At 44.5% G+C, this 57,671-nt stretch carries 53 protein-coding genes, 5 tRNA genes and 1 pseudogene (1 of these 59 running past the window's edge); 33 read left to right on the top strand and 26 right to left on the bottom strand.

What is annotated here, in order from left to right:
• Window positions 1-58 precede the first annotated feature (58 nt).
• The 4 genes from MOO44_RS04020 to MOO44_RS04035 form a co-directional block, all read right to left on the bottom strand.
• Entirely contained in the window at window positions 59-1,180 is a 1,122-nt protein-coding gene (locus MOO44_RS04020; RefSeq protein ID WP_260117135.1) for a CAP domain-containing protein, read from the bottom strand.
• Between the two features lie 123 nt (window positions 1,181-1,303).
• Window positions 1,304-3,181, bottom strand: a complete 1,878-nt coding sequence (locus MOO44_RS04025) for a CAP domain-containing protein (protein WP_260117136.1) — start codon at window positions 3,179-3,181, stop codon at window positions 1,304-1,306.
• A 200-nt stretch (window positions 3,182-3,381) separates the two neighbouring features.
• Window positions 3,382-5,634: a heavy metal translocating P-type ATPase gene (locus MOO44_RS04030; protein WP_423802922.1), complete on the bottom strand. Its 2,253-nt coding sequence runs from the start codon at window positions 5,632-5,634 to the stop codon at window positions 3,382-3,384.
• On the bottom strand, window positions 5,631-6,074 hold the full coding sequence (locus MOO44_RS04035; protein ID WP_260117137.1) for a CopY/TcrY family copper transport repressor: 444 nt from the start codon (window positions 6,072-6,074) through the stop codon (window positions 5,631-5,633). Before MOO44_RS04035 ends, MOO44_RS04030 begins: the two co-directional genes overlap by 4 nt.
• 132 nt (window positions 6,075-6,206) lie before the next feature.
• On the opposite strand from MOO44_RS04035, the gene MOO44_RS04040 reads away from it, so the two are divergent.
• Complete coding sequence (locus tag MOO44_RS04040; protein ID WP_260117138.1) at window positions 6,207-7,607, top strand: flavocytochrome c; 1,401 nt, start codon at window positions 6,207-6,209, stop codon at window positions 7,605-7,607.
• 59 nt (window positions 7,608-7,666) lie between these two features.
• On the opposite strand, the gene MOO44_RS04045 is transcribed toward MOO44_RS04040, so the two are convergent.
• Both MOO44_RS04045 and MOO44_RS04050 read right to left on the bottom strand, forming a co-directional pair.
• Window positions 7,667-8,530, bottom strand: a complete 864-nt coding sequence (locus tag MOO44_RS04045) for an aldo/keto reductase (RefSeq protein WP_260117139.1) — start codon at window positions 8,528-8,530, stop codon at window positions 7,667-7,669.
• Between the two features lie 21 nt (window positions 8,531-8,551).
• On the bottom strand, window positions 8,552-8,914 hold the full coding sequence (locus MOO44_RS04050; protein WP_260117140.1) for a hypothetical protein: 363 nt from the start codon (window positions 8,912-8,914) through the stop codon (window positions 8,552-8,554).
• Between the two features lie 243 nt (window positions 8,915-9,157).
• Between MOO44_RS04050 and MOO44_RS04055 the strand changes: the two genes are divergently transcribed.
• From MOO44_RS04055 to MOO44_RS04065, 3 genes are all read left to right on the top strand, one after another.
• Window positions 9,158-9,541 carry a YbgA family protein gene (locus MOO44_RS04055; RefSeq protein WP_260117141.1) on the top strand — a complete coding sequence of 128 codons (384 nt, stop codon included), beginning with the start codon at window positions 9,158-9,160 and terminating at the stop codon, window positions 9,539-9,541.
• The gene (locus MOO44_RS04060; protein ID WP_260117142.1) at window positions 9,542-9,913 is read left to right on the top strand and encodes a TIGR02328 family protein; all 372 of its coding nucleotides are present in this window, start codon (window positions 9,542-9,544) and stop codon (window positions 9,911-9,913) included. It abuts the gene before it with no gap.
• Between the two features lie 78 nt (window positions 9,914-9,991).
• Window positions 9,992-10,243, top strand: coding sequence for a hypothetical protein (locus tag MOO44_RS04065; RefSeq protein WP_260117143.1), 252 nt, complete (start codon window positions 9,992-9,994; stop codon window positions 10,241-10,243).
• A 47-nt stretch (window positions 10,244-10,290) separates the two neighbouring features.
• On the opposite strand, the gene MOO44_RS04070 is transcribed toward MOO44_RS04065, so the two are convergent.
• The 5 genes from MOO44_RS04070 to MOO44_RS04090 all read right to left on the bottom strand — a co-directional run bounded on the left by MOO44_RS04070 (window position 10,291) and on the right by MOO44_RS04090 (window position 10,798).
• A tRNA-Asn gene (locus MOO44_RS04070) sits at window positions 10,291-10,362 on the bottom strand.
• A gap of 38 nt (window positions 10,363-10,400) precedes the next feature.
• Window positions 10,401-10,472 (bottom strand) — tRNA-Asn (locus tag MOO44_RS04075).
• A 36-nt stretch (window positions 10,473-10,508) separates the two neighbouring features.
• Window positions 10,509-10,580: transfer RNA gene (locus MOO44_RS04080), tRNA-Asn, on the bottom strand.
• Between the two features lie 37 nt (window positions 10,581-10,617).
• Window positions 10,618-10,689 (bottom strand) — tRNA-Asn (locus tag MOO44_RS04085).
• A gap of 37 nt (window positions 10,690-10,726) precedes the next feature.
• A tRNA-Asn gene (locus MOO44_RS04090) sits at window positions 10,727-10,798 on the bottom strand.
• A 542-nt stretch (window positions 10,799-11,340) separates the two neighbouring features.
• Between MOO44_RS04090 and MOO44_RS04095 the strand changes: the two genes are divergently transcribed.
• Window positions 11,341-12,378, top strand: coding sequence for a C40 family peptidase (locus MOO44_RS04095; RefSeq protein ID WP_260117144.1), 1,038 nt, complete (start codon window positions 11,341-11,343; stop codon window positions 12,376-12,378).
• Window positions 12,379-12,509: 131 nt separating this feature from the next.
• Entirely contained in the window at window positions 12,510-13,220 is a 711-nt protein-coding gene (budA, locus tag MOO44_RS04100) for an acetolactate decarboxylase (RefSeq protein ID WP_260117145.1), read from the top strand.
• Window positions 13,221-13,291: 71 nt separating this feature from the next.
• Here budA and MOO44_RS04105 read toward each other — a convergent pair whose 3' ends face one another.
• Complete coding sequence (locus MOO44_RS04105) at window positions 13,292-14,167, bottom strand: hypothetical protein (protein ID WP_260117146.1); 876 nt, start codon at window positions 14,165-14,167, stop codon at window positions 13,292-13,294.
• 167 nt (window positions 14,168-14,334) lie between these two features.
• Between MOO44_RS04105 and MOO44_RS04110 the strand changes: the two genes are divergently transcribed.
• Together MOO44_RS04110 and MOO44_RS04115 are read left to right on the top strand one after the other, a co-directional pair.
• Window positions 14,335-15,048, top strand: a complete 714-nt coding sequence (locus MOO44_RS04110; protein WP_260117147.1) for a YdhK family protein — start codon at window positions 14,335-14,337, stop codon at window positions 15,046-15,048.
• 110 nt (window positions 15,049-15,158) lie between these two features.
• Window positions 15,159-15,839, top strand: a complete 681-nt coding sequence (locus tag MOO44_RS04115; protein ID WP_260117148.1) for a class I SAM-dependent methyltransferase — start codon at window positions 15,159-15,161, stop codon at window positions 15,837-15,839.
• Window positions 15,840-15,950: 111 nt separating this feature from the next.
• Here the strand turns inward: MOO44_RS04115 and MOO44_RS04120 are convergent, their stop codons facing one another.
• Both MOO44_RS04120 and MOO44_RS04125 read right to left on the bottom strand, forming a co-directional pair.
• Window positions 15,951-16,310: a hypothetical protein gene (locus MOO44_RS04120; protein ID WP_260117149.1), complete on the bottom strand. Its 360-nt coding sequence runs from the start codon at window positions 16,308-16,310 to the stop codon at window positions 15,951-15,953.
• A gap of 190 nt (window positions 16,311-16,500) precedes the next feature.
• Window positions 16,501-17,235, bottom strand: coding sequence for a gamma-glutamyl-gamma-aminobutyrate hydrolase family protein (locus MOO44_RS04125; protein ID WP_260117150.1), 735 nt, complete (start codon window positions 17,233-17,235; stop codon window positions 16,501-16,503).
• Between the two features lie 127 nt (window positions 17,236-17,362).
• Between MOO44_RS04125 and MOO44_RS04130 the strand changes: the two genes are divergently transcribed.
• The 4 genes from MOO44_RS04130 to MOO44_RS04145 all read left to right on the top strand — a co-directional run bounded on the left by MOO44_RS04130 (window position 17,363) and on the right by MOO44_RS04145 (window position 20,213).
• Window positions 17,363-18,919, top strand: a complete 1,557-nt coding sequence (locus tag MOO44_RS04130; protein ID WP_260117151.1) for a hypothetical protein — start codon at window positions 17,363-17,365, stop codon at window positions 18,917-18,919.
• A 120-nt stretch (window positions 18,920-19,039) separates the two neighbouring features.
• On the top strand, window positions 19,040-19,447 hold the full coding sequence (locus MOO44_RS04135; RefSeq protein ID WP_260117152.1) for a MerR family transcriptional regulator: 408 nt from the start codon (window positions 19,040-19,042) through the stop codon (window positions 19,445-19,447).
• 14 nt (window positions 19,448-19,461) lie between these two features.
• Entirely contained in the window at window positions 19,462-19,896 is a 435-nt protein-coding gene (locus MOO44_RS04140; RefSeq protein ID WP_260117153.1) for a cupin domain-containing protein, read from the top strand.
• Window positions 19,896-20,213, top strand: a complete 318-nt coding sequence (locus MOO44_RS04145; protein WP_260117154.1) for a carboxymuconolactone decarboxylase family protein — start codon at window positions 19,896-19,898, stop codon at window positions 20,211-20,213. Before MOO44_RS04140 ends, MOO44_RS04145 begins: the two co-directional genes overlap by 1 nt.
• 35 nt (window positions 20,214-20,248) lie before the next feature.
• Here MOO44_RS04145 and MOO44_RS04150 read toward each other — a convergent pair whose 3' ends face one another.
• Window positions 20,249-20,692 (bottom strand): hypothetical protein, encoded by a 444-nt coding sequence (locus MOO44_RS04150; protein ID WP_260117155.1) that lies wholly within the window; start codon window positions 20,690-20,692, stop codon window positions 20,249-20,251.
• Window positions 20,693-20,829: 137 nt separating this feature from the next.
• On the opposite strand from MOO44_RS04150, the gene MOO44_RS04155 reads away from it, so the two are divergent.
• The 11 genes from MOO44_RS04155 to MOO44_RS04205 all read left to right on the top strand — a co-directional run bounded on the left by MOO44_RS04155 (window position 20,830) and on the right by MOO44_RS04205 (window position 29,107).
• Window positions 20,830-21,720, top strand: coding sequence for an ABC transporter ATP-binding protein (locus tag MOO44_RS04155; protein WP_260117156.1), 891 nt, complete (start codon window positions 20,830-20,832; stop codon window positions 21,718-21,720).
• Window positions 21,720-22,595, top strand: a complete 876-nt coding sequence (locus MOO44_RS04160) for an ABC transporter permease (protein ID WP_260117157.1) — start codon at window positions 21,720-21,722, stop codon at window positions 22,593-22,595. Before MOO44_RS04155 ends, MOO44_RS04160 begins: the two co-directional genes overlap by 1 nt.
• The gene (locus MOO44_RS04165; RefSeq protein ID WP_260117158.1) at window positions 22,585-23,040 is read left to right on the top strand and encodes a LytTR family DNA-binding domain-containing protein; all 456 of its coding nucleotides are present in this window, start codon (window positions 22,585-22,587) and stop codon (window positions 23,038-23,040) included. The genes MOO44_RS04160 and MOO44_RS04165 overlap by 11 nt, the downstream gene beginning before the upstream one ends.
• Window positions 23,040-23,447, top strand: a complete 408-nt coding sequence (locus MOO44_RS04170) for a DUF3021 domain-containing protein (RefSeq protein WP_260117159.1) — start codon at window positions 23,040-23,042, stop codon at window positions 23,445-23,447. The genes MOO44_RS04165 and MOO44_RS04170 overlap by 1 nt, the downstream gene beginning before the upstream one ends.
• 130 nt (window positions 23,448-23,577) lie before the next feature.
• A complete protein-coding gene (locus MOO44_RS04175; protein WP_260117160.1) occupies window positions 23,578-24,135 on the top strand; it encodes an ECF-type riboflavin transporter substrate-binding protein in 558 nt (185 codons plus the stop codon).
• A gap of 2 nt (window positions 24,136-24,137) precedes the next feature.
• Window positions 24,138-25,844 (top strand): ABC transporter ATP-binding protein, encoded by a 1,707-nt coding sequence (locus MOO44_RS04180; protein ID WP_260117161.1) that lies wholly within the window; start codon window positions 24,138-24,140, stop codon window positions 25,842-25,844.
• Window positions 25,837-26,664: an energy-coupling factor transporter transmembrane component T family protein gene (locus MOO44_RS04185; protein WP_260117162.1), complete on the top strand. Its 828-nt coding sequence runs from the start codon at window positions 25,837-25,839 to the stop codon at window positions 26,662-26,664. Before MOO44_RS04180 ends, MOO44_RS04185 begins: the two co-directional genes overlap by 8 nt.
• A 74-nt stretch (window positions 26,665-26,738) precedes the next feature.
• Entirely contained in the window at window positions 26,739-27,491 is a 753-nt protein-coding gene (locus MOO44_RS04190) for a sulfite exporter TauE/SafE family protein (protein WP_260117299.1), read from the top strand.
• A gap of 10 nt (window positions 27,492-27,501) precedes the next feature.
• Window positions 27,502-28,188: a CPBP family intramembrane glutamic endopeptidase gene (locus MOO44_RS04195; RefSeq protein ID WP_260117163.1), complete on the top strand. Its 687-nt coding sequence runs from the start codon at window positions 27,502-27,504 to the stop codon at window positions 28,186-28,188.
• Window positions 28,189-28,208: 20 nt separating this feature from the next.
• On the top strand, window positions 28,209-28,436 hold the full coding sequence (locus tag MOO44_RS04200) for a PspC domain-containing protein (protein WP_260117164.1): 228 nt from the start codon (window positions 28,209-28,211) through the stop codon (window positions 28,434-28,436).
• A 209-nt stretch (window positions 28,437-28,645) separates the two neighbouring features.
• Complete coding sequence (locus MOO44_RS04205; protein WP_423802923.1) at window positions 28,646-29,107, top strand: C40 family peptidase; 462 nt, start codon at window positions 28,646-28,648, stop codon at window positions 29,105-29,107.
• Between the two features lie 114 nt (window positions 29,108-29,221).
• Here the strand turns inward: MOO44_RS04205 and MOO44_RS04210 are convergent, their stop codons facing one another.
• The 3 genes from MOO44_RS04210 to MOO44_RS04220 form a co-directional block, all read right to left on the bottom strand.
• Window positions 29,222-30,019, bottom strand: a complete 798-nt coding sequence (locus MOO44_RS04210) for a GH25 family lysozyme (RefSeq protein ID WP_260117166.1) — start codon at window positions 30,017-30,019, stop codon at window positions 29,222-29,224.
• Between the two features lie 183 nt (window positions 30,020-30,202).
• On the bottom strand, window positions 30,203-30,331 hold the full coding sequence (locus tag MOO44_RS04215) for a hypothetical protein (protein ID WP_260117167.1): 129 nt from the start codon (window positions 30,329-30,331) through the stop codon (window positions 30,203-30,205).
• Between the two features lie 15 nt (window positions 30,332-30,346).
• Window positions 30,347-31,723 carry a class II fumarate hydratase gene (locus MOO44_RS04220; protein WP_260117168.1) on the bottom strand — a complete coding sequence of 459 codons (1,377 nt, stop codon included), beginning with the start codon at window positions 31,721-31,723 and terminating at the stop codon, window positions 30,347-30,349.
• Window positions 31,724-32,000: 277 nt separating this feature from the next.
• Here MOO44_RS04220 and MOO44_RS04225 point away from each other — a divergent pair, with 277 nt between their 5' ends.
• From MOO44_RS04225 to MOO44_RS04240, 4 genes are all read left to right on the top strand, one after another.
• Window positions 32,001-33,560: an Nramp family divalent metal transporter gene (locus MOO44_RS04225; protein ID WP_423802928.1), complete on the top strand. Its 1,560-nt coding sequence runs from the start codon at window positions 32,001-32,003 to the stop codon at window positions 33,558-33,560.
• Window positions 33,561-33,590: 30 nt separating this feature from the next.
• Window positions 33,591-34,019, top strand: coding sequence for a universal stress protein (locus tag MOO44_RS04230; RefSeq protein ID WP_260117170.1), 429 nt, complete (start codon window positions 33,591-33,593; stop codon window positions 34,017-34,019).
• 83 nt (window positions 34,020-34,102) lie between these two features.
• Window positions 34,103-34,564, top strand: a complete 462-nt coding sequence (locus MOO44_RS04235; RefSeq protein ID WP_260117171.1) for a VanZ family protein — start codon at window positions 34,103-34,105, stop codon at window positions 34,562-34,564.
• The gene (locus MOO44_RS04240) at window positions 34,552-34,881 is read left to right on the top strand and encodes a hypothetical protein (protein ID WP_260117172.1); all 330 of its coding nucleotides are present in this window, start codon (window positions 34,552-34,554) and stop codon (window positions 34,879-34,881) included. The genes MOO44_RS04235 and MOO44_RS04240 overlap by 13 nt, the downstream gene beginning before the upstream one ends.
• A gap of 19 nt (window positions 34,882-34,900) precedes the next feature.
• Here the strand turns inward: MOO44_RS04240 and MOO44_RS04245 are convergent, their stop codons facing one another.
• Window positions 34,901-35,599 carry a DUF975 family protein gene (locus MOO44_RS04245; protein ID WP_260117173.1) on the bottom strand — a complete coding sequence of 233 codons (699 nt, stop codon included), beginning with the start codon at window positions 35,597-35,599 and terminating at the stop codon, window positions 34,901-34,903.
• Window positions 35,600-35,678: 79 nt separating this feature from the next.
• A complete protein-coding gene (locus MOO44_RS04250) occupies window positions 35,679-38,333 on the bottom strand; it encodes an HAD-IC family P-type ATPase (RefSeq protein WP_260117174.1) in 2,655 nt (884 codons plus the stop codon).
• Window positions 38,334-38,624: 291 nt separating this feature from the next.
• Between MOO44_RS04250 and MOO44_RS04255 the strand changes: the two genes are divergently transcribed.
• Window positions 38,625-38,879 carry a hypothetical protein gene (locus tag MOO44_RS04255; RefSeq protein WP_260117175.1) on the top strand — a complete coding sequence of 85 codons (255 nt, stop codon included), beginning with the start codon at window positions 38,625-38,627 and terminating at the stop codon, window positions 38,877-38,879.
• Window positions 38,880-38,931: 52 nt separating this feature from the next.
• On the opposite strand, the gene MOO44_RS04260 is transcribed toward MOO44_RS04255, so the two are convergent.
• A complete protein-coding gene (locus MOO44_RS04260) occupies window positions 38,932-39,732 on the bottom strand; it encodes a DUF975 family protein (RefSeq protein ID WP_260117176.1) in 801 nt (266 codons plus the stop codon).
• A 63-nt stretch (window positions 39,733-39,795) separates the two neighbouring features.
• A complete protein-coding gene (locus MOO44_RS04265; protein WP_260117177.1) occupies window positions 39,796-40,614 on the bottom strand; it encodes a LysR family transcriptional regulator in 819 nt (272 codons plus the stop codon).
• Between the two features lie 113 nt (window positions 40,615-40,727).
• On the opposite strand from MOO44_RS04265, the gene MOO44_RS04270 reads away from it, so the two are divergent.
• On the top strand, window positions 40,728-41,747 hold the full coding sequence (locus MOO44_RS04270; protein ID WP_260117178.1) for a YeiH family protein: 1,020 nt from the start codon (window positions 40,728-40,730) through the stop codon (window positions 41,745-41,747).
• Window positions 41,748-41,829: 82 nt separating this feature from the next.
• On the opposite strand, the gene MOO44_RS04275 is transcribed toward MOO44_RS04270, so the two are convergent.
• The 4 genes from MOO44_RS04275 to MOO44_RS04290 form a co-directional block, all read right to left on the bottom strand.
• On the bottom strand, window positions 41,830-43,506 hold the full coding sequence (locus tag MOO44_RS04275; RefSeq protein ID WP_260117179.1) for a glycoside hydrolase family 13 protein: 1,677 nt from the start codon (window positions 43,504-43,506) through the stop codon (window positions 41,830-41,832).
• Window positions 43,507-43,600: 94 nt separating this feature from the next.
• Window positions 43,601-44,929, bottom strand: coding sequence for a dihydrolipoyl dehydrogenase family protein (locus tag MOO44_RS04280; protein ID WP_260117180.1), 1,329 nt, complete (start codon window positions 44,927-44,929; stop codon window positions 43,601-43,603).
• Between the two features lie 77 nt (window positions 44,930-45,006).
• Window positions 45,007-46,347, bottom strand: coding sequence for a dihydrolipoyl dehydrogenase family protein (locus MOO44_RS04285; protein WP_260117181.1), 1,341 nt, complete (start codon window positions 46,345-46,347; stop codon window positions 45,007-45,009).
• A gap of 150 nt (window positions 46,348-46,497) precedes the next feature.
• Window positions 46,498-48,117: a malolactic enzyme gene (locus MOO44_RS04290; protein WP_260117182.1), complete on the bottom strand. Its 1,620-nt coding sequence runs from the start codon at window positions 48,115-48,117 to the stop codon at window positions 46,498-46,500.
• A gap of 140 nt (window positions 48,118-48,257) precedes the next feature.
• On the opposite strand from MOO44_RS04290, the gene MOO44_RS04295 reads away from it, so the two are divergent.
• The 4 genes and pseudogenes from MOO44_RS04295 to MOO44_RS04310 form a co-directional block, all read left to right on the top strand.
• Window positions 48,258-49,148, top strand: coding sequence for a LysR family transcriptional regulator (locus tag MOO44_RS04295; protein WP_260117183.1), 891 nt, complete (start codon window positions 48,258-48,260; stop codon window positions 49,146-49,148).
• Between the two features lie 19 nt (window positions 49,149-49,167).
• Window positions 49,168-50,184, top strand: a complete 1,017-nt coding sequence (locus MOO44_RS04300; RefSeq protein WP_260117184.1) for an NADP-dependent oxidoreductase — start codon at window positions 49,168-49,170, stop codon at window positions 50,182-50,184.
• Between the two features lie 116 nt (window positions 50,185-50,300).
• Window positions 50,301-51,977, top strand: a pseudogene (gene ade, locus MOO44_RS04305) (adenine deaminase).
• A gap of 210 nt (window positions 51,978-52,187) precedes the next feature.
• Window positions 52,188-57,671 carry the 5' end (the start) of a hypothetical protein gene (locus tag MOO44_RS04310; protein WP_260117185.1) on the top strand. 15,444 nt of this gene lie beyond the right edge of the window, so the window shows 5,484 of its 20,928 coding nt (coding positions 1-5,484); it begins with the start codon at window positions 52,188-52,190; the stop codon falls past the right edge of the window.

A 57,671-nucleotide genomic window follows, 5' to 3' on the forward strand; every position in this document is an offset into this window, starting at 1 on the left:
ATATTAGAAATACTTATGTAAAAAAACACTGCCCAGCAACGAGCAGCGTTTTAGCATGTTATTTATAGTAATTACCAAATTCCATTGCGAGATAGACGTCATTGGTTCCTGAAACGGTGTAGACACTAATCCCGACTTCCTTATTATTAGCATCCATGTCGTTAATGTAGTGACCATGTTCATTCCCGTCATTATTTTCAGGACCTTCAGCTTGAAATGCGTTGATGATCTTAGCACTAACGGTGCTAGGGGTATCGCCATCAGTGTAGAAACTTTTCCCGAGGTTTTCTGACAGTGAATATGAGTGACTATCAATGTCTAAGCCGAGTTGTTGGGCATCATCGAATGCAATTAACTGCCCATTACTATCCCAGTGATTGAAATTAGTGGCGATTTGTTGGGCCCGCATTTGCGCAATTTTAGTGAGTTGATCATTAATGATCAATGCTGGCAGTCCTGCGGTGGCCCGGGCACTGTTAACCTGATTCAAAGCAGCTTGGGCGGTGGCAGCAAGGACGGTGGAGTTATTCCAATTATCAGTGGATTGGTTAATGGCACTCAAAACGTCGCTGCTTGGGTTGTTAGTGGCAGCATTGGTATAATCCATGTTTGCAATCGAAGTCGCTGCATTGGCGGCGCTGGCATCGACTGAACTACTGGAGGTAGCGCTGCTAAAAGTAGTGGTATAATTGCTTGAATTATTGGCAGTATTTGCAGAGCTAGCGTTAGTGGAAGCACTGCTGGAACTAGTAGTAGCATTGCTTAAGCTAGCAATGGCGCTTCCCAGATTATTGGCACTACTTGAACTCGCTTGACTAGCTGTTTGATTGTTACTAGTAGTAGCGACTTTTTTTCTTACCTTAGTGGTGGTAGTCGTTGTTGTGACCTTGTCCAGGTTACTGAGCTTGAACCAACCCACTTTATTGCCGTTATTTGTCAAAAGGGCGTATCTGATTCCGCGAACTGAGCTAAAGGAAGCAGCTAAAAACGCCCCCCTTAACTTAAAGTTCTTTTGACCCTTGACCTTACTTGAAGTGGGGAGTTGATTGTATTTTACCACCCGGCTAGTTCTAGCCTTATATGTAATCGTTTTGGTAACCTTAGCATGCGCAGCAAGTGGCACCGTAGAAAGTAGTGTGGCGGCTGTAATTCCAGAAATGAAGTATTTTTTTATTTTCATAAATAGGACCCCTAAAAATTAATTATAGTGTTAACAATGATTAGTATAACTTATTTTCATGAATGGTTACAATTTTGCGAAAAATAAAAAGGAAATCAATTCGATTTCCTTCGTATCTATATTTTATCCATTATATCCAAAGTCAACTGCAAGGTATGTGTTGCCAGAATTGGGATCATAGCTAAACCCGATGCCGACCGCGTTAAATTCAGTGGACATATCATTTTCATAGTGACCGTGTTCTTGACCATCACCATTATCGGGTCCTTCGGATTGGAACATGTCGATGCCCTGAGCACCAGCAGCTTGGATGGTATCTGCCGGATTGCCCTGGGCAATGTTTTCACCCCAGGTCCCAAACGGGTCATCTGACCATGAGTACCCCAGTTGTTCAGCGTCTTTTTGTGCATATATGGTGCCGGATGAATCTCGATGGTTAAAGTCTGCTATTAAATCATTGGAACGCATCTCTGCGACCTTGGCTAATTTAGGATCCCACTGCAAGGCCGGTAATCCAGCTTTGGACCGGGCTTGATTGAGTTCGTTGAACGCCGCCTGAGCTGCAGCTTGCCTAGTGCTATCACTAGTCCAATTAATGGTTGAACTAGGGTCTTGCTCATTTGATGACGTCTGATTATCATTAGAAGCTTCTTGAGCATTTGTTGCTGTCTGGTTATCACTAGAAGTCCCTTGATTATTTGCAAATGGACTGTAATTATTCATGTTATTCAGCTGATTGTTATTACTATTATTGGCACTTTGGGTGCTATTAGCACTGTTATCAGCATTACTAGTGCTCTGGTTGCTACCAACACTGACGGGATTCCCATTTGCATCCACCGTAAAGGTATTGCCATTAATGGTGGTGGAATTACCATTGCCGTCAGTAGCGGTGATGGTATGACTAATTTTGACGCCACCGTTATCATCACTAGGTTGAGTCGTGGTGGTATTCGGGGTAGGGGTCGTTACGCTACTCTGGGTCCCATTATTGTTAGCATTAGGTGTGGAGTAATTGGCACTGGCTGGGGTAGTTGATGAACTAGTGTTGTTGTTATTCCCGACCCCAAAATCAACGGCAAGGTAGGTATTTTGCGAAGCGGGGTCGTACTTGAAGCCGATGCCGACCTGATTAAATGATGTCGACATATCATTTTCGTAGTGGCCGTGTTCGTTGCCATCATTATTTTCGGGCCCTTCAGATTGAAACGACTTGATGCCCTGTTGACCAGCCGTTTGGGGCGTATCGGTATCGCCAACGTAGCCCTGGTAAATGTTTTCCCCCCAGGTCCCGAATGGACTTTGGTTGCCACTATAACCTAGCTGTTTTGCAGTCGTCTCGAACGCTAAATTGCCATTGGAATCATAGTGTGAGAAATTAGAAACGAGTTGGCTCGCCCGTAAATTAGCGACTTGGGCTAACTTTTGATTTAATTGGAATGCCGGTAGTCCCGCTTGGGTCCGGACTTGATTTAAGTAGGTGAGCGCTGCTTGCACGGCTAGCTGGGTATTATTGGTGTCGTTCCAATTGATTGTTGATGAATTGTTGTTGCTACTTGCACTTAACGGACTGGTCAAATTGTGATTGGATGTGTCACTGCTGGAACTGCTGCTAGCATTGTCCGTGTTACTATCATCATTAGAATTACTAGTGGCATCATTATTACCAGTGGGCGTTGCTGAATGTTGCTTAGCTTTAGCTTTAGCCTTAACCTTAGTCAACTGATCAAATTGGACCCACTTGCTGCCCACCTTAGCATATTTAACGTGGTGGACGGTCTTTACTTTATGGACCTTAACGTGAACCCCTTTAAGATCATACTTAACGGTCTTTTTAACGTGCTTGAACTTGCCCTTGGCGTTCGGTAATTGAGAATAATAGTGGACCGTGTTTACTTTATATTGGTATGTAGTGGTGTTAGCGGAGACGGTCGCCGTGGCTGTCCATCCACCAATTAAGACTGCAGTTAAACCAACGGTTAGATATTTACTAAACTTCATTGATTAATCACTCCTAATATTATGCTATTAAATAAATTGTTTACGATACTTTTAGGATACACGCTGTGATATTTAAAAACAATTAAAAAGTGGGGCCAATTCAAATGAATTAACCCCACTTAGTTCGATATATCCAATTAATGTCCTTGTTTAACTTTTATAATAGTCGCTTTATTGAAAACCGCAAGTAAATTGCTTTCTTATTTTTCAACGTGTAACGTCATGGCGTTAATGGCAACGATCACGGTACTAAGTGACATTAGGACCGCTCCAGCCATTGGGCTTAACGTGATACCGATAAATGCCAAAATCCCAGCAGCAAGTGGGAGGGCAACGATGTTATAACCAGCTCCCCACCATAGGTTTTCGACCATCTTTGATTCAGATGCCCGGGCTAGTTTCAAGAGGGCAATGACATCCTTTGGATCACTATTGACCAATACGACGTCGGCTGAATCGATTGCGACGTCGGTTCCAGAACCAATTGCAACGCCTAAGTTGGCCTTTGCCAAACTGGGTGCGTCGTTGACCCCATCCCCGATGAACATAACTGCCCCTGATTGTTGATACTTGGTAACCAGTTTTTGCTTATCTTCCGGCTTTAAATTGGCCTCGACCTTAGCAATTCCAAGCGTCTTAGCCACCTTTTGAGCGGTTTGAGCATTATCACCAGTCAACATTACGGGTTGAATGCCGTTTTCATTTAAATATTGAACCATTTTATCCGAATCGGGCTTGATTTGATCACCTTCAGCAACGATGGCAAGCGCTTGATTGCCTTGAACAAGATAGCTGACCGTGTTCCCCTGTGAAGCGACGGTATCAAATTGTTGTTGGTCAAATTGAATTTGGTGTTCGGTCAGGTACTTTCCAGAGACCACTTGGTATGGTTTCCCGTCAATGGTGGCCTCCATCCCAGCACCGGTGATTTGCTTAACGTTATCTGCGTTTGCTAGCTTTAGGCCCTTGGCCCTTGCTGCGGATAGGATCCCACTCGCAAGGGGATGGCTAGAAGTTTGTTCAACGCTAGCGATTAACTTAAGGGCGTCATCATCAGAAATTGCATCAGTAAGGCTCTTAACCAAATTGACCTTGAATTGGCCCTGGGTTAACGTTCCGGTCTTATCCATTAATGCGAACTTGAGCTTTTTGGTGCCTTCTAGTGCATCACGGTTACGAATTAAAAGCCCGTTGGTAGCCGCTAGGGAAGTGGTCCGTGAAACCACTAGTGGAATTGCAAGGCCCAGTGCATGGGGGCAAGCAATGATCAACACGGTCACTGCAGTCGTGGTAGCATATGAAACCCCGTTGATCAAACTCCAAATGATCCAGGCGACAACTGCGATTGATAGTGATGCATAGAATAGATAACCGGAGACCCGGTCAGCTAGATTTTGATTCTTAGACTTACTGTTTTGTGCACTTGAAACCAGGTTCTTGACCTTGGAAAGATAGCCTGAATCACCAGTTCCGGTAACTTTGAATTGTAAACTACCATCGTCATTGGTCGAACCACCGATCACCTTATCGTTAACGGTTTTCTGGATACTTCTAGATTCACCGGTCACTAACGATTCGTTGACTTTACCATTGCCTGCGGTAATGACCCCATCGGCTGGAATCTTTTCACCAGCTTTGACTAGCACGATTGCACCAGTTTGAAGCTGGTCCAATGAAACAGCCTTGAACTGACCATCTGCTTGCTTAACACTGGCGGTGTTAGGGAGTAAGTTGGAAAGCTTATCGACTGCTGAACCGGCGTTCATGATCGTATTCATTTCAATCCAATGGCCCAGGAGCATAATGACGATTAACGTCGATAACTCCCAAAAGAAGTTACTGACCATCATGCCAGAATGGGTGAGGTTATTATTGATGACTGAGTAAATACTGTAAACATAGGCCACCGTAATCCCCATTGAAATTAATGACATCATGGCTGGCTTTTTGGCTTCGATTTCGCCCTTTGCACCACTAAAGAATGGCTTCCCACCATAGAAGAAGAGGATGGTTCCAAGAATTGCGACGACCCAATCCGATCCCTTAAAGAAGAATTGGAATGGTAGTCGCATCCCCATCATTGGTGACATGATTAAAATTGGAATCATTAGGGCGAAAGAACCCCAGAACTTATGCTTAAGGTTCCCCATATTCATCATGTGGCCACCATGCATCATCATCATGCCGCCGCCACTCATGTCCATGCTGCCCATGTCGTGGCCACCGTGATCCATGTTCATATTCCCCATGTCGTGGCTGCTATGATCCATGTTCATATTGCCCATGTCGTGGTCACTACCATTCATGTTCATATTACCCATGTCGTGGTTGCTATGATCCATCTTCATGTTCCCCATGGCATGGTCTTTGCCATCCATTTTCATATTTGACATGTTTTGATACTTATCATCTGAATCCTTCATATTCATACCCTTCATGTTATCATCTTTCACTTCATATCATCTCCACATTTCATATATTGATCATCAACGCAGTTACATTTGACCTGATCAGGAGCGGTTTTTTGTTTTTCAGTTAGTTTATCAATCAACATTTGAATATCATTTTTACTAATATCGAAGTGGTCAATAATCGTCCCGACTTCTTTACCAACCTTCATTTCACACATGTTAGAAAATAAGTCGACTGAAACAGCATTCATCGCATCCCGTTCGCTAATTTTAGGTGAATAGGTAAAGCTGCCGCCGTGCTTATCAGCATTGAGGTAGTCCTTATTTTTCAACCTAGTGATCAGGGTCTTAGTCGTTGACGGGCTCCAGTCATTTTTGGCAGTCATTTCATCAATGATTTGCCGGCTGGTGCATTGCTTAAGTGTCCAAACGATCCGCATTACGCACCATTCGGAATTCGTGATACTAACGGTATCGCTCATTATGATTCCCCCTTCAAAACTTTCCAAGGAATAATATACCATTTAGGTTTACACATGTAAACCAAAACGCTCAAACTGCACCAGGGGCTGATGTATTGTAAAATGGGGGTATTAATATCAAGGAGGCACTAGATGGTAAAAACGAAGTTTCAACCCAACCCAATTACGCAGTTAGCTGATTACTACGATTTGATCATAGTGGGGTCCGGGGCGACTGGATTAGTAGCAGCGCTGCAAGCATATGAACTGGGCTTACACCCGGTGATTTTAGAAAAAATGGCACAACTAGGTGGGAACACTAATCGAGCATCTTCTGGGATGAACGCTGCCGAAACGGAGGTGCAATTAAAGCATCACATTGTTGATAGCTTCGCTGCCTTTTATGATGATACCCTCAACGGTGGCGATCGCCAGAATAATCCGGAGTTACTGCATTATTTTACGACCCATGCGGCACTAGCGGTAGATTGGTTAGCAGATCATGACATCGAATTAGATGATGTAACGATTACCGGTGGGATGGGGACCAAGCGGACCCACCGGCCCAGCAGCATGGCACCGATTGGCAATTTTTTGGTCACTGCGTTGTTGAATTTAATTCAGGAAGCACAAATTCCCGTGTTTACCCAAGTCACGGTGCAAAAAATCCGAATGAACGCCAAACAAGTTTGCGGAGTCAGCGCAGAGCTTTTCGATGGCACTAATCGACAAATTAATGGAGCTGCAGTGATTTTAGCCACCGGTGGATTCGGGGCCAATCAACAACTGATTGGCTCGTACCGTCCGGACCTAGTTCATTATCGAACTACGAATCAACCTGGGGCTACTGGGGATGGGTTAACGCTAGCAACCGATGTCGGAGCGGCGTTAGTCGATATGGAAAAAATCCAAGTCCATCCGACCGTCCAACAGGATCATGACCATGCCTTTTTAATTGGGGAGGCGGTCCGTGGGGAAGGGGCCATCTTAGTGGACCGAACCGGGCATCGCTTTGTGAATGAGCTAGCAACTAGAAAGATGGTAACTGCCGCGATCAATACCCGACCAGAACACGACGCTTACCTGATTTTGGATCAGGGCGTGCGTGACCACGCCAAGGCAATCGAATTTTACGATTCAATCGGGCTGGTTATCCATGGTTCTGATTTAGCGTCGTTAGCAGCCAACATCGGAGTGGATGAAACGAACCTGCGCACTACGGTCGAGCAGTGGAACCAAGCGGTTGCAATCCATACTGATGCACAATTTCACCGCACGACTGGGATGGACCGGCAGTTGAACCAGCCCCCGTTTTTTGCAATTCATGTGAAACCTGCGGTGCATTATACGATGGGCGGATTGAAAGTTAATCATCAGACGGAGGTCCTGAATTCAGCTGCCGAACCAATTGCCGGCTTATTTGCCGGTGGGGAAGTCGCTGGTGGTCTGCATGGTGATAACCGAATTGGTGGCAATTCAATTGCTGAGACGGTCGTCTTTGGCCGACAAGCGGGGCAACAAGCATTCCGTTATCTACAAAATAGTAATAAATAAAAATCAGCCAGTGGCGATAATTGAATCGTCACTGGCTGATTTAGCGAAAAGCTTAAAGCTTAATCGAGGCCATTTAAATTAGTGGTGTATTGGCTAAGCCGCAACACGGTCTTAGGGTCGGTATGATCGGCTGAGACACCTTCCTTGCGGTCGAGAGCAGCAATTTGCTTCATTTCAGCATCAGAAAGGGTAAAGTCAAAGATATCAACATTTTCTTTAATCCGTTCTGGTTTAGCACTCTTGGCAATTGAAACGATACCACGTTGGAATAACCATCTGAGCATTACTTGCCCCACACCCTTATTATGGGCATCGGCAATTTGCTTTAATGTGGGGTTAGTAAAGATGTGGTCATAACCCTGTGCAAATGGGGCCCATGCTTCTGGTTGGATTCCGTAGCCCTTAAGGTAATCAACGCTAGCTTGTTCTTGGTTCCAAGGGTTAATTTCAATTTGATTAATAGCTGGTTTAACCTTATTAAATTGGGCTAAGTCGGTAATTTGGTAGTCAGGGAAGTTAGAAACCCCAAGTGATTTAATCTTACCCGCAGTTTGAGCTTCTTCCATTGCACGCCATGAACCGTAGTTATCACCATAGGGTTGGTGAATTAGGTATAAATCAAGGTAGTCCAATTGAAGGGCTTTTAACGATTCATCAATCGCCTTTTTGGTATTTTCGTACCCATTGTCACTGATCCAAACCTTAGAAGTAAGGAATAACTGGTCACGCGGAATGCCGTTTTGCTTAATCCCTTGGCCAACTAGTGATTCGTTGGAGTAGACCCGAGCGGTATCGATTAATCGATATCCGGCGTTAATGGCTGCATCAACGGCCTTTGGGGTTTCAACTGGGTCGGTTAACTTGTAAGTCCCAAATCCAACTGCGGGCATTTTGTTTCCATCGTTTAGTTCAAAGAATTCCATTTTTAATTTTCCTCCAATTAATTATTCCCAGGCATCGGTGTCATCTGGGTTATCAAAGTTTTGCTCATCAGAATCATCCGGATCATCATCGACGGGATTGTCATCATCATCCTCGTCCTCAGCGGTATCTTCGCCAATATCGTCGGTGATGTCACGATCATCATCGTCAGCGGTGTCGGTATCGAAGTCATCGGTCGTATCGTCATCATTATCGTCCCAATTATCACCGTTATCATCAGGGGTATTATCATCAATGGTCCGGTTACCGTCACCGCTTAAATCTTCGAGCGGATCTTGGTCCTCATCACTGTAGTTATCTTCATCAAAAATGTCGTTTAAATCATCAATATTATCTAAGTCATCGTTATCATTCTTGTATGACATATTTATCACCTTACTATTTAGTAATTTAATTTTAGTTTAGCACATTGGATAACAAGATTATATGATTATGAATTATGGTGGGGGATTTTACAAAAATGGTTAATTTGGGTTGACTTTACGATTCAACGTGGTATTATATAAATAGAAACAAACGAATCGAGAATATCGGCTAAGAGTTGTAACAGGTAAACGGTGTTAAGTCACTATTACCTGTTATTTTTGTATTCAGGGAGTGATTATGAAATGCAACAATGGCAAAGCGAGTGGGCCCACAATAAATACTGGGTCATGGCCCATTCCCAGCAAGCATATAACCGCATTCGAACGTTAGCCCGGAATAATGATTGGACGCCGGATAAACAGGCAGAGTATCAGCAGATTATAAGAGATCTAGACCACCAACCACCGACTAAAGCGACCCTGACGACTGCCTATCAACACGTCTGGGGCTATTTAAAAAAAAATGCCACCCAGGCGGAACGTGATCGCTACGTTTATTTATTAGCTAAGTTAACCCCCAGTGATGACGAACTGGGGTCGTTTTTAGTGGACTTAACTGATCAGTATCAGGTGAAATACCTGTTAAAATCAAGATTAATCCAGGACTTAAGGAATGATTGTGATTAAATGCGTTTATGGCATCAAGCATTGATTACTAAATTGCCACGCCAACAACTATTAGGCCAACATCGTGAGGTCTGTGCACTCCGTGGCAATGGGTGGGGCAAAAAGCATGCCACCGTTGACTATGTATTTACCCACTCGCCATACCGGCTATTTCAGTTTCATCAACTGGTGATGGCTGAGATGCACCGGCGTGGGTACCATCCAGATGAACGGTGGTTAAATGCTAATTACCGGGGCACCAGCTGTGTTGCATATCAAAAGCTAACGCCAGTCTTGTTAACGGATCCCATTTATCCAGAACACGATGCAGATTACTTAGCAACCTGTTTGGCTAATTTACAGGCCAAGGGAATTCAGATTGATTTAAAATAGATTGTATGCTAATTAATTGCTAAATAATCAATTTGTCCTATAATATTAAAAAGATAGGACGAAAAGGGGGCCATTATAATGGATCAAGCAAGACAAACAGAGGTATTAACTTCATTGCGGAGAACGCGTTCCCACATTATTAATGCTCTGGACGGGACGAATGAAAATAGCAACGTGATTAAGGATATTGACCACTTTGTTAAGGTGCTCAATGAAACGCCGTTGGATCAAATTACTGAAAAGGATGTTGATTATCACTTTTCAATCATCAAAGCAGAAATTAATTGTTCCCTAAACTGTTTTACCCACGCATTGAACGCAATTAAATAAACGAAAACAAAATCCCATGCCTGAGATCAACAGCATGGGATTTTTGACTGCCCCGGTTGGACTCGAACCAACAACCTACGCATTAACAGTGCGGCATTCTACCATTGAACTACGGGGCAAAAAATATATTTAACTAATGATTCCAAAACGGAATCAACTGCCCCGGTTGGACTCGAACCAACAACCTACGCATTAACAGTGCGGCATTCTACCATTGAACTACGGGGCAAAAAGATATTTAATTAAGATTCCAAAACGGAATCGACTGCCCCGGTTGGACTCGAACCAACAACCTACGCATTAACAGTGCGGCATTCTACCATTGAACTACGGGGCAAAAAAGATATTTAATTAAGATTCCAAAACGGAATCGACTGCCCCGGTTGGACTCGAACCAACAACCTACGCATTAACAGTGCGGCATTCTACCATTGAACTACGGGGCAAAAAAGATATTTAATTAAGATTCCAAAGCAGAATCAACTGCCCCGGTTGGACTCGAACCAACAACCTACGCATTAACAGTGCGGCATTCTACCATTGAACTACGGGGCAATAAAGATATTTAATCGAAATATAAAAGGACTCGCATGCTTGTAAGCTGAAATGCGGGTCCTTTTGGAAGTTCAGAATTTGAAAGGTATCCACACGCTTGCTTACGTATGGATACAATTTATTTTAGGCGGTCACCATGTTAAATAAATACCCATACAGATTACAATTATTATTTCGATTTAAATTATTATTATTATTGTAATTTGAATTGGTATTATTATTTAGTCCGTTATTTAAAGCTAAAACTAACTCTAACATGGGTGCGCCTCCTTTGATTTCGATTTAATTTATATTTACATAATAGTATGATTAAAAAAGAAAGTCAACCCTTATCTTGATTTAATCGATTATTAATTTAATTTCACCATTCATTACATTATCTTTACATTCGTTCAGAAATGCTTATTATTTTATTTTGTATACTATATAATATGATTAATAATATTTAATTAGTTGGAGTGATCAATATTTTAAATCATAATTTGAAGCGGAGTTTTTACGTGCTATCTGTAGTTTCAGCCTCGTTTGCGGGGTTAGCTTACATGAACACAACATCAGCGAATGCTGATACTACTAGTACGACCCAAACCCAAAGTAAACAAACTGAATCGCAAGATGGGAATACTAAATCAACGACGGTGACTAAGACCGTTAAGAAATCAAATGCTGGCACTAGCGTTGATACGACTAAGGATTCTACATATAACCAGGCATACAATGCCACTAAGAAGCTTTATCAAACCCGTTATCATTTTTACAAACAATTGAACAACGTTGGGAAAGTGGCTTCTGCTAAGGGTGACTATGGGAAATCATTTAAGTTAACCCGGATTGCTAAGACCAATAAGGATACCTACGTCAAAACGGCCCGTGGTTGGATCAGCAGTAATGCATTCAATCAATACGTTAAGGAACAGGGGAGCATGAATGAAAAAATGAAGGTAACGAATGCCAGTACCGCTGTTTATTCTGCGCCTGCTGCCACTAAAAACGCTCAAAAGTTAGGGACCGCAAGTAGCCTTGGATTAACTGACCAATGGTTAAACGTGAACTACCGGAAGTACACGAACACCAAGGAGGGCTATTTCCGGGTAACTAAGGATGGCCAAAATTACTACATTAACGGTCGGGATATGGAATTTAACCTCAGTGGCTTGAATAGCCACAATGCAAAAATTGAAAAGGCGATTAAGGTCGGTGAAGCATTGGTTGGCAAGTCACCTTATTCATGGGGTGGCGGGAGAACCGCTGCTAGTATTGCTGCTCGGCGGTTCGACTGCTCCTCATTTATTCACTACATCTACGCCAAAGCGGGAGTTAACTTAGGTTCGGTTACCGCTACGACCTATACATTAGCAAAGGAAGGCCGCGCCGTTAACTATAAGAACATGAAGCGTGGTGACATCTTCTTCTTTAATGATAAGAAGGAGGGGGCATTTTGTCACGTCGGGATTTACCTTGGCCGTGGGTTGTTCTTGAACGACTCACCTTCAACTGATACCCATGGAGTGGGCATTTCAAGCCTTAGTGATCCACACTGGGCAAGACGCTTTAACCACGTTGTAAGACGGGTAGTCTAATTAAAACGAACTGTTGAATTTAATTCAGCAGTTCGTTTTTCATTTGGCGCGGTTGAAATTTTTGTAACACCATGCAACTTATGAAACAATAGGTTAGTAAGCTTAGTTTTCAGAAATTAGGAGGATTTGCGATGAAGGATACAAAAACGTTATTTCAACATGGGACGTTAGCACTATTGGTCCCAGGATTATTCGATGGCACCATTAAGATGGACGAATTTATGAAGCACGGTGATACTGGCATTGGGACCGGTGAAGGGCTTGATGGTGAATTGATCGTAGTAGCTGGAGTGGCCTACCAAATCGATGGGGCGGGCAACGTTAATAAGTTAGATAGTCGTTTTACGTTACCATTCGGGAACATGCACTTTGCTGATTATCAACCACTTAAGCAGGTTGACGGCTTAGACTTTGTGAACTTTCCTGAAAATATTTTAGCGACCGGTGGGCTAGCCAATAGCTTCTTTTCAGTGAAACTACATGGGACCTTTAAGACCATGCAGACCCGTTCGATCGATAAGCAAAGCAAGCCTTACCATACGTTAGCTGAATGTGCCGGTAAGCAACACGTTTTTGATGGCGAGGACAAAACCGGGACCGTAATTGCTTACTATGCACCCCAATTATTTAACGGGGTCGCAGTCGGGGGCTTTCATAGCCACTTCTTAGCAGATGATTTATCACAGGGGGGCCATATCTTAGACTTTACCGGATTCAGCGGAGATGTTGAACTCCAGGTCTTTGATAACTTAGCCCAATCACTCCCTGTCAATGATCCTGAATTTAAGAATCATGATTTCTCAAAGGATGATATTGAAGGGGCAATTAAAGCGTCTGAATAATTTTACTGCAAACAAAAAATGCGTTGATGATTTTAAATCATCAGCGCATTTTTTAGTGAAGCGATGAATGCTTATTTGTAAACGTATTCCAATGTGTTATTAACAACCTTAGTCTTAACCCAGTTATTTGAAGCAGCTTGGTAGATGTAAACATTCTTTGGCGTTTTATCTGATGAACCATCTACCACGTACCAAAGTGAACCGCTAGTAGCCTTAAAGGTGGTTGGAACCACGGCACTACTAGAATCAGGAGTGAACTTAGAAATGTAGTTGTTAGCGGAGCTACTAGTAGAACCAGTAGTGGTCATTCCATAGACATTATCGTTTAAGAACGTAAGATCACTGGATTGTGGAACCGTAACGGTCTTGTCACCCATTTGGATTTGGTAAATAATTGAGTCACCAGATTGCGCTACCTTAACTTGGGCGGAATCCATTGGGTTAACGGTTACGCCATTGCTAGTGTAAGCCTTTGATGCTGGTGAAAGGTATGCAGTCCCGGTACTAGTGCCAACGTAAGCATCAGATGATGCGGTCTTGTAAGCACCCTTAACCGTAACTGGTTGCTTAGTAGTAGTGCTGTTCTTAGTAGAAACCTTTAACCAGTTAGTGGTTCCGGTATACTTCTTATCAGTGGTTACGTAGTAAGTAACCTTGCCGCTCTTAGAAGTTTGGAAGAACATCCAGGCACCATTACTCTTTTTAACAAACGTAGTTACGCCCTTTTTCAAGGTTTTAGTGGACTTTTCAATCACAATTCCCTTATTGTTAACTAACTTTGCGTTGTTAACCTTGACATTTTTAGTAAGGTTAACTTGGTGAACATCCTTAGTCCAGTAAGTGGAAGTCGCTTTAGGGGTAGTGGCTGCATTAACACTGGTTAATGCAGGGGCTAATCCTAGTGTAACAGTAGCAGCTACTGCCGCTAGTGTTTTCTTGTAATTCATATTAATTCCTCCATTTAATTCTTTGACTTGGCTACATTTTAACATGAATTAATAGCTACGTCTAAGTTCCGCATTTTGAAAATAGTTTGTGTGCAATCTATTTGCAAAACCTGATTGATTAATCTACAATGGTAAACGTAAATGAATTTATTAATGGGGGTTATCTGATGAAAAATATGAAAATAGTTGCTGGTTTAACCGCTGCTGCGGTCGCTGCATTATTGATCGTACCGGTAGGGGTCAACGCAATGAGCAGTCATTCTAGTGCAAAGACTAGCAGTAGCACTTCAATGAAAGATATGAGTAGTAGTTCATCAATGCATAAGATGATGGACATGAGTAGTAGTTCATCAATGCATAAGATGATGGACATGAGCAGTAGTTCATCAATGCATAAAATGGGTAGCGCAAGTGGCATGAGCCATATGAAGATGGGCTCAATGATGATGAAGGCAAATGGTGGTAAGGCGCCTAAGGGGCTTAAGATGGATCCAAATGCTAAGTATCAACGGGGCAGTAAGGTCAAAATCTTAGCAAGCCACATGCCCGGTATGAAGGGCGCTACCGCAACCGTTACGGGTGCTTACAAAACTGATTTATACACAATTGACTTTACGCCTACTAATGGTGGGAAGGAAGTTAAAAACCATAAGTACGTAGTGGCTAAGGAAGTTAAGGCTGCTAACAAGGGTCAATTGAAGGTAGGGACTAAGATTACCGTTAAAGCTGACCATATGACTGGCATGAAGGGTGCTAAGGGTAAAATTGTTGCCGTTAAGAAGGGCCCTGCATACATGGTTAATTTTAAGGCTACTAACAGTAGCATGGTTTATAAGAATCATAAGTGGCTCGCCCAATCAGATTTAACCAGTATCAAATAATCACACTTAAATGTGCAAAAGCCACTACGTTTGTAGTGGCTTTTTTGGTTAAATCAATTATAATTTGGTATGATAGGTGGTAATAAAAGAATAAATGAGAGTGATTTTAAATGATTAAGAAATTATTAATGTACGGGGTGGACGACCCGTACTGGTTTTATGTCGGAATTATCTCTGCAATTGTGATCGCAGCCGCCGATTTTAAACGGTTATGGTGGCTGTCCGTGATTTTTTTACTAATTACGTTACTTACGGTCCTAAAAACAATTCGAAAGTTTCAAATCATTAACAGCCTTTTGACCGACCAAGCTTTACTACCGGTGGAGCGGGGGTTAGATTTGAGCGTCGGGACTGGTTATTCTACCGTGCGGTTAGCCCGTGCGGCGCTGTATGGTCAAATCACCGGAATTGAAGATGCTTACCAAAGTAGCGGTGACCACGCTAGAAATAACGTTTATAAACGAATGGTCGGCAATCGGGTCAATGTAATGGCCGGTGATATTACCCACTTGCCATTCCCGGATGATAGCTTTGATGTGATTACCGGCAATTATTCCAAGATGACCGAGTTATCAATTAATAATCGTAAAAAGCGAAAGGCAATCTGTGATGAGGTGGAACGGTTAATCAAAAAGGATGGGACCGGAAGCATTCTAATGGTCAATACCAAACGCCAGATTCGTAAAATGGCAATCGAGTTTAGTAAAAAAGAGGGGTTTCAGGTCTACCTTGCAGATCCAGAGCTGCGCGTCAAGTTTGGCTATGGCGCGCTGAAAATTGAAGTAAAATAAAAAGATGGGATTCCTTGGGGGAGGAAAGCCATCTTTTTATTTTGTAATAAAACGAACATATGTTTGTTTACGTATATTATAATACTATTAACTGATCATTTAGTCAATCGATTAGTTATCCTTTAGGTGCTTTGGATCGTAAAAGACAAGCACCGTCATCACGTAGGATAACCCGAATACAAAGCAGCTGAATTCAATTACGGAGCTTGCTTCAAAATTAAGCGGTTCGCTAGCTAATGATGAATCGATGGTGTGCCCCAGAAAGCGCACGGTTAAATTAAAAATAAAGATAATCAACCAAGTAAACAGGAAGGTGCCGTGCACCCGCCCATTTGTGAAGGTCAAATGGCGACGGTGGGCAACTGCAAAAACGCTGGCAATTAAGAACAACGCGATTGAAATTAATGGAACGTTCATCCCACCCACATGGAGAAACTCCAGGTAGCTAGGCACGATCCAAATTGCCATCACGTAGTATAACCCCTGCAAAAGCTTAATTTGTTTGTTTGTTTTTAATTGATAATCGTCTAAATTTTTATCAGGTTGAATAATGCTCAACACACTCCTTATTAACAACAAACCCAAATTATACATGCAAAAAAAGATTATATCAATAAAGCACGGCGAAGCCGGACATAACGCCGCATTCTGTTTAGCAACCCTAGTTTTTCATTTGGGCAGCCCGGGTGAAGAAATCAACCAGGAGTTGGTTTTCTTCTGGCATGTGCTTCCAGATGTTTTCTGGATGCCACTGCACACATTGAATTGATGCATCATCATTTTCAAGCCCCTCGATCACCCCATCGGGTGCGGTGGCCGTCACGTGAAGCGATGGGGCCACCTGCTTTGCAGCTTGGTGGTGGATGGAGTTCACCAGTGGATGGGTTCCAACGCTTTGGCCCATTTGACTGTCTGCGGCCACATTAATGTGGTGGGTCGGCATGAAGACCTTCGCTTGTTGGGTGTGTTGAATCAGCGGTTGCGATCCAGTGGGGTGGAATTGACTGTTTAAATCTTGGAATAGGGTGCCGCCCAGTGCAACGTTGACCATTTGTAATCCTCTACAAATGGCTAGGATGGGTTTGTGCATTGCTACGGCATCCTTGACTAGTTGTAATTCAAAGTAGTCACGGGGGAGATACGACATGCCGGTGTTTGCTGTGGGTTCTTCATTGTAAAAGACGGGGGCTACATCTGGGCCACCAGTCATGATGATGCCATCAACGGTTTCCAACAGTTCCTTTGCCATCGCTGGTTTAACCACTGGGAATACGACGGGGACGATATCGTTTGCGACCAGGGCATTGACCAGGGTTCGTTGGGCAATGTGGGCGCGGGTAAGTCTAAAACTAGTATTTTGGGTCATGTTAACATCTGCTGTAATTCCAATTCTCATAGTGAATCTTTCCCTTCAAATTTATAATGTAATGGTACTGAAATATTAAGCTTAAAAGTTGGTGAAGACAAGCAGGGGCGATTTGTCCTATAATGTAATTGATACTTAAATCTGGAGCGAATTAATAATGAAATTAAAACCAACTGGTCTGCATTGGCCTGCAATCATTGGAACGTTACTATTTAGTTTCTTAGTGATGCTGTTTATATCCACTTCCTCACCACTGTATACGGTGAACTCCTCACCCGATGCGAATATCATGATGACCGTTGGGAAGGGGCTTTTACACAATCTGCTGCCCTATCGAGATCTATTTGATAACCGGGGCCCGCTAATCTATTTATTATACTCCCTGGCGGCATTGGTGAGTTACCATTCTTTTATCTTTATCTACGTTTTTGAATCAATCTTATTGTTCTTTGACCTTATTTTAGGGTATTTGATTCTAAGGCAGTTCATCATCGCCCGCCTGGCGTATCCGTTGACGCTGTTCATGCTACCGTTGATGTTCAATGAATACTTCTTTCAACACGGTGATACACCCGAGAGCATCGCAATTCCGTTCTTGTTGTTAATGATTTATCAACTCCTAAAGCACCAAGATTTGAAATTTACGAAGCTGACGCTTTACAGTCAGGGGTTGTTCGTCGGGATTGCCTTTTGGATCAAGTATACCTTCCTATTTCCATGGTTTGGGGTGGGGTTAGTATTAATGAGTGCCTACTTCTTAGAGAAGCGCTTTGCCGATTTCTTCAAGCTAATTGGATTTGGGTTACTGGGCTATTTGACCGTGACCGTGCCAATTATCATCTTCTACCACCTGCACCATAGTTTAGCGACAATGCTTAAGGTATACTTCCTATTTAACGTGAAGTATTATCAACATTCTAATTTTGACCTAACGCAGTTCGTCAAACTCCCCCAGATCGACCCGGTGTCAATGTGGGTGGAGGGACTCGTGGTGGTGATGGTACTCACGATCATTTTATTACCACGGGTGATTTGGACGATTAAAGCGGCATTGCTCGTTAGTTTGAGTTTAGAGACACTGTCGATCATTACCGTGAAGGTAACCGCTACTTATTATTATACATTGATTTCAGTTTTTAGTATTTTAATTTTGGTGTTGCTAGGAATCGTTCTGCAAAAAATATTGCCAAAACTAGCAATTGAAAATCCATTCCTGATTTGCTTGTTAGTCGTTTTATCTGCATATGGGATGTTAACATTAAACCAAAACTACCGTTATTCAAGCATGTTTCCACATAATGCGGTTTATAGTCTTGATCATCATCAAACCACCCCATATCAAGAACGCTTTGCTAAAATCATTAACCGCAGTAGCGACCGTTCGTTGCTGGTTTATCGGACGATCGATGTTAGTATGTACACGACACTTGGCACATTGCCACAATCAAAGTATTTTGTGAAAAATAATCTTGATTACCAGCCGATGATCAATTCACAAAAAGAGCAATTAAAGTCGCTTAAAAATAAGTTCGTGGTCACCATTTCGTTACCGCCCACTAATGATTCTGCGATGACCCGCAAATCACTAAAAAGATTACAGAACAAGACGCTTCGCCGCCACTACCATTTAGTGGATACCGCAACCGTTTTGAAATATACTTCATTCGTTTATCAATACCCATTAAAGTACTACCTGTATGAACGAAATGATTAAGCATGCATCCCGTTTCCAATCATCATTTGGAAACGGGATTTTTAATTTGGCATTAACTTGACTTAGAGTTAACTCGAAGGAATACAGTATTTATAAATCTGGAGGGGGGTAAGCTTTACAATGACCAAATACCTAATTGGTGAATTTGCGCACCTGGTGGGACTAACGACCTATACGCTGCGTTATTACGAACAAGAGCGCTTAATTATTCCCAGGCGTGATCAAAATCAGCGCCGCTACTACACCGAAGCAGACATTAAGTGGGTCGGCTTTTTACTGCACCTGAAGGGAACTGGGATGTCAATGGTCGAAATTAAGCGCTACGTTCAACTAAGGGCGGCTGGTGATAAGACGATTCCGCAACGGCGGGCGCTACTGGCCACCGTCCGTGAACGAAGCCTCGCCCAGATTAGAGCGGTTGAGGCGAATCTAACCGTTTTATCGCATAAGATCGATTGGTATGACGGTAAAATCGACCACACGATTTCAGAAGATTTTGAACACTATTTAGAACGGTTTCATGAATAGAAAGGAAGCTTAAGATGACAGAACAACCATTAGCAAATGCCGGTGGACTTTTTGGCCGCGGGGCGAAAAACGATGCATATGCACAATATTTTACTGGCCAGAGTTATTTGAACGGCTTGGTAACCCCTGGCGCTGACGTTAACGTAGGCGTGGGGAACGTGACCTTCGAACCGGGCTGTCGAAACCATTGGCACATTCACCACCATGGCTATCAAATTTTGTTGGTCACCGATGGGACCGGACTATACCAAGAAGCGGGGAAACCAGCACGGCTACTTCACCCTGGTGATGTGGTCGTGACCCACGATGGGGTCAAGCATTGGCACGGGGCCACGCCCGACAGTTGTTTCACCCACGTGGCAATTACTACCGGCACCCCAGAATGGCTCGAAGCAGTATCCGATGCACAATTTACAGCTGCATTTGAACAGGGAAGGGGGGATGCATAATGGCGAAACAAACTGCTGGTCATGATCATTTAGGATCGTTCGCTCCCCAATTCGCAGCATTAAACGATGACGTTTTATTTGGTGAAGTCTGGTCGCGTACGGACCAACTATCCGCTCACGACCGAAGCATGATTACGATTTCGGCACTGATTGCGGGTGGCAACTTCGCACAATTAAAAGCGCACTTAACCATCGGGAAGCAAAATGGAATTACCCAGGATGAAATTGCTGCAATGATTACCCACCTTGCCTTTTACGTCGGTTGGCCCAAAGCGTGGTCGGCATTTGGGATCGCAAAGGAAGTCTATGGTGCATAGCTACCAAAAAACCACTCAATTACTAATTGGGTGGTTTATTTTTGGTATTTGTCGATGATGATCTGGATGTGGTTAACATTATCTGATTGGTAAGTTGTTTTGGGTCGTAGTTCGTAGCAATTAAAGACTAATAATTGCTCCGCTAACTTAATGCTTAACTGGGTATAATTTAATTTCTGCTTAATTTGAATTGATGCAAAATCACGTTGGTTAATGAACTCGTTTTGATTATTGAAGTGGCCATTAATATCCATTCCAATGATGACCACTCCGTAAGGTTCGAACGACAGCACGACCCGTTGTTCAAGGGCGCCGATCATGTAAGGTTGAACCATCCACTTGCCGACCCCCAAATCTTTTCTGGCAGCAATGACGGTTTCGATGCCGGTGGTCAAGCCCATTTGGTGTTTATAATTGAGAATGTTGGTTGCATCATAGTCGCTGTTGATTTTAGCATGCGGAAATTGAGCCGCTTTCACGTGAATATTGATGGGAACTCCCCCTTTTTGATTGTCATTTTACACCACTTAGGCGCTAATTTCGACCACTTACCAACGATGGAGCTTTGGAAATGAGTTGAATGTTATACTGATAAAAAATGAAACGAGGGATGGACATGACATTATTAAAGGTAAGCAATTTAACCCAGCGCTATGGTAACCATGTAGCGGTAAACCACATCGACCTATCAGTTGAAGCGGGCCAACTAGTCGCCTTCTTGGGACCCAACGGGGCTGGGAAGTCAACGACGATCAATATGTTGACCGGGATTACGCGACCCCAAAGTGGCACGATCGATTTAGCCGGCTTAAAACCGGGGACGAGGGCGTATCGTCATCAAATCGGGGTCGTGTTTCAAAATAGCGTCTTGGATGCCGATCTAACCGTACGGCAAAATCTGATGTGGCGGGCGGGGATGTACAAGCAGATTGACAATGCGTTTGTCACTCGTTTGATGCAGGCGTTTGATATTGAAACGATTGCAGGGCAAAAATACGGTTCACTCTCGGGCGGGCAACGACGGCGGGTCGATATTACTCGGGCGTTATTACATAAACCACGGTTGCTATTCCTAGACGAACCGTCGACTGGATTAGATATTCAAACCCGCAATAAAATTTGGGCGGTCTTGAATCAACTGCGGGTGGAATTTCAAATGACGATTATTTTAACCACCCACTACCTTGAAGAGGCCAATATTGCTGATTACGTCTACGTAATTGACCATGGTGAGATCATCGCCGCTGACACCGTTAGTGATCTAAAGGCCAAGTACGCTAAGGATGTCCTAAGGGTAACGACCACCGACATGGCCAAGTTGACCGCGCTAGTGGACCCACAGTGGCCAACGACCGTAAAGGGGCACCAAGTGGAGATAATGGTGCCAGATGTGGATGCAACGATTCGGTTCCTAACGGCTGCGCGGCCCTTGATTACCGGGATGGAGCTAAAGCGTGGCGACATGAACGACATCTTTGTGGCGCTAACTGGAAAGGAGATTCGCTAATGATTAATTTAATTAAACGCAACGTGACCATTTATTTTGCTAACCGGACCGCCGTCTTTTTCTCACTGTTAGCATCGTTGATTTCATTTATTCTATACATCCTATTTTTGAAAAATAATATGCAACAATCATTTCAACACATTCCCGATACCACTAAATTACTGGATCCGTGGTTGATTGGTGGGACACTATCCGTAACTGGATTGACGTCGATTGGAACCGTCCTCTCCCAATTAGTGGCAGATCGGGAAAGCCACCGCTTGGACGATTTAGCGATGACCGACTTATCGCAGTTGCAGATTCAAAGCGCCTACTTAGTTGGGGCGGTATTTGTAGGGACGTTCAACCAAATTGTGGTGTATCTCGTGATGAGTCTATACTTTCAACTAGTGGATGGCATTAGCGTTGACTGGAGTCAAAGCGGCAGCGTGTTATTGATTGCGTTATTCAGTAGCTTGGTCTGGACGGCATTTAACCTAATTGTCTACACAACGATTCAACGGCAGGCAACGATTTCCACGGTTTCTTCCATCATCAGTACGATTTCCGGGTTCTTTGCTGGCGTTTACGTCCCAATCAGTGTGATGCCTAGCGTTGCTCAGACCGTGATGAAGTTTACCCCGACACCATACGTTTCTGCAGCATTTCGGGATGTGATTATGCATCAACAGTTAAAGAAGTCGTTTCAGCATTTGTCGACAAGCCAGTTGAATGATTTTCGCTTGGCAATGGGAATTGATTTAAAAGTTAATGGGACCCAGCTCAACATGGCCCAAATGGTGCTAATTTTAGGTGGATTCCTATTTCTGTTCGTTGTATGGTTGTTGGTAAGCAACTACTTTAGAACGAAAGAAGGGATTAAGCGTGCAAGTTGATTTTCATCAAGATGACCACCTCTCACCAGATGAAATTAAGCTCCTGGTTAGCGCGAAGCAACTAACGCCTGAAGTGGTGGCGTTGATTAACCACCTTTCTGTGGTGCAGACCCAATCGACGTCGGTATTGCCACTATCAATTGACGACCGTGTGGAAATGGTGAACCTAAGTGCCATTATCTCAATTGAGGTATTTGGGAGTGATCTGACGATTGCGACCACGACCCATGAATACACGTTTCATGGTCAGTTGAAAACGATCCTAGCTAAAATCGATGACCAACGGTTCATCCGGATTGCCCGGGGAACTGCGATTAATATTGACCACCTGAACTCATTAGAAGCTGGCTTTTCCGGCAATATGACGGCTTTTTTGGATCATGAAATTAAGCTGAACGTTAGTCGTAAGTACCTACCGGATTTGAAAGCGAGGTTAAGAATGTGATGAATAGATTTAAAATGGCGGTTCAGTTTGGGTTGATTGGCATCTGCATTGGTTCAGCCACTTTTTTAATTTCTTTATTAAATTATAAACAATCATTAGTCACCCCATCCCAAATTATCAGCTTGTTTATTGCTAGCGGCTTAGTCGGTGAATTATCGATGATCTTTAAGTTCAAACGATTTCAGTTTATCCCTAGATTAGTAATCCACTATCTGGGAACCACCTTAATTATGGTGGCTTTTGGAGCCTATAATCACTTTATCGATAACTGGTGGGCACTTGGGTCATTCGTAGAAAGTGTGACGGTCGCTTACGTCATTATTTCGGTGGTCCAATACATTATGAATATTAGATATGCCAACAATGTTAATCAATTGATCAAAGCCCGTAAAAAGGACCGCCATTAAAGCAAGTTGACTTTTAAAATGTGAATAGCTATCATTATATTTAAAGTTTCTTTAATGATGGAATGGTTAGAATGACCCGCTCCGTGCAAGACTGACAGAGACGGGTTTTTCTAGTCTACTGGGGGATAAAATGAATAGAAAACACTTAAGTATTCGGACCGTGGTTGCGATTGGCATTGGAACCGCCATCGTCTTTTTATTAAAACGGTGGGTTTCAATTCCAAGTGGGGTTCCCAATACGAACATTGATACTTCATACGGCTTTTTGGGCTTTGCAGCCGTTTTATTTGGCCCAATCGCTGGTTTTTGTATGGGCTTTTTGGGGCATGCACTCACTGACTTCACAATGTATGGGATGCCCTGGTGGAGCTGGGTAATTTCCACCGGCTTCGTTGGTCTGGGGATGGGGTTATTACACCACCACCTCGGCGTTGATGATGGCATGTTCACCACCAACAAGATGGTCATCTATAACGTGTGGCAAATCTTGATTAACTTCATCGCTTGGACGTTGATCGCCCCGACCGGGGATATTTTAATTTATGCCGAACCGGCGAATAAGGTCTTTTTACAGGGGTTCGTTTCAACGATTACCAACAGCCTCTCGACCGGGGTAATCGGCACGATTCTGCTAGCTTCGTATGCTGCTACTAAGCTTAAAAGGGGTAGCCTTAGAAAAGAGGATTAACGATGACTGAACAATCAGGAATTCAATTTGACCACGTTAGTTTCCAGTACTATAGCCAGGCCGAGCCGACGTTAAGGGACATTAATCTCACCATCAATCCGGGGGAAAAGGTGTTGATCGTTGGGCCTTCTGGATCCGGGAAATCGACGTTGGGGAACCTCATTAACGGGATTATCCCCCATAATTATCGTGGTGACCTTACCGGGACGGTAACGGTCGATGGAATTAACGTTGCCACTTCCAGTGTCTTTGACCTCTCACTTAAGGTCGGGACCGTTTTACAAAACGCCAATGATCAGTTCGTGGGCCTCACGATGGCTGAGGATATGGCATTTGGGATGGAAAACGATGCCACGGCGGTCCCTGAAATGCACCGTCGCGTGGCCCAATGGGCCGACTATTTAAACCTAACGGACCATCTCGCCCAATCTCCGCAAAGCCTTTCCGGGGGCCAAAAGCAACGGGTCGCAATGGGTGACGTCTTGATCGATGAGGGCAACATCATGCTCTTTGATGAACCGTTGGCCGCCCTGGACCCTGCCACTGGCTACCAAACGATTCAATTAATCGAGCGTTTACACCGTGAATTTGAAATGACCGTGGTAATTATTGAACACCGCCTAGAAGAAGTTTTGACCCAATCTGTTGACCGCTTGATCGTATTGAACGATGGTCAAATCGTTGCAAATGGGCATCCAGATGCGATTTTAAAAAGTGATATCATGCCACAATTGGGGCTACGTGAACCGTTGTACGTGGAAGCGCTCAAGGCTGCAAACGTTGATTTAGAAACGGTCCAAGACATTGCCGATGTTGAACGAGTGAATGCACCACAGCTTGCCACTCAACTCGCCACGTTGACGACTCAAGAACAGCCAGCAGGATCCACCAGCGCCAGTCCGTTGTTAACGATTGCGGACCTAAGCTTTGGGTATCCTGACCAAGCACCACTGTTTAAGGACCTTAACCTAACGGTGAATCGGGGGGACCACCTTGCATTGGTCGGGCGTAACGGAATTGGCAAGTCAACGCTTAGTAAGTTGATTACTGGCTTTTTGACGCCGACTGCCGGTCGAATTAGTCTCAACGGGCAGCCCTTAGCTAATGATTCGATTAAGGAGCGTGCTGACCATATCGGGTATGTAATGCAGGATCCGGACAAGATGATTAGTCAGGTCACGATTAAGGATGAAGTCGGCCTGGGCTTAAAGCTCCGCGGGGTGACTGGGACTGAAATGACGAGCCGGGTCAATGCCATTTTGAAGGTGTGTGGACTATACCCATACCGCAACTGGCCAATTTCCGCCCTGAGCTTTGGCCAAAAGAAGCGGGTCACGATTGCTAGCATCTTGGTATTGAAGCCGGAAGTGTTGATTTTAGATGAACCCACGGCGGGCCAGGATTTCAGGCACTATACTGAAATGATGAACTTTTTGACCGCCTTAAATCACCAGGGGACCACGTTGATCACGATTACCCACGATATGCACTTGATGTTGGAATATGCCAATCGAGCAGTCGTGTTGGGTGAACGCGAGGTGCTGGCCGATACTAAACCGGTCGAGGTCCTTTCCGATGCTAACCTATGCCAATTTTCAGATTTGCGTCCGACCAGTTTATACCAGTTGGCAAAGCGGTTTGATTTAAATCCAGAAACCTTTACCAACCGGGTGATTGAATACGAATTGGGGGCGACTAAGCATGAGTAACAACCTATTTGGCTATGACCACGGGGATACCTGGATTCATCGGCTCAGCGGGAGCAGTAAACTCTTCTTTTTTATCCTGGTATCGATTATTGCGATGGTCAGTTATGACCCACGCTTTATTGGCTTGGTGTTGGTACTATCGATGGTTGCTTTACAGCAATCCCACATTCGTTGGGCCCAGATTCGGTTAGTCGTAAAGTTAATTGTGGTGTTTTCACTGCTGAATTTGGTCATGATCTACGTCTTTTCACCTGAAAACGGGGTCGCCATCTATGGCACTAAGCACGTTATTTTGGGGAGTGGCTTCTATGCGCTCACCCAGGAGCAGCTATTCTATGAAGTGAACCTAGCGTTGAAGTACTTCGTAACCGTGCCGTTAGCGTTAATTTTTCTAATTACCACCAACCCCAGTGAATTTGCGGCTAGCTTAAATCGGTTAGGGGTTTCCTATCGGATCAGCTACTCGGTTTCACTGGCGTTACGCTACATTCCGGATGTCCAAAACGACTACCAAGAAATTAGCCGGGCCCAACAAGCCCGTGGCTATGAAATTTCCAAAAAGGGCAAGTTGATGGCCCGCTTAAGGGGGGCCGTTCGAATTATTATGCCGCTTATTTTTACCAGTATTGCTAAAATCGATACGATCAGTCAGGCGATGGAGCTGCGTCGCTTTGGCCGGAATAAGAAGCGCAGTTGGTATCTGCAACGACCCGTTACCAAGAACGATTGGTTCGTTTGGATTGCGACCATCATAATTGTGTTGGTCGGAATCTGGTTTTTCCATTTAGATGGTGGTCGCTTCTTTAACCCGTTTAAATAATTTATCCAGCCACCCTAATTGGGGTGGCTGTTGTGGTATATTAGAGATAATACTTACAAAAGGGAAATGATATTATCTTAATACTACTCGTAATCATTGGCTTCATTATTGGTGGCTTCATCATTGCAATGGGTGGGGGTGGCGCAACCTTTTACCTAGGGATTTTGACTGGATTAGTCAATATTGCCCCGGCTAGTGCCACTGCGACTTCATTGTTTACTGCGTTACCATCGTTATGCATCGGTGCTTACAGCCATTATCGAACCGGCAACATGCGCTTTCATTTTGGTAATCGCATGTTGATTACCGCAGTCCCAGCAACGGTAGTCGGGAGCTTGATATCCGGATACCTATCAGATACGGTTTACCGCTGGTTGTTATTCCTGTTGTTTATTTGTTTAGGCAGTCAAATTCTTTGGCAATCGTTCGGGCCACATCGCAATCGGCAACGGCAGCATTCTAACGATTCGAAACTAGGACAAGCGTTTCTGTTTGGGGCATTAAGCGGTCTAATGGTTGGCATCGCTGGCCTTAGTGGTGGCAGTCCGTTGGTTGCCGGCATGCTTTTAATGGGCCTTTCAATGCAGGAGGCTGCTGCCACTTCTTCGTACGTGTTGATCGTGACTTCATTGGTTGGAATTATGCTCCACTCCACTTCTGGTGCCATTGCGTGGGCGCCTGGGATTGCATTGATGATCGGTGCCATTTGTGGAGCAGCGTTCATGCCTTATTGGTTAAATAAATTTAATGCAAGCCAGGTGACCAGCGTCTTGCGGCCGATTATGGGAACGGTTATGATAATAATGGCAATTACAACGATTCTTTAGGAGGATTTTTATGCAAAAAAAATTAAATGTCGGTGACTATATAAACCGCATCTGTATCTTGGTCGGAATGTGGTTCTTTATTGAATTAATTCAGTTGCCAGTTGCTTTTATCGCTAGGGTTGATCAAATTGCAGCCAAATTATTATTGATCGTGGTGTACTTTGGAATGTATGCGGGTGCAATTGCGATTGCCTGGCATTATTATCGGCAATACCATCCAGAACCAGTAGGTAAGATGACGAGAGGCAATGTTATGCTGGTCGTGATCGCATACGTCTTATTTATGATTTTTCAAGCGGTAATGATATTACTATCTAACGCTGTTTATCATCAAGCATCCTCTGAGAATAATGATTCGATTCAAAGGATTTTAAGTTCGAGTCACCTTACAATGGTGGTAATGTTGATTGGAATTGTGATTTTATCACCGATTGTTGAGGAACTGGTGTTTCGGGGGATGATCGTGGACGGGCTATTCAAAACCGCGCCCATCATTTGGCCGATGTTAGTTAGTGGGGTGGCGTTTGCGATGGCCCATGCATTCAGTAACCCGTTCTTATTCTTAGCTTATGGTGGGATGGGTGCAACGATGGTGTACCTTTACCGCAAGACTGGCACGCTTAAGACCAACATTAGTTTCCATATGTTAAATAACTTGATTGCTTCACTGGGAATGTTACCATTGCTCTTTAAGTAGTTAAGATGGGGGGCTTAAAAATGAATAAAAAACTATATCGGTCTAATGACCGGATCATTTGCGGGGTATTAGGCGGGATTGCTGAATATTTTGGCTGGGATAAGACCTGGACCCGCTTGATTTATGCCGCTTTGACGATTCTGAGTTTTGCCTTTGCTGGCTTGATTTTATACATTGTTGCGGCAATCATCATCCCTAACCAACCCAAGCGCCGGGAAGTGGATGCGCAAGAATTTGATCAAAAATAATTAAAATGATTAACGATTTACCCTAGTCACGAATGATACATTCGTGACTTTTTTGTTTGATAAATGATTTTTGTAACATGAATGTAATAGTTTTGAAATCATTTTGTATTAATTTTGTGTTTGTTTAGTATTATTCGGTCCCTATAATTAAAAATAGTTAAGATAATGTTAAAAATAAATGCGTGTTTTATTTACTGGGGATGAATAAATTGAACTACCAAAAACTACTAAAAACCATGTTAGTACCATTAGCTTCGCTGACCATTTTTGCTGGGGTGAGCGCAAGCCAGCAGCCATCAGCGAGTGCCGCCAGTAAGAGAGCGGTTAACCAGGCCTATAAAGTGGCTGAATCCGAACTCGGCTCACCATACGTTTACGGGGCAGTCGGGCCCACTTCATTTGATTGCTCAGGATTTACCCAGTACATATACCAACAAGCCCATGTAACACTTGCACGGACTGCACAGGGTCAATACAACACAACAAAGCCAGTGTTACGAAGCCAATTGAAAAAGGGTGATTTAGTTTACTTTGGTGATGATGTTAATTCAATCAGCCACGTTGGTTTCTACATTGGGAACGGTCAAATGATCGACGCCCAAGATAACGGAGTGGTCACTGAAAGTATTGATGCACCATGGTGGAGCATCGTTGGTTATTCCAGACCATAAGATTCAGCCGAATGGCGTTGTTAGAACTTTCTAACAGCGCTTTTTTGATCCAAATAAATAGAGCAGCCAGCATCTTCATTGCTGGTTGCTCTATTTATTAGTTAATGCAAAGCATTAATTTGCATCACTAGTCAAATCAATTACGTTTGGATTCTTAACCGGCTTTTCAACGGTGGTGGAAACCTTCGTCGTAGTCGTTTTAGTGGTGGTCTTAGTAGCAGTGGTGGAAGTGGTGCTACCGCCGATCCAGAAGGAAAGCGGCTTACTATTTGCAGGAATCTTACTTGCATCCACCCGCTTGTTTAGTGCGGCACTATAGTATTTATCAGTATATTGCCAAAGGTCGTATTTATAACTAGTGCTTGGGGCGTTGGAAGTGTAACTAGCTAACCAAATGGCATCGTAAGCGCTTTTGGCACTGGTGAAGTGCCCCATGAATGATTGGTAACTGTACAATACGATGGGCCGCTTAGTGAGTTGCCGAGCCCGGTTGGCCCATGCCACGGTCGCACCGTTCAGCGTCCCGGAAGTAACGTGGTTTGATTCAGCATCGTTCACGTAGAATGAGGCGCCCGGAGCGGCCTTGACTAATTTAGCAGCTTCGGTTGCTGCGCCACTGGCGTTTTTATAGAGGCTGTAACTATACACCCCGTACTTCACGCCGTTGCTAGCAAGAACCCGAACGTTATTCCGGAAGACCTTGTCATTATAATTCGCCCCGTATTGAACCCGTAGGATTAGGAACTGGGTCTCTGATTTTAACTTTTTGGCCTGTGCATTAGTGATGTTTCCCTGCCACTCGGACAGGTCATAAATGGGTTTGGCCGCATTTGCGGTAATGGTAAATATTGGTGCAACGATGGCGAGCCCTAACACTACGACCAAGCTGCAGATCCTTTTTAATGTTTTCATTTTAATCTTCACTCCATATTATTTAATTACTAATCACTAGTTTAACATTAATAGCCCCCTAAAAACCGCTTGCAATGGATTTACAACCAGATTGTAACTTATCGGTAATAGTTTTATTTTTAGTTAAAAAAAGGTTAAAAAACCGGCCAGAAGCGAACAATTTCGCTCCTGACCGGTTTGGATTTAATCAATATATCGCCACAAAAAGACGATGGCGGTTACTAGTGCAGCCCAAAAGATGCTTTGGATGCGATCCTTGGTTTCCACTTTTTGGGCCTTAGTTTCCTTATTTTTACCAGTAAAATACTTCATTTCATAAACTACCTTCTACTTAGATTGACGGTCAATATTGGTCATGGCCCGAGCGTCGACCCAGCGGTTGAACTCGGATTCAGTAACGCCACTTGCTAGTGCAGCCGCCTTTAATGTTAAGCCCTCCCGTTGGGCCTTCTGGGCAATCTTAGCACTCCGCTCGTAGCCGATGTGGGGGCTTAGGGCGGTAACTAACATTAATGAATTTTCGAGTAATTCCGTCATCCGGGCTTGGTTGACGGTTAACCCAGCAACTAGGTGGTGGTTAAACGATGTAATTGCCTCTGTTAATAGGTTAGTGCTATCTAGAAAATCATAAATAATAATCGGTTTGTAAACGTTCATTTCAAAATTACCCTGACTATTGGCGATGTTAATGGTCGTGTCATGACCGATGACCTGGGCACAAACCATCGTAAGCGCCTCGACTTGGGTCGGATTGACCTTTCCGGGCATGATGGATGATCCGGGTTCATTGCTAGGAATGTTTAATTCATTGTAACCGGCTCTAGGGCCGCTGGCAAGGAACCGCACGTCGTTGCCAATTTTAATTAAGTCGGTGGCAAGCGTCTTTAAAATCCCATGGACCATTGTGATGCCGGTGTGATTGGCCAGCCCCTGAAACTTATTCGGGGCCACGGTGAATTGAATCCCAGTTTGGCGGCTCAACTGAGCAACCATCGCTTGATCAAATCCATCCGGGGTGTTCAATCCGGTTCCAACCGCAGTGGCGCCGATTGGAAGTTCCAATAGGGTTGCTTGATTGGCCTTAAGGTATGCTAAGTCGTGTTGCAAGGCACTGACCCAACCACTGATTTCTTGGCCGAACGTAATCGGTGTGGCGTCTTGGAGGTGGGTTCGGCCGACCTTTACGACCGTTTTAAATGCGGCTTGCTTTTCTTGCAGGGCGCGAATTAATGCGCTGAGGGCGGGAATCAATTTATCAATCGCCTGAGTGGCGGCCATCATCATTGCAGTCGGAAAGGTATCATTAGAACTTTGCGACTGGTTGACGTCGTCATTGGGATGAATTAACTGGGTCCCAGCGGTTTGGTTTGCAATGTGGGTAATAACCTCATTGACGTTCATATTGGTTTGAGTCCCACTCCCGGTTTGAAACACCACTAATGGGAAGGCATCATGATGCGGTGCGGCTAACAACTGGTCAACGGTTTTAGTGATTAATTGAGCTTTTTCAGCTGAGAGGTTCCCAATTTGTTGGTTAACAATCGCTGCTGCCTTCTTAATTTGTAATAGGTTATCAATGATTTCAATCGGCATTTGCTGCCCAATTTTAAAGTTATTGCGACTCCGTTCGGTTTGGGGACCCCAGAGGGCCTCCTTTGGGACCTTTACTTCTCCCAATGAGTCATGTTCAATTCGATATTCCAACCTAATCCACCCCTTATCAATTTACCTCTAATTATAATTAAATTATTAAAAAAATGTCAAAACGTTTATTAAATTAGAATTAAATTTGAATATTTAATTGTTTTGGGGTTATTTGTTAACTAAAAAATTAAAATTTTTAGACTTACCTAAAAAAGACTTTAAAAATTCTTAAAAGAGTGTACAATATGCTTTGGTTAACAAATTATATATTAGATTGTATCAACTCAAAATGATACCTTACAGAAAGGTGGAGTTTCACGTGAGTGAAAAACACAGTATGATTCACTACGCTAACGGTCCTTCCTTGGAGGAAATTAACCACACCGTTACCGTACCTAGAGATTGGGGATTCTGGAAGACGCTGTTTGCCTATTCAGGTCCTGGGGCACTAGTTGCCGTTGGATACATGGATCCAGGTAACTGGTCTACTTCAATCACTGGTGGTCAAGATTTTGGGTACCTGTTGATGTCGATTATCTTGATTTCAAGTTTGATTGCGATGTTACTACAATACATGGCGGCTAAACTTGGAATTGTGACGCAAATGGATTTAGCGCAAGCAATTCGTGCGCGGACTTCAAAGGGACTTGGAATTGTTCTATGGATCATGACGGAATTTGCCATTATGGCAACCGATATCGCCGAAGTTATCGGAGGGGCGATTGCTTTGAACCTGTTATTCCATATTCCACTAGTCATCTCGGTATTTATTACTGTTTTTGATGTTTTACTATTGTTGTTACTAACTAAGATCGGGTTCAGAAAAATTGAAGCCATCGTGGTTTGTTTGATTATTGTAATTCTAGTGGTCTTTGCTTACCAAGTTGCATTATCAAATGCAGACTGGGGCGGCGTATTCAAGGGCTTGATTCCAACTGCAGATACATTATCACAAACTAGAAAAGCTTCTGATGGCTTAACTCCTTACGCTGGTGCGTTGGGGATTATCGGAGCAACCGTTATGCCACATAACCTTTACTTACATTCAGCCATCTCACAAACTCGTGATTATGATCCAAAGGACAAAAAGGACGTTGCACGGGCCATCAAGTTTACGACTTGGGACTCTAACATTCAATTAACCTTTGCATTCTTCGTTAACGCATTGCTATTGATCATGGGGGTTGCCGTATTTAAGACCGGTGCCGTTAAGGATTCATCATTCTTCGGATTGTTTGATGCCTTAAACAACACTTCGACTTTAAGTAATCCGGTCCTAATTAGTGTTGCAAAGTCTGGAATTTTATCAACGTTATTCGCCGTTGCACTATTAGCTTCAGGACAAAATTCCACCATTACTGGGACCTTAACAGGTCAAGTAATCATGGAAGGGTTCATTCACATGAAGATGCCACTTTGGTTACGGCGGTTAATCACCCGGTTAATTTCAGTGATTCCGGTGCTAATCTGTGTATCACTAACTAGTGGTGAATCAGAACTTCAAGAACATACCGCTTTGAATAATTTGATGGAAAATTCGCAAATCTTCTTAGCCTTGGCATTACCATTCTCAATGCTACCATTGATTTTAATGACCGATAACAAGCACCAAATGGGAATGGAATTTAAGAACACCCTTTGGGTTAAGATTCTTGGTTGGGTTTCCGTAATTGGTTTAATTTACTTAAACTTAAACGGACTTCCATCTGCCGTTTCTGGATTCTTCAGTGATAACCCAACGACTGCACAAACGAACTTGGCAACCACCATTGCTTACATTCTAGATATCTTAATTCTAGGACTATTGATTTGGACGTTAGTTGAATTCCACTTTGGAAACAAGCGGATTGATGCTGAAAGACGCGCTCAACAAAATCAACAAAAGGGTAACGCATAATTAACCAATTTTAAATAAGAGGTGTAATTAATGGACCAATTTAAACGAATCTTAGTCGGCGTGGATGATTCCGATGATGCAATCTTAGCATTTCGGTACGCCATTGACCGGGCTAAACGTGATGATGCACAGTTATACTTAGTTTCAGTTTTGGAAACTGAAGAAATTAACGTTTTTGAAGCATTAACTAAGGACTATGTGCATGGAGAACGCAAGGATCTCGAACAACACATGCAAAAGTATGTTGAAGAAGCTCAAAAGGCAGGGGTCAAAGATGTCCAAGCCGTGGTTGCTTCCGGAAATGCTGGTGAAACCATCGTGAAGGATGTTATTCCGCACGTGGAACCAGACCTATTGGTAATCGGCTCACATTCAAAGAAGGGCATTGCCAGACACTTTGGGAGTCAAGCTGCTTACATGGCACAGTACTCACCCACTTCAGTAATGGTAATTAGATAGTTTAAATTAAGCTGAAGGAGCCACCGTTCCGTTATGGAACGGTGGCTTTTTTGTCTATAATGGGATTAAAAGGAAGTGATCGCGTGATTCAATTGAAAGCTTGGCAACTAAAAGTAGTGCAGGGCTTATTGATCATCTACTTACTGGCTGTGGGCGTGCTCTGTTTTACGCCCCGCTTTCCGGTCGCCATTCAGCTCGGTAGTTATCCGGAGCTAAGCTCGTTTACCTATGGGCATGCGCAAATTGTGTATATGCCATTCCAGGAGTTATTGACCGAGGGCTTTTGGCTCAACGTGGTGATGACGATGCCACTGGGTGGGTTTATCGGCTTATTAAGTCGACAACGCTTACGCATGGCGCAGGTTACTGGCTGTGGGCTATTAACCGGATTGTTAATTGAATCGGGCCAACTATTCCTAGACAACCTAGCTGACTTTCAACGGACGGTGGATATTAACGATGTGATTTCGAATTTACTGGGGGTGGTGGTAGGCTACTATCTGTTACGGTTAATTGAAAGGGGGCTTATTAAGTGGCAGAGTTGATTCAGGTGTTGGAACGGCACCAGCATTTAATTAAGGTGAAGTACCGCGGTGAATTTGGTTATTTTTGGCCATCCACGAATTTAACCGGGCATGGCCATCAATTGGGATCATTTGATGATGCTGATGCATGGTTATTAAAGTCATTGGGACGGTCGGCGAATACGCTAATTTTAGTCCCGATTGCTTTTGATCCGCACCAGTTGGTGTTTATCATTCAGGTCTTGGATAAGCACGCAATGCAGACTGGTGGCGATGGAGAAGTCAGGACCTTTAGCGTGACTGCTGATGGTCAAATTAAAAACAGCGCCGTTGATTAATTTCAACAGCGCTGTTTTGTTAGGCACTCAGCCGATTATAGTAGTTCATCATTGTGATTTGGTAGTACGGGTACACAAAGATGCCCAAGACCGGAAGAATGGTAAACGAGGTAACGATTGATAATAAGATCCACCAGCCGATGAAGCTCAGCGACAGGAGGAACAATTCACCCTTGTGGCCATCCATTAACCGCCGACTAAGCGTAATTGCTTGCAACGGGGTAATTCGATTACCACTAACGTAGGCGTCCCGATAAATGTAGACCGCCTGTGAATATGAAAATGATTTAACCACTCCAGGAACGATGAATAGCAATAGCCATAGGAAGATAAAAATGTATTCTAACAGGATTGTTGCAATCACCCCGAAGATGAGCTTGGTGCTAAAGATAGCGGTGGATTTACCGAACGCGCCGGTGTGCTCAGTCTGATTACGAATTAGTGATAGGATTTGGAAACTAATTCCAGCACCTACAATTGCAGTAATGAATGAAATGAGGTAGTAAAAATTAATTTCACCATTATAGTGCCCCGTAAAATTAGTGATTGCATCCGTCGTTCCAGCTAAGAGGGCGTTGGACGCCTGCCCACTAATGTGATTGGCCACTAATCCGCTTAGTGATTGTAAGATCAAGAATGGTAAATATAAGATGAAGTAGAATCCGAAGTTTTTTAATAATTCTTGATTCGCATCCCGCTTTAAATCTGCAAAGTTCATTGTGTGCCTCCAGTAATTAAGATACTAATATTTTAACATAAAAAGCTGATGGAATTTTCTCCATCAGCTTTGCTAATCATTATGCCTTTTTACTAAAGCGTTTTGAAATTAGTTTATCCAATTCAGATAGGGTCAGAACTACGATTCCGGCTGCGATTGAAATTAACCAACCGGAGAATGGAATGCTAGCAGTCTTGAATGCTTCTTGCATGAATGGCAAGTAAGTCAACAGGAGTTGTAACCCAATCATAATCCCAATAATCCAGAATGCAGCTGGATTACTGAAGAGGGCCTTGGAGAAGAGTGGTTCGCTAGTCCGAATGTAGAACAGGTAGAAAATCTTCCCGAACACGATTACGTTTACGACCACCGTACTTGCAACTTCAACGCTCCAGCCACTTGCGATTAATGAATCAAAAACCACGATTCCACAAATGGCCATTACAGAAGCAATGTATGCCATTCGCAGCATATCAAATTTATTCAACAGCGAGCTATTGTTATCCCGGGGTTGTTTTAACATGATATCCTTTTCAGCCGGCTCAAAGATGAACACGAATTGAATCGTAATGGCCGAAACCATGTTAATCCATAGTAACTGCGTCGCATTTAACGGCATGTCATTCTTAGTCAAGATTGTAAATGCAATGATTAACCCTTCAGCAAATGAGGTGGGTAGCAAGAATTTGATACTCTTCTTGATATTATCATAGATCCGCCGGCCTTCCTTGATGGCGGTGGATAACGTACCGAAGTTATCATCGGTCAAGACCATGTCGGCAGAATCCTTAGCAACGTCGGTTCCCTTGATTCCCATGGCAACCCCGATGTCAGCCCGTTTTAATGCGGGGGCATCGTTGATCCCATCACCGGTCATGGCAGTGACCTTTCCGGCAGCTTGAAGCGCCTTAATGATTTGAAGCTTGTTTTGCGGTGTGGTTCTAGCGAAGACTTGGTTTTCTAAGACCGCCTTCGTGAATTCCGCTTCTGAAAGTTGGTCTAACTCGGCTCCGGTAATTGCATGAATTTCAGGAGCAAGCCCTAATTTTTCACCAATTGCCTTAGCAGTGACCGGGTTATCACCGGTAATCATCTTGACTTCCACTCCCGCGGCGTTCATTTCACGGAGGGCTTGGACCACTTCTTCACGTGGTGGATCAATGATGCCGGCTAAGCCTAAGAACTGGATTCCGGAATTAATTAGCTCGTGGCTAATCTCAGTGGTGTCATCAGCAACCGGTTTGTAACCAACTGCGATGACCCGTTTCCCAGTCTTAGAGAGGGCATGGACCTTAGCTGCCCAGTCCTCGGTATCAAAGTCTGAATCCGCCTTTTTAGCAAGGGCTAAGACCTTATCGGGCGCCCCCTTAACAAAGAGCGTCTTGTTACCATCTGGATCTTGAACGACCTTCCCCATGTAACGAAAAGCGGAATCGAATGGTAATAAATCAACTTCCGTAAAATCAGGGTCAGTGGTGGTCTGCATCCCCTTATGATAAAGGGTTAAGAAGGCTCCATCGGTCGGTTCACCGTTAATTTCCCACCGGCCATCTTCTAGGTTTAGGGTCGTATCGTTAGCCTCAAATCCAGCGGTCAAGAAGCGGGTAAGCTCCTGACTCTGCACGGGTTGATTTTGAGCGTCTAAAATCTGGCCCTCTGGTTGATAACCAGTTCCGGTCACGTGGTAGGTCCCATTTGGTAATAACACATCGGTCGCCGTCATTTCATTTTGAGTCAGCGTCCCGGTCTTATCAGTGGCCACCACATCGACGGACCCCAGCGTTTCAACGGCTGGCAGGCTCTTAACGATGGTGTTTTTGTTCTTAGCCATGTCACTAACCCCACGGGATAGGACCACGGAAGTCGTGGCTGGTAATCCTTCTGGAATCGATCCCACGACCATTGCTACGACGGCGAGGGCGAGGACTGAAACTGAGTAGGTCTCAAAGTATAGTCCAATCAAGAAGAGGATGACTGAGACCCCCATGATCACGTATGAAACCCACTTCCCAAGGCTGTCTAGTTCCTTCATTAACGGCGTTTTTCGTTCGGTCGTATTGTTAACTTCCTGGGAAATCTGGCCGATTTCAGTGTCATTTCCAGTCGCGATTACGACTCCGGTCCCACTTCCGGAAGTAACGGAAGTATAGGAGAAGGCCATGTTCGCCTGTTCGGCTAGCGATGGATTATCCTGGGTCATCACGGCGGCATCCTTTTCGATTGAATCGGATTCACCGGTCAACGCAGATTCTTGAATCCGGAGGTTATCGGTATCCACTAGCCGTAAGTCGGCGGGAACCCGGTCACCGGCTTCAAGGAAGACGACGTCGCCCACGACGATGTCGCTGGTCGGAATGTCGATTCGCTTGCCGTCACGGTAAACGGTCGAATTAGTGGCTAAAATCGATTTAATTTTTTCTAATGCGTTCGAAGCGTTTGCTTCCTGGTAGTAACCAATGATGGCGTTTGCTAGGACCACTAACGTAATGATCAGTGAGTCTGAGTAGTGACGCATCAAGAGGGTTATGATTGCAGAAAGAATTAGTACATAGATAATGACTTCATTAAATTGGCGCAGGAATAGCTTTAATTTGGAGTCCTTCTTGAACTTTAGCTCATTGGGTCCATTTTGGGCTAGTCGTTCACTTGCTTGTGAGCTCGTCAGTCCGCTTTCAAAATCTTTAATCTGATACTTATTCTGAATTTCCTTGTCAGTTAATTTAAAATCCTTCATTGTGTTCTCCTTAAGTATAAGCTAAAACTAATGGTCAACATTAACTTAGCTAACTACTCAATTAGAATGTAATGAAGAGCAATGATGAACCTTGGTCTTAACAGATCAGGGCCACTATCCATGTGCTACACCTCCTCTTAAAGTAATCATTATCATATCAAAAATAATGGCCATTGGGTATAGTTGTTAATAAAATTTTAACAAAATGATGGTAAGAAACATTAAATATTGGTAAAATAAGCATAAAGAGTCATATCGATGCTAAAGGATTTTAATCACAGGAGAGTAATTATGAAATTAAAACAATTAGGAACCGGACTATTGCTAGCACTACCATTATTAATGGTCCCTGCTGTTACTAGCGCAAGCGCTGATACCCAGGCCGTGGGAGCAGTGAACGCTGGAAAGTCGTCGTCCCAATCGAACAACTCGACTCGTTCTGATTTCTTCAAAATGAGAATGAAGGGCCGCCAACACCGGATGACGCATTTCAATATGCATAAGAAGTTGACGAACTTAAATCCACGTCCCCAATTAAATAAGTAAATTAAAAACGCCTTCTGGATGCTTCCAGGAGGCGTTTTATTGAAGATTGAAATTATTTTTGGCCGTCTACTAGTTTAACGTAGTAATTAGCATAGGTTAGTTTGGTGTATGGAGTGACATAGAAGATGCCCGCAAGCCCTAAGGTTACTGCACTTAATACATACCAGAAGAAGAAACTCCACCATAAGAGGAAGAATTGCCCCTTGTGGCCATCCATTAATTGGCGGCTTTGCGTAATCGCTTCATTATAACTAATGGGGCTATCACTATCAATTGCATCCCGGAAAATGAATTGGGACTGGGAGTAGGCCAGGTTAGTCTTGATGTACACAAAAATCGCTCCCGCAATGAAGATCACCGTGCCCAAAAAGACTGCAACTGCAGCTCCAGCACTTTCGTGGTTAATCAACAATACGATTCCGACTACAATCCCAGTGGCTAAAACAACTGCCAGGGTCCATAGGATCGTGTAAACCAACTTGAGCAGGCCGACCATGAAGGCGCCGAAGAAGTAATCTCCCCGGGTAAAGATGTTAAAGGCCTTTTGGAAGCCACCCTTAAAGTCATTTTCTTGGCCACGCATCGCTTTGATCATGATGAACATGGCACTTAACAATAGGGCACCGGTCAATAAGCCTAATAATCCGGGTCCATATGAAACGTTATCGTTTAGACTTTCGTAGTATGCACTGGGATCATTACTAACCATTCTGCTAACGTTGAAGTAATTCGGGTAAGTGAGCCCAAATGAAATAACGTTTAATATATAAGTCGGCAATAACAACAATAAGAAGAAGCCATAGTGTGGATTTAACTGTTCCTTGGCCTCATTCTTTAAATCAGCAAATTTCAAAATATCCCTCCTAGAGTAATCATTTTCCATTATACCGAATTTTTCACTCAGTTTAAACAATTATTAAGAATTAGTAATTGCTTTTAAGAGCTGCTGCTGTAAAGCCGTTAACTCTGGAAATGGGTAGTTCGCCCGGTTTAAGAAGAAAAACTGCCGTTCAAAGTTGCTGTCGAGCGGTTCGAAGGGGATGCCAACCGGGAGGACGTCCCGGGAGATGATCGACTGTCCAATCCCAGCCGCTAACAACCTGACGATTAGATCGTTATTATCGATTAAAATCCGGTTTGCCGGCGCGAAATTACGTTGTTTGAAGAATTCCTCGGTGTAGTGGTACACCCCCGAGCCATTTTCGCGTTCTAACCAGGTGTCGCTATTGAAGTTCCCAGCGTGGACTAATACGTCGGTTTGAAAGGCCGTCCGCTCGATGTTGGGGGTCACAATTGCCTTTTCGATTAGTCCGAATTCCAGTTGGTGGTTTTCCATTTGTTCAGCGATGACGGTCGAATTGGTCACGGTCAGTTCCAAACTGATTGATTGGGGAATTTTGAGCTGCTTTAATACGGTGGTGATGACAACGTCGGCAGTCGTGTTTGAAATCCCGATCCGACATGGAATCCGGTGGGGGTGGTGGTTAGTTAACTGGCGTTGCAGCGCTTGTTCCTTTTCAAAGATACTGACACCCGCGGCATAGAGTTGCTCGGCTAGCCCGGTCGGGACGACCTGACTGCGTGAATTACGGGTAAATAACTGGCCGTTCAATAGGGTCTCTAGCTTCTTAATCTGTTGGGAGATCGATGATTGGGAGACGAACAGTTGCTTTGCAGCTTGCGAAAAGTTACGGTTCTCGTACACGGCCCGAAAGGCTAGGAAGTATTTAAACATTTGGCGTGCTCCTTTTAATTCGTTTTAGTAATAGTAACTATTATAATTATTAACTTCTCTTATCAAAAGTCAATTGTTATAATGAAAACATTAATAAATGCGGAGATGATAAAATGGTAAGCACGATTAAAGATAGAACCCCTGGCTTTGCGGTTGCACTAGTGGTTGCAATCGTAAGTCAATTTTTGACATTGGTGATTCCAGACGTTGGGGCCGCCACGATTTCAATTATTTTAGGGATTATTCTGGGCAATACGTTCGTGAAGCAGGCGGTACTAAGCGCCGGCACTAAGTTTGCTGAAAAACGCTTATTGGAATATTCAGTAATGTTGTTGGGCCTAACAATTACGTTCCAAACGATTATCCAGCTCCACTGGTCCGGATTGTTGTTCATCGTGATTCAAATGAGTGTGACGATTGTGGCCGCAATCATGATTGGAAAGTGGTTGCAATTCGATGATGGGATTTATCTCTCAATGGCTGGGGGGAATGCCGTTTGTGGTTCATCTGCGATTGCATCGATCAAGCCGGTGATTAACGCTAGCGATGAGGATGCCGGGATGGCAATTACGTTGGTCAACCTAATGGGAACCGTTTTAATGCTGTTACTGCCCATTTTAGGGACGGTGGTGTTTGGGAGTTCTGATATGCATCGGGGGGCCCTAATTGGGGGGACCGTTCAGTCAGTGGGCCAAGTAATCGCCAGTGCCACGATGGTTAATCAATCGACCGTTGAATTTGCGACGCTGTTTAAGATTATGCGGATCATCATGTTGGTGGTCATCGTAATGGTATTTGCGCGCATTCACCAACACAACGTGAGTGAAAAGCAAACCGTTGAGGAGGTCGAAGCAGACGTTAAGAAGCATAAGATTGACTTTTTGCCATGGTACGTCCTTTGGTTCTTAATCTTCTGTATTGCTAATAGTTTTGTGCACCTTCCAAGCTTGGTGGGAACGACCGCTCACTTCCTTAGCAGTTGGTGTGAAATCATTGCATTAGCCGCAATTGGATTACGACTGAACTTACAAGCCTTTTTGAAGGCCGGGAAGCGGTTTGCAATCTATAGTTTAGGGGTTGGCACCATCCAAGTGGTGGTGGCGTTAGTACTAATTAAACTGTTGATTCATTAATAATGGAATCACGTTTCAATCAAAAAACCAGCTTATTCAGGAACGCCCTGATTAAGCTGGTTTTTTATATTTTCAATTGAAATTAGAAGAGGTAAACCTTACTTTCAAATGGGCGTAATTCAGTTCCTTGGTCATCAGCATAGTTACCAATTAACAATTGGGCTCCTGCTGGGATCTGGTAATCACGCGCAACGCTTTCGGCGGTAAAGTTATTGATCGAAACTAACGTTAAATCGTTGTAATGGCGCTTGTAAGCAAAGACAGCGTCGTCTTTAGGATCTAGCGCTTCAAAACGACCGTATCTGATGATGTCATTGTCGCGTCTTAGTTGAATCAACTTTTGGTAGTAGTAGAAAACGGAATCTTGATCTACTAACTCATCGGCAGCGTTAATTTCAGGGTAGTTAGCGTTCAACCGGTACCATGGCTTGTCACCCGTGGTGAAGCCTGCGTACTTACCATTATCCCATTGCATTGGGGTTCTGGCGTTATCACGGGAACGGGATGCAAGGTAACTTAGCATCTTGTCGCCACTAACGAGGTGTTCTTGATCCACAATTTGCTTGTAGGCGTTGATTGATTCAATGTCTTCGTATTGGTCGAGGCTAGTGAAGTGGCCGTTGGTCATCCCTAATTCTTCACCTTCGTAGACATAGGGGGTCCCTTGCAACATGTGGAGGGTCGTCCCTAGCATCTTAGCAGCTCGAACCCGAAATTCAGGTTCGTCATTAGCAAACCGCGAAACGGCCCGTGGTTGGTCGTGGTTGTTCCAGTAAAGACTGTTCCAACTCTTACCGTCCAAGCCCGCTTGCCAACGGGATAGGGAGTGCTTTAGTTCGGTCAATTTCACCGGTTCATCGTTCCACTTACCAATGGCTTGGTCTGGATTGAACGAGAGGCTGACGTGTTCGAATTGGAAGATCATGTTCAAACCACTCCCGTCCAAGTTGGCATACCGGACTGCATCTTCGGGGTTGGTAGCGGGCATTTCACCCACCGTCATCATGTCGTACTTGGAAAGGACCTTATCGTTCATTTCGTTAAGGTATTCTAACAGGTGGGGACCATTAGTGGTCAGTGGTTCACAAGGTGAGTACTTTGAACCAGCTGGAACGGGTCCGTCTGGGAGCCCGTCTGGCTTTGAGATGTAGTTAATAACGTCCATCCGGAAGCCATCCACACCCTTGTCGAGCCAAAAACGCATTAAACTGTAAACGGCCTCCCGCACTTCAGGATTGCGCCAGTTTAAATCGGGTTGGCCTTCCGCAAAACAGTGGAGGTAGTATTGCCCCCGTTCTGGAACGAACGTCCACGCCGAACCAGCGAAATTGGAGCCCCAGTTATTAGGCGCGTGACCATCAACGGGGTCGCGCCAGATGTAGAAGTCAGCGTACTTGTTATCACGCGACTTTTTACTTTCTTGGAACCATTCGTTTTGATCAGAAGTATGGTTGACCACGAGGTCCATTAATAATTTAATCCCCTTGGAGTGCATGGCTGCGAGTAGTGAATCAAAGTCGGCCATGGTCCCGTATGCGGGTTGAATGGATTCATAATCAGCGATATCGTATCCATTATCCTTATTTGGTGACTTATAAATGGGGTTGAGCCAAATTGTGTTCGCCCCTAATTTTTTAACGTAGTCGAGGCGGCTTTCAATTCCCTTTAGGTCACCAATGCCGTCGCCATTACTGTCTTGGAAACTCATTGGATAGATTTGATAAACCACTGAATCTTTGAACCAATCATTTTTTGCCATAATGTAACTCCCCCTTGCTAATAATTATCACAATCTTATTTTAGCATAGGGAGCAAAAATGGCCCAAATTAAACGACTTAAGCGCTTACATTTTTTAAAGCTTTTTCCAAACTTCGTGCGTGATGGATGGGAAGAGTGGAATGATTGATTGAATTTGCTTGGGGGTCATCTGTAATGCAATTGCTGGCAGAAGCGAATTGATGGCGGTATCAGCCTGTTCGCTCATTTCAGTCGCACCGACCAAGTGGTGTTTGCGGTCGAACACGAGCGCCTGTTGAGCTAGGTGTTGGTGGTCGACCTGGCGGAACCAATCCTTAGTCAAGTCGGCAAAGACGACTTGGTATTCATCACTAGCGGTCGCCTCAGCAATTGAAACACCGGCTTCGGCAATTCGTGGCGATGTGAAGGTCACCGATGGAATGACTGGATCTTCAATTGGGGCAGCGGTTTCACCACTAATGAAGCGGGCAATATATTTCGATTGGAAGGTGGCCGATGGAGTCAGGTTAGGATACTTAGTATCGGTAATGTCACCAGCCGCAAAGATGTTTGACACGTTGGTCTGCAGGTGGTCATTGACCTTGATGCCGTGACGATCATATTCAATCCCTAGTTCATCCAGCCCGTAACCAGCAACGTTTGGGACCCGGCCGGTCGCGTCTAAGATCCAATCGGTCGTTTTGGTTTGACCATCGCCGTATGCAACGCTAAACCGATGACCATCCTGAGTAAACCCACTCACGTTAGCGGTGGGGACGAATTGAACGCCGCGCTTCGTTAAATCGGCTACGATGGCTTCCGCATATGGTTGGTAGAATTTCCGTAGAGCGCGGTCACCATGCATCATGACCGTCACGTTAGCGCCGAACTGATTGGCGATCGTGGCAAATTCCATGGCGATGTAGCCACTCCCGACGATGACGATGTCGTCGGGCAGGTCGGTTAGGGCTAAAAAGTCCTTACTATTGTGGGCCAATTCCGTGCCAGGCACGTCGATTTGGTTGGGGTGCAGGCCGGTCGCAATGACGATTTGATCGGCAGTCTTTTGCGTGCCGTCAATGTCGACGGTGTGGGCGTCCTTTAGCGTTGCCCATCCGTGCAGCATGTCGATACCCAGGTTAGTGAATTTATTTTCCAAACCATTGGCAAGTGGGTCGATGACCGCATGCTTGTAGCGCATGTTAGCCGCCCAGTCGGGGGTCAGGTTTCCGTTGACGACGCTTTGCATCCGTTCTTGTTGTCGGGTGAGTTCGACTGGCCCATCTAAAACGAGCTTGGCGTTACAGCCCCAATTGGTACAGGTACCGCCGACCCGTTCGGCTTCGACTTTAGCGACCCGATAGCCCGCCTTGGCTAGCAGTGGAGCACCGTCTGAGCCGTGCCCAGCACCGATGAATAAGACATCATAATCATAATTTGCCATGTAGATTTCCTCCTGAAGATACAAAAAAGCGAAGTGTTGACCACTTCGTTTTTTGATTGTTATTAGTAATTTTTAAATTAAATGGTTGCCCAAACGTCACTTGCAACTGATGGGAAGATTTGAATAATCCGGCCCAATTGTTCCTTCGTGTACTTGAATTCAATTGCAGGCAACAAGGTGTTGATGGATTCAACAGCGTGGGAGCTAACTTCGGAAGCACCAACGAGGTGGCCTTCCTTGTCAAATACCAATGCCCGTTCAGCAATGCTGTCATTGTCAACTTGGTAGTACCAATCAGCACTTAGGTCAGCTTTAACGACCTTGTAGTTATCATCCTTTTCAGCTTCAGCAACTGAAACACCAGCTTCTGAAATCCGTGGGGAAGTAAAGGCGTTGGTTCCAACGGCTGGGAAGTCGATTGGATCAGTGGTTTGACCTGAGAATAGTGAAGTCAAGTAGGTCGTTTCAAAGATGGCCGTTGGGGTCAACTTAGGTTGCTTACTGTTGATGACATCTCCTGAAGCGTAGATGTTTTCAACGCTAGTTTGGAGATGGTCGTTAACGTCAATTCCATGGCGTTCATCGAACTTAACCCCAACTTCTTCAAGGCCTAAGCCATGAACGTTAGGAACCCGACCAGTAGCATCTAAGATCCAGTCAGTAGCAAGGGTGTCGTCTTCACCGTATTCAACGGCAAGCGCATCATCGACCTTCTTAAAGCCGCGGACGTTACTGTTCTTAACGAAGTGAACCCCACGCCGTTGTAAGTCTACCAAGACCTTCTTAACGAATGGTTGGTAGAATGGACGGAGTGCAACGTCACTGTGGAGCATTACGGTAACTTCAGCACCAGCGGCGTTAGCAATCGTAGCAAATTCCATGGCGATGTAACCACCACCAACGATGGTGATCCGCTTTGGTAAGTGGGTCAATGCAAGGAAGTCCTTGCTGTTGTGAGCTAATTCAGTGCCAGGGATGTTTAACTTATGTGGAGTCAAACCAGTGGCAATTACAATCTTGTCAGCGGTCTTTTGTTCGCCATCCACTTCAACGGTGTGGGCATCGGTTAACTTACCGTAACCCTTGATAACGTCAATTCCAGCATCCTTCATCATGCCTTCAATTGCACCAGGCAACACGTCGATGATGGAGTGCTTGCGTGACATGTTAGCAGTCCAGTTAATGGTGGATTGTTCACCGTTTAATTGGTCTTTGATGCGTTCTTGTTCACGAGTTAAAGCAACTGGTGCGTCCAAAGCGATCTTAGCGTTACAACCCCAGTTAGGGCAGGTCCCACCAATTGCTTCTGCTTCGACAACGGCAACCTTCTTGCCGGTACCTGCCAAAGGAATCGCACCATCAAAGGTTCCGTGTCCGGCACCTAAATAAAGAACATCATAATCGTAATTTGTAGCCATAGAAAAATGCCTCCAATTAAGTTATTTAATACTTTTTTTATCTTACATCTTTCATACAACGGTAATTCTAGCATTTAGTTGCTTAGTGTACAAACCATTTGCTCATGAAAGCCAAAAAAGGTTCAGACCGCAGTCTGAACCATGTTGGGATTAATATTCAGGGGTCCACTTAGTGTCCTTGATCGCCTGATCAACATCGGCAATCGGTTTACGGGTCAAGCCCTGCTTAACGGCACTATTGGCCACCGCCTTAGCGACGGTTTCTGAGAAGACGTAGAGTTTAGAAACTGGTGGCAACACCGCCGCCCCCGGTTTGGTAGTATCGACAATTCCACTGAGCGAGTGGGCAGCTGCTGAAATCATTTCATCATTTAAAACGGTCGCAGTGGATGCGATGGCGCCCAGGCCTAACCCGGGGTAAACTAAGGCGTTGTTAGCTTGCCCGATTTGGTAGGTAACGCCGTTATATTCAATATCATCAACTGGGATTCCAGTTCCGATTAGGGCACGTCCGTCAGTCCACTTCAATAAGTCCTGAGCCTTTGCTTCTGCTAACTTAGTCGGATTGGAAATCGGGAAGATGATTGGCCGGTCGGTGTGGGCAGCCATTTCTTTGATGATTGCTTTGGTAAACGACCCTGGTTGCGTCGATGTCCCGACCATGATGGTCGGGTGGACTGCTTTCACCACTGCGGCTAGGTTGGTCAATTCATCGGCATTGGCAAATTCAGCACGCGACCGGGCAAATGGCTTTTGTTCTGGGGTTAACGTCTCATCGTCATCGAACAATAAGCCCTGTTTATCAACTAGGTAGAAGTGTTTTTTAGCTTCCGCTTCACTTAGGCCCTGTTGAACAAATTCTTCACAGACTCGCGATACGATTCCAGCCCCGGCGGTCCCGGCACCAAAACAGAGGTACTTTTGGTCGGTCAATTTTTCACCAGAGATGTTCAACGCCCCCAGAATTCCGGCCAAGACAATAATCCCGGTTCCCTGAATATCATCATTAAAGATGGTGTATCGTTCCTTATACTGATTTAAGATCTTAGCGGCATTGGAACGGCCAAAATCTTCAAAGTGGAGGTACATCTCTGGGAAGAGGCGTTCTGCGCTTTGAACGAACTTATCGACGAATGCGTAGTATTGATCACCGTAGACCCGCTTTTGGTGGTTACCAAGGTATAACGGATCATTTAATAGCTTTTCATTATTAGTCCCGGCATCTAAAATCACTGGGAGGACTTGGGATGGATCGATGCCAGCGGCGGCGGTGTAGACCATTAATTTACCAACTGCGATGTCGACCCCGTTGGTTCCCCAATCACCAATTCCTAGGATTCCTTCGGCATCTGAGACCACGATTAAGCGGATGTCCCGACCATCGGCAGCGTTCTTCAATGATTGTTCAATTGAATCTTGATCATTGATGGAAAGAAACGTCGCGTTTTGCGGTTGGATGAATAATTCACTGTAGTTTTCAATTGATTCCGCAATCGTTGGGTCGTATACGATGGGCATGAATTCTACTACGTGTTGGCTAAAGAGCTTGTAGAATAGGACCCGGTTTTCGTTGAAGAGCGTCATTAAAAAGATGCGTTTTTCAATTGCCGATGGCTTAGCTTGGTATTGGCCATACGCTTGCTTAGCTTGGTCATCCAATGACTGGACGAATGGTGGCAAGAGCCCCTCTAAGCCCAGTGCCTTTCTTTCTGCCATTGTGAATGCGGTGCCCTTGTTCTTGAATGGATCGTTTAAAATATTGTATCCCATGGTAAATCCCCCTCTAAAATAAGTCGATTCCTGATTGATGCACCTATCTTAATCCCCGTTATCTTTAATAGTCAAATGTGTAATTTGTGATAAAATATTTTTATAAGTAGTTAATTAACATTGGCGAAGGAAGGCTAAAAATGAACACTCGTGATTTAGAATATTTTATATCATTGACCCAAATTAAAAATTTTTCAAAGGTCGCGCATGAATTCAACGTTAGTCAACCGACGATTACCTTTGCCCTCCAACGACTGGAACGGGAAATGGATAGTCGCTTGATTATTCGCCATCGGGGGCAGGATTTAATGGTTACTGATAGCGGCGAGCAACTATTGATGCATGCCCGGGCAATGATTAAGCATTTTCAACTAGCCCGGGCTGAAATTGCCAACCTAAAGCAGGCCCGGTTAGTGTTAGGCTTACCACCGACCATTGAGGACCACTACTTTGCCCGGGTGGCCACCAGGTTAAAGCAGGCTAATTTGATCGATCGGATTGATACGATTGAGACCGGTTCATCAGCAACCCTGGCCGCGTTGAAAAATGGTGAAATTGATTTAGCGCTGATCGGTTCGATTAATTCATTGGAGGAACCGACGGTGATTTCTGAGGAATTTGACCGTCGTCCGTTTGCAATTTATGTCTCTAAGCGCCACCCCCTGGCAAAAAAGCGGGGCGTTTACTTTAAGGATTTAAAAAATGAAGATTTTATTCTGTTTAAAAGTGGCTTTATCCATAACAGCGTCATTAATACGATGGCAAAACGAAACCACTTCAGGCCCCACGTTACTTTTAGGTCCAGTGGCATCCACAGTATTTTAAAGATGATTCGTGCTAATGTTGGAATTAGTTTGTTAAGTACGTTGATTTCTGATTCAAATCCGGATATTATCAAGGTTGATTTATTGGATCAGGATGTGCCAAAATTTGTAACCAGTATTGTCTACCGCCGCTCACACCGGTTCAATCATGTTCAAACCGCTATTTTACAACAAATTAGAGCAGCGTTAATCGACCATTCAAATTAATTAATTGGAGGTGAAATAATTGAATGGAGTTATATCTACTAAAGCTGGGCAATTAAATGATTTAAAAATTGAGCAACTACGGCGCCCCGAACCAACTGCCAACCAGGTATTAGTCCGGGTTAAAAATTCTTCCTTAAATTATTTGGATTATGCTCGGTTTAGACGGGCTAAAAAGCCACGCCAACGCTTCTTTAATAACCGCTTCTTAAACCGGTTTACGAATCCGAACTTGAATAAAATTCTGGGCTGTGATTTTGCTGGGATCGTGGAGGGGGTCGGTGCCGACGTCCAGGATATTCAAATCGGTGATAAGGTGTTTGGGATTACCGATAATTTTCAGGATGGGGCCTGGGCTGAATATGTCTGCGCCAACGAAAACAACGTGGCGTTTACACCGTCCAATTTAAATTTTAGGGACTGCGCGACCCTCCCGATGGCTGCAGGGACTGCGGTCACCGCCATTAACGGGGCTAAGGTGGAAATGAATAAACGGATCCTGTTAATTGGGATTACCGGAGGCGTCGGCCTGTTTGCCCTCCAATACGCGAGTTCATTGGGAGCGAACGTGACCGGGGTCTGTTCACCGGAAACGATTAATTATGTTCAATCTACCTATATGGAAACGTTAATTGAAGCCAAACCAAATTGGCAAAAACAACTGAAGGGGAAGTTTGATAGTGTCATCGTAATCAACGGGAAGCGCTCGCCGAGCTACATTCGCCGCTTCTTAAACCCCAATGGCTACTACGTGGAAGTCCACCAAAGTAAATTAGATATTGAGACCAATCCATTTGGTGACATGATGGAAGTTGGCTTTCGATGGTATCAGGGCCACTTTGAGCACCTGTTCGTCCGCCCCGATTGGTTGTGGAAGGTCGCTAACTTAGCACAGCGGGGGGTCTTACATCCTGAAATCGACGCTAGCTTTTCGATTCGTTACGTCCAAGACGCCATTAAATACGCGGTTAAAAATCCGATTGATGGCAAAATTGCATTAAAGATGGACTTTGATGGTCATTACAATGAAGAGAGATAACACTACTCGTTTATTAACGGGTGGTGTTTTTTAGTTGCGCGAACTGATGTTGACAACGGGTTATGAATGTTGAATAATTGATATAATTTTAGACGAATTGGAAATGGGGATTATAAATGCAAACTGTTGACTTACTAGTTCAGGGGCACAACGTGTTAAATGTTTTTGCACGGCGCTTTGAGCCGAACCAACTCTGGATTGATCAGGGAAAAATTATCGCGACTGGGGAACAGGACTTACAGGCTCGTGAAACCTACGATGCGAAGGAACAATACGTGGTGCCGGGCTTTATTGATAGCCACGTCCACGTTGAAAGCTCACTGTTAGTACCATCCGAATTAGCCAAAGTCATTCTACCAAAGGGAACCACGACTATCTTTACCGACCCGCATGAAATTGGCAATGTTGCGGGGGCCGCTGGCGTTCAGTACATGATTGATGATGCGCGTCAGACACCATTAGATGTGGACGTCATGTTACCATCGTCGGTCCCAGCAACGCCGTTTGAACATAACGGGGCGACTTTGAACGCCAGTGACCTCCGGCCGTTTTATGATGAACCGGAGGTCAAGGGGTTAGCCGAAGTCATGGACTACCCGGCCGTTGAAAAGCGCGAACCGGGGATTATGGCTAAAATCAACGACGCCCTTAGTCGTGGCTACCAAGTCGATGGGCATGGTGCTGGATTTACCCGCCACATGTTAGATACATACCGGCAAGTCGGCATTAACACCGACCATGAAAGCGTGGATTTACAACAAATTCAAGACCGCCTTGCAGAGGGCTTTAACATCTTCTTACGGGAAGGGACGGTTGAACGCGACTTACAAAACACCATTCAAGTTGTAAATGAAGGCAATGCCCAGCAGTTTTCATTTTGTACCGATGATAAATTTGTCAATACCCTGTTAGACGAGGGGGGCATTAACGATTGCATTCGATTAGCAATTCAATTTGGCATTCGCCCTGAAACCGCGTATACGATGGCCAGTTACAACGCCGCATTGTCACATCGGGTAGCCAACCTGGGGATGTTAAACCCGAATGCTGCCGCTGACCTGGTGGTCGTTAGTGATCCATACCAAGTCGATGTTCAACGGGTAATGAAGGCTGGCAAGTGGGTTGGCGATGCTGATTTTAATACGCAGCCGTTACCATTTGCGCATAATTCCATCCACCACCACGTCACCATGGCTGATTTAGTATTACCACTGACTGGTTCACATCCCAAGTGCAATGTAATTGGGATTCAAAATAACCATATTGAAACCGACCACTTAGTGTGTGAGGTTCCGGTAAAGGACGGCCAATTCAGTGCTGACTTAGAGCATGATATTTTAAAAATGGTCGTCGTTGAACGCCACCATGATCTAGGCACGGTGGGCGTGGGATTGGTCCATGGCTTTAACATAAAGGCGGGCGCGGTCGCCACCACGATTGCTCATGATTCACATAACTTGGTGGTCGTTGGGACGAACTATGCTGCAATCTACCGTGCAATTCAGGCGGTGACCCAGGCTGGTGGAGGAATCAGCGTGGTGGATGATGAATAGGTCCTAGCCACGATGCCGCTTGCGGTCGGGGGCTTAATGTCCAATCGTGATTGGCAGACTGCTAGTGCAGATTTAACTGCAATTTCCGCCGCGTATGAACAAATCTGCAATGGAATTGATTTTAATCCGTTTATCACGTTGTCGTTCTTGACGTTGACCGTGATTCCAACGATTAAGTTAACTGACCAGGGGTTATACGATTTTGAAAAACAAGCGTTTATTAACGTTCAAGTTGATTAACAATTAGGATTAAGCTAACCGGCTTAATCCTTTTTTTGTGAGTTTGATTAGAAGGAATTGTAAATTATTGAAAAACACGATTACTTTGCACCGTTTGTATAGTAAAAGCAATCATAAAATGGTAAACTCATTGTATTAATACAATTTGTGTGCAATTGGATTGTAAATTGCAACCGAAACGGATTCCGAATGATTAGGGGGACGATAATTTTGCTTTATAACAAATTTAATCTTAATAAAGTTAACGATAAAAAAGTATTGCGTAAGGTCAAAAAGCAATGGGTAGTAGTATCACTATCAATGTTTTCACTGCTGGGGGCTGGGGCTGCATACGGTGAAACATCCGTTCATGCCAACGTAAGTACCCACTACACAGCACCTGATTCCACCGGGAATGCTGATGCCGCTGATGGAACGACGGGTTCAAGTGCCAGCGCCAGTGCCAGTATTAGTGCGGATGCTAGTGCTGATAGTGCTACTAGTTCAGCCACTGAAAGTGCAAGCTCTGAATCCGCAGTTTCAGCGAATCAAAGCAGTAGCGCTGTTAGTAACGATAGTGCTAGTAGCACCAGCTCGTCCGTAGATTCCAGTGCATCGGATAGTAGTAGCGAAAGCATTGACAGTCGTTTAGTTACTCAGTCATTGCAATCCGCCAGCGCCACTAGTAATGATAGTGATAGTACTGTTAACTCACTTGACCAGTTTGCAGACCTTAAAATTGCATCTGATGGTGCCATCGACAGTGGGAGTAGTAATTCCAGCGGGAGTAGTGATAGTTCCACGACCGCTTCTTTGGCGTCCGCTCAATCAGCTGAACAAAGTGCCACTAGCAACGAGAGTGGATCTTCCGATGGTAATAATAGTGATAGCGTGACCAATGTTGACGGGCTAATTGCAACCATTTTTGACTCCTCATCGGCAATTGATAGCAGCGATGCGACGGCATTATTAGCGGCTTCATTAACTGCGGCGAACCCTGATTCTGACGTGGTGACCGACAGCTTGATGAACCGGATGGCAAGTACGTCTGATAGTGTGGATACAGTCCCAGAACAAAGCGTTAGTACCAGTGCTACAAGGTATGTGGGCACTTGGAATGATTTTGTTAATGCTGTTACTGATAGCTCGGTGCATTTGATTAAGATCACGAATGACTTTGGAAGCAAAGGTACTGGTGGAACTAATACTGAAATCAAAAATAATACAAACCTAACGATTGATGGACAGGGGCATTCTGTTGATTTTGGAAGGTATGGGTTTGGATTGAACATTGATGACCCTAGCACGGTCTTGACTGTCAAAAACATTAATATGTATGGGACCAATTATTATGGGCCGTTTAAAATTGGAAGAGGTGGTAGCGACAAACAGGGAACGATTAATTATTCCAATGTTAACTACACCGGACCGCAGTTGGTAAATGCGACTAATGCGACTGTGCGAATCTATGGGACCGTAAATGTTAATTCTGTTGGTCGCTACACCAGTGTCATTAATGGGACTGACTTTCAAACTGTTAACACCCAAGGAGTGAACACATCTGATTATTCCAATAACCAACAAAACTTAGAAATATCTAACATGGAATTAATGAAGGGTAGTAGTTATACCGGGTCCTCATTTGGTGGGAATACTATCGACCTTGCTGGTAACTTGACCCTTCACGAGGGCTCTACAATGACCCTAATTCCTAAGAATGGTAGAACCACTCCCGAAGGTACACTTAGGGATGGATTGAATTCCTCTGGATTAATTATTAAACAGGGTGGTAATGTTTTAATTGATAACGCCAAGTTAATAATTACTCCACAAAATAATGCTAGTGCAATGATTACTAGTGGGAATATTGACGTTACGAATAATGGACTTTTAGATATCGAACATACTGATAATCCAAACTCTACTAAACCTACCCAGATTGGTGGAACCCTTACCGTTGATAATGGTGCCACTTTTATTGCACATGGGAACAGTAACATGAATGCTTCTAAGGGTTCTTTAGTGGATATTGCCGGAAACTTAAGAATTCTAAATGACGGGAATGCTAAGATATCCACGGATGGTGCGACTGGTTCTGATTTTACATTACTAAGTAACGGTGGAAATATCTTAATTAATAACCCTGGTAGCCAGGTGATTTTTAGTTTAAGTGGTGATAAAAATCAATATGCATCTTCTACCAGTAAGGGGAAGCTATTCGCAAAGATTCCACTGGAAGCATACTCAGTAATTCCACAGGTGGATAATTTAATTGACAATGATCCACAGTTCTATATCTATGTTTCTAATGGAAATGTAAAAGTGTTAGACGTTAATGGGAAGCAAGTTACTAGTGATTCCTTAAGTAAATTTTCAAATGGGACTACCCAATACCTTAAATTCTCTGCTGTGCCAAGTGTTTACATTAGTGGAGACTCAACACTAAGAACGACTTTAAATGGAGCTGCTTCAGGTTATGACGTGGCCACTAACTTAGTTTTAGCGAACCTCCCTAGTGATTTTGCGAACTTACCAGCATCCGCTAAGGACGTTTACGTTCGGGTAACTACGAATGGAAAAAATGAAGTGACTTCTTCTGGGATGATTACCAACCCTTATCAACCGACTAAGAGCACTAACGATAGTGATTATTCCAATCAATACACGCTTCAGATTCCAATTACTGAATTTAAAAAACAAGCGGATGGTAGATACTACTATACCCTAGTTCAACCATTGAGCGTGAACGGGAGTGCTAAGCCGACTAGTGTTACCGTTACTGCTCAGTATGGGGTAACTAATCAGAGTAACACGATTAGCAATAGTGACGGTAATACAATTTCTCAAACTTACATCCATAACCCGAATAAAAGTGCTGATAAGGTTGATGGTAGTAAGGTATCCGGAACCATTACCGATAATGCAGTCGTAATGATCCCCGACACCTCTGGTTCTAATGCTAATAACGCCAGCAATTATGCTACTTCTGCGGGTGAATCAGCCCTAGAAGCCAGCAAGGCTGCCCATGGGGGCGTTTCCAATAATGATGAAACTATTTATAGCGGGGCCGATCAGTTCACTGCTCAAACGGGAATGGACTCCCAGGCAATTAACGAATACCTTGATTCATTGAATGCCAAAGTGGGCGACTTAGCGCAGAACAGTAACGCATTGAGCAGAAGTGACTATGCCGCAACTTCAGCCGCTTTAAGTAGCGCCAGTAGCTTACTAAATAGTTATCATGATGTGGCTAGTCAACAGGCCCAAGCAGCTGCCAATGCCCAAACGAGTGCGAGCCAATACGCCGCAAACGCTAGTAATCAAGCTAGCATTGCTAGTTCAGCCGCATCACTTGCGCAGAGTATTTCAGATTACATTGCCTCAACTGGGATGACCCAAGAAGATAGCAGTTACACCCAGTTACTCTCCAGTGCTGCTCAGGCTGAAGCTACAGCGTTAGCCGCTAGCAGCATTGCATCCGGGGCTAATCAATCTGCAAGTGCCCAACGAGCAATCGCTTCACAAGCAGCTTCCACAGTTAGTGATACGTTGAAATCAGCTAGTGCTGCCTATAGTAACGCTGCTAGCTTATTTGACTCTGCCACCGCTGCCAACCACAACGTCGCAGCTAGCGATGCCGTCAAGGATGCTTCATTAGCACAATCGAATGCCCAAACTGCCCAGGACCAAGTGGCTTCGTTAGGCAACCAGACCAGCACTAACGCTAGTGCGGTTTCCAGTGCCTACACGGCCGTTTCGAGTGCGAATGATGCAGCTAGTTCAGCGGCTAGTGTAACTGCTAGCATTGCATCGTTACACCCAGATGATACCATCATCAATAGTGCCAATGCGGCCGCAAGTAAAGCTGCTTCCCAAGCATTAGCAGCTTCGCAAACAGCGGCCTCTTTAAGTGTGGTTGCTAGTGCCACTGCCAGTTCGGCTACCGATGCGAACCAAAAGGCTAGTGCTGCCGTATCCAGTGCCGCAGTTGCAAAGCAAAGTGCCATTGACGCCTCCGTTGCCGTGGCCAGCCTATCAGCAGCTGGCAATGCTGATCAAGCTTCGAGTGCCGTCGATTCAGCTAGAAACGCTGCCATTGCAGCTTCAGAAGCTGCGGTAGTTGCTAGCCAAGCAATTAACGCTGCTAGTAACGCTTCGCAAGTGGCAAGTGACACCCTAAACAGTGCCTTGAACCAAAGTGTGGTGGCAAGCAATGCGAATACGACCGCTTCTTCAGCTGCTAGCGTTGCCAGTTCACAAGCAGCTACGCTGGTCCAAAATAGCAATACCAACGCTAGTTCCGTGGCCAGTTCCGCCTCTGAGACTGCTAGTTATGCCGCCTTTGGGAAGTCTGATGCCGATGGTGCCAGTCAACATGCTGACTCGGCAGCATTAGTAGCCCAAAGCATTGCTGAAAACAACACCAACGCTAGTTCCTACGCGGCTCAAGCAACTTCAGATCGGGATAACGTTAAATCGATTGCGAGTGCTTATCCAAACGATTCAATTATTCAAAATGCCGTGAATGCCGTTGACCAGGCAATGACGGATGCTAGTAACGCTTCATTGGTAGCTTCAAATGCTACCAGCTTAGCGCAAAGCGCCGAAGCTGATGCTAAGAGTCAAGCGGCAATTGCTGCCAGTCAAGCAGCCAGTGCCGCCAATGCTGATTCCGCTACTAAGAGTGCGATTGCGGCTGCTGATCAGGCCATTCAAAATAACGACCACTCCCTTGCTAGTTCGTATGCTGATCAGGCCAGTCAAGCGGCAGCACAAGCCAGTGATGCTGCGACTGCTGCTAATCGGGCCAATGATGCCGCTAACGCTGCGGTCAACGCCGCTAGTGTTGCCCAAAACCAAGCTAGTGATGCTGAACGGTCTGCTGCATCTGCAGCACAAGCCGCAAGCCAAGCTGCTGCCACTGCTTCAAACCGGGCAAAGGAAATTAATACCGGTGCATTGGATTCAGCTAGTTCACAAGCTTCATCTGCCAATAGCGCTGCAAGTTACGCTGCCTTTGGGAGTAGTGCTGCTGAAGGGGCTAAGCAAGAAGCTAGTTCAGCCCAAACCAACGCAAGTAATGCTGAAGTGGCTCAAACCAGTGCTAGTTCATACACCGCCGACGCTAGTTCGGCCACTAATACCGTTAGTAGCGCTGCTGCTCAGTACCCGAAGGATACGGTAATGCAGTCGATTGCAAGCCAAGCTAGTTCGGCCCAAAGTAGTGCTGACCAAGCTAGTCAGGCTGCGTCCAGTGCATTTAGTGCGGCCCAAAGTGCCCGCGACGAGGCCATTACTCAGTCATCCGTAGCTGCCTCATATGCAGCTGAAGCTTCTGCACAGGATGATGCTACCAAAGCGGCTTCTAATGCTGCACACGAGGCCCTAAGCAACGGGGACCATTCGCTTGCTAGTTCATACGCAGCCGTTGCAAGTACAGCGGCAGACCATGCCAGTGCTGCTGCTGCTAGTGCCGAGAATGCCAAGAGTATTGCTACGACTGCCAACCAAACGGCCAGTCAACAAAACACAACTGCTCAACAGGCCGCTACCGATGCTGAGGCGGCTGCCAATGCAGCTAAGGATGCCTTAAACCAGGCTAATAACCGGTTGAACGAGCTCGGTAACCAAGCCAGTGATTTGAACCAATCGTTAGCTGGTTATCAAAATAGTGCGTCCTCATACGCCAGTGTGGCCAGTCAGTCAGCCGTTGGG

The organism is Nicoliella spurrieriana (assembly GCF_023380205.1).
Lineage (GTDB): Bacteria > Bacillota > Bacilli > Lactobacillales > Lactobacillaceae > Nicoliella > Nicoliella spurrieriana.

Excerpts from the sequence above, each read along its gene's own strand:
- MOO44_RS04290 (WP_260117182.1), bottom strand. The coding sequence starts at position 48,117 with ATGGGATACAATATTTTAAACGATCCATTCAAGAACAAGGGCACCGCA.
- MOO44_RS04200 (WP_260117164.1), top strand. The coding sequence starts at position 28,209 with ATGAATAAAAAACTATATCGGTCTAATGACCGGATCATTTGCGGGGTA.
- MOO44_RS04185 (WP_260117162.1), top strand. The coding sequence starts at position 25,837 with ATGAGTAACAACCTATTTGGCTATGACCACGGGGATACCTGGATTCAT.
- MOO44_RS04065 (WP_260117143.1), top strand. The coding sequence starts at position 9,992 with ATGGATCAAGCAAGACAAACAGAGGTATTAACTTCATTGCGGAGAACG.
- MOO44_RS04265 (WP_260117177.1), bottom strand. The coding sequence starts at position 40,614 with ATGTTTAAATACTTCCTAGCCTTTCGGGCCGTGTACGAGAACCGTAAC.
- MOO44_RS04050 (WP_260117140.1), bottom strand. The coding sequence starts at position 8,914 with ATGTCATACAAGAATGATAACGATGACTTAGATAATATTGATGATTTA.
- MOO44_RS04020 (WP_260117135.1), bottom strand. The coding sequence starts at position 1,180 with ATGAAAATAAAAAAATACTTCATTTCTGGAATTACAGCCGCCACACTA.
- MOO44_RS04130 (WP_260117151.1), top strand. The coding sequence starts at position 17,363 with ATGAAATTAAAACCAACTGGTCTGCATTGGCCTGCAATCATTGGAACG.
- MOO44_RS04035 (WP_260117137.1), bottom strand. The coding sequence starts at position 6,074 with ATGAGCGATACCGTTAGTATCACGAATTCCGAATGGTGCGTAATGCGG.
- MOO44_RS04275 (WP_260117179.1), bottom strand. The coding sequence starts at position 43,506 with ATGGCAAAAAATGATTGGTTCAAAGATTCAGTGGTTTATCAAATCTAT.
- MOO44_RS04170 (WP_260117159.1), top strand. The coding sequence starts at position 23,040 with ATGAATAGATTTAAAATGGCGGTTCAGTTTGGGTTGATTGGCATCTGC.
- MOO44_RS04215 (WP_260117167.1), bottom strand. The coding sequence starts at position 30,331 with ATGAAGTATTTTACTGGTAAAAATAAGGAAACTAAGGCCCAAAAAGTG.
- MOO44_RS04110 (WP_260117147.1), top strand. The coding sequence starts at position 14,335 with ATGAAAAATATGAAAATAGTTGCTGGTTTAACCGCTGCTGCGGTCGCT.
- MOO44_RS04155 (WP_260117156.1), top strand. The coding sequence starts at position 20,830 with ATGACATTATTAAAGGTAAGCAATTTAACCCAGCGCTATGGTAACCAT.
- MOO44_RS04175 (WP_260117160.1), top strand. The coding sequence starts at position 23,578 with ATGAATAGAAAACACTTAAGTATTCGGACCGTGGTTGCGATTGGCATT.
- MOO44_RS04045 (WP_260117139.1), bottom strand. The coding sequence starts at position 8,530 with ATGGAATTCTTTGAACTAAACGATGGAAACAAAATGCCCGCAGTTGGA.
- MOO44_RS04195 (WP_260117163.1), top strand. The coding sequence starts at position 27,502 with ATGCAAAAAAAATTAAATGTCGGTGACTATATAAACCGCATCTGTATC.
- MOO44_RS04230 (WP_260117170.1), top strand. The coding sequence starts at position 33,591 with ATGGACCAATTTAAACGAATCTTAGTCGGCGTGGATGATTCCGATGAT.
- MOO44_RS04270 (WP_260117178.1), top strand. The coding sequence starts at position 40,728 with ATGGTAAGCACGATTAAAGATAGAACCCCTGGCTTTGCGGTTGCACTA.
- MOO44_RS04115 (WP_260117148.1), top strand. The coding sequence starts at position 15,159 with ATGATTAAGAAATTATTAATGTACGGGGTGGACGACCCGTACTGGTTT.
- MOO44_RS04140 (WP_260117153.1), top strand. The coding sequence starts at position 19,462 with ATGACAGAACAACCATTAGCAAATGCCGGTGGACTTTTTGGCCGCGGG.
- MOO44_RS04040 (WP_260117138.1), top strand. The coding sequence starts at position 6,207 with ATGGTAAAAACGAAGTTTCAACCCAACCCAATTACGCAGTTAGCTGAT.
- MOO44_RS04105 (WP_260117146.1), bottom strand. The coding sequence starts at position 14,167 with ATGAATTACAAGAAAACACTAGCGGCAGTAGCTGCTACTGTTACACTA.
- budA (WP_260117145.1), top strand. The coding sequence starts at position 12,510 with ATGAAGGATACAAAAACGTTATTTCAACATGGGACGTTAGCACTATTG.
- MOO44_RS04135 (WP_260117152.1), top strand. The coding sequence starts at position 19,040 with ATGACCAAATACCTAATTGGTGAATTTGCGCACCTGGTGGGACTAACG.
- MOO44_RS04095 (WP_260117144.1), top strand. The coding sequence starts at position 11,341 with ATGAACACAACATCAGCGAATGCTGATACTACTAGTACGACCCAAACC.
- MOO44_RS04180 (WP_260117161.1), top strand. The coding sequence starts at position 24,138 with ATGACTGAACAATCAGGAATTCAATTTGACCACGTTAGTTTCCAGTAC.
- MOO44_RS04210 (WP_260117166.1), bottom strand. The coding sequence starts at position 30,019 with ATGAAAACATTAAAAAGGATCTGCAGCTTGGTCGTAGTGTTAGGGCTC.
- MOO44_RS04280 (WP_260117180.1), bottom strand. The coding sequence starts at position 44,929 with ATGGCAAATTATGATTATGATGTCTTATTCATCGGTGCTGGGCACGGC.
- MOO44_RS04285 (WP_260117181.1), bottom strand. The coding sequence starts at position 46,347 with ATGGCTACAAATTACGATTATGATGTTCTTTATTTAGGTGCCGGACAC.
- MOO44_RS04250 (WP_260117174.1), bottom strand. The coding sequence starts at position 38,333 with ATGAAGGATTTTAAATTAACTGACAAGGAAATTCAGAATAAGTATCAG.
- MOO44_RS04060 (WP_260117142.1), top strand. The coding sequence starts at position 9,542 with ATGCGTTTATGGCATCAAGCATTGATTACTAAATTGCCACGCCAACAA.
- MOO44_RS04025 (WP_260117136.1), bottom strand. The coding sequence starts at position 3,181 with ATGAAGTTTAGTAAATATCTAACCGTTGGTTTAACTGCAGTCTTAATT.
- MOO44_RS04160 (WP_260117157.1), top strand. The coding sequence starts at position 21,720 with ATGATTAATTTAATTAAACGCAACGTGACCATTTATTTTGCTAACCGG.
- MOO44_RS04245 (WP_260117173.1), bottom strand. The coding sequence starts at position 35,599 with ATGAACTTTGCAGATTTAAAGCGGGATGCGAATCAAGAATTATTAAAA.
- MOO44_RS04145 (WP_260117154.1), top strand. The coding sequence starts at position 19,896 with ATGGCGAAACAAACTGCTGGTCATGATCATTTAGGATCGTTCGCTCCC.
- MOO44_RS04295 (WP_260117183.1), top strand. The coding sequence starts at position 48,258 with ATGAACACTCGTGATTTAGAATATTTTATATCATTGACCCAAATTAAA.
- MOO44_RS04255 (WP_260117175.1), top strand. The coding sequence starts at position 38,625 with ATGAAATTAAAACAATTAGGAACCGGACTATTGCTAGCACTACCATTA.
- MOO44_RS04225 (WP_423802928.1), top strand. The coding sequence starts at position 32,001 with ATGATTCACTACGCTAACGGTCCTTCCTTGGAGGAAATTAACCACACC.
- MOO44_RS04055 (WP_260117141.1), top strand. The coding sequence starts at position 9,158 with ATGCAACAATGGCAAAGCGAGTGGGCCCACAATAAATACTGGGTCATG.
- MOO44_RS04125 (WP_260117150.1), bottom strand. The coding sequence starts at position 17,235 with ATGAGAATTGGAATTACAGCAGATGTTAACATGACCCAAAATACTAGT.